Genomic DNA, 56,859 nt, shown 5'->3' on the forward strand with positions numbered 1-56,859 from the left:
TCGAACCCGGCCGCGGCCGGGTTCAGCCAGGGGCCCGCGTCGGTGAGAGGCCGGAGCAGACCGTCGTACACCCCGCCCAGCAGGTGAGGCCCCAGCAGAGCCGAGACGGGAGATCCGCCGCGGTCGGCGGGATCGCCTGGTGCCAGCCCACCGGTGTACTCGTACGCCTGCACTGTGGCGCGGCCGTCCCTCAGCGTGACGATCTCGCCCGGCAGCCTGTGCGGCCCGAGCAGGACCAGCTCGAACATGGCCGCGCCGGTGAGGTCCTCGACTTCGACCAAGGGGCCGTTGACCCGGCTCACGGTGCCCACAGCCGCTCCACCTCCGCTCCGAGTGCGTCAACGGCTCGTGCGGCCAGCGCGCTGAGCGTGCAGTCGACGCGTCGCCCGCGTCCCTCTGCCAGCACGCCGCCGTCAGGCTGCTCTTTCACCACCATGTCCGCCCCTCCGGCGCTGCGGGTCAGAGCGCTCAGCCGGTCGAGCAGCCCGGGGTAACAGGGGTCGTCGCGCAGTGCCCTGACCGCGGCGGCCGACCGTGCGCACAGTTCGTCCAGGGCCTCCCGCTGAGCGGCGAGTTCCGTGTTGCGGGCTCGGCGCTCGGCGTGGACCCGTTCGGTGACCGCATCCGCCCTGGCCTGGGCGGCTCCGTCGGCGCGGGCGTCGGCGAGGATGCTCCGGGCCTCCTGGCGGGCGGCCGCGACCAGTTCGGCGGCCTCTTCCTCGGCCCCGGCCGCGATCTCCGCGGTGTCGATCTCGACCTGCCTGGACAGGGCTTCGGCCAGCGGTGCCAGGGCGTCCCGCATGGTCGTCACGGCGGCATCACCACCGTCAACCTCGCTGTGGCCTGCTCGCCGACGGCCTCGGCCGCCTTCGGGGTGAGGATCACCACGGCGACGTCGTCGCCGAGACAGGTCCATGCCGCACGGGCGGCATCGGGTGTGTCGGCCGGCAGGACGACCACTCCGGCAAGCCGGAAACCCGTCACGCGGACGGTCTCACCGATGACGACGACGGTCGCCATGGCCGGTCAAGCCCGTCCGATGAGGATGATGCCGATGACGAGCCCGTAGATGGCGATCCCTTCGGCCAGGCCGACGATGACGATGGCACGCCCGAACAGTTCGGGCCGCTCGCTCATCGCGGCGAGCGCCGCGGCTCCGGTGTAGGCGACGGCTATGCCCGCGCCGATCGCCGAACCGGCGACCGCGATGGCCGCGCCGAGCAGGGCCGCCCAGTTGCCGCCGGCGGCGGCGTTGACCGTCGCCGTCCCCTGGGCGGAGCCCGCGGTCGCCGCGCAGACAAGCAGGATGACCGAGGCGAGCGCGATGGCCGCGTTGAACGTGTGCAGCCCTCGCCTCAGCCAGACGGACATGGCGCGACCTCCTGGGACGTCGGCGGCAGGTGCCAGGGACGGAAGGGCCGTCCCTCGGTTTGGAAGACCTTGGAGAACAGTTCGTAGTACTCGAGCCGCAGCGCCTGGACTCCGGCCACGAGCCCTTCGATCGTCAGCGCCAGCGCGTTGCCCAGCAGGAAAAGCGCCGCCGCGGCGGCGGGGCGGCGGCCCACAGCCCGGTGGTGGCGCCCCAGACGATCGATCCGATGGCGGTGTGGGTGAGGCCGAAGGCGGCGAGCCGGGCGAAGGAGGCGACATTCGCGCACAACCGGACGACCGCGTCGAAGAGCTGGATCGTCGCCTGGACGGTTCCGCTCGCACCGCCTCCCGCCTCGGCGTAGAACCCGGTGAAAGCCAGGACCAGTCCCACTGCGGCGATCACGCCACCGGTGACGGTCAGCCAGCCGAACTTCGCGTACCACCCGAGCAAGGCGAGCCCCAGTCCGAAGAACAGCGCCGAACCTGCGACCCCGGCCGGGGAGTACAGGGTGGCCGGCCAGCCGCCCTCCCGCCACCGGTTCACGACGCCCAGCAGGTAGGCGGCCGCGAGCAGCAGCGCGCCACCACCGAGAGCCGCGGCGAGGAGGGTGAGCGGGTCGGCCAGCGGCCGCACCCAGAGCACGGGGACGACGCCCGTGGGGCCGAAGAACTCGCCGTAGAGCAGACCGAAGAGCATGCTCGCCAGCCCGGCGCCGACGAAGAACGGCCACGCCCGATGAAAACGGGACAGCCATCGCGGACGTTTGCGATACAGCCCGACCGCCGCGACGAGCAGCAACAGCCCGTGCCCGACGTCGCCGAACATCATGCCGAACATCAGTACGTACGCGCCGACGGCCAGGGGTGTCGGGTCGACGTCGGCGTACGGCGTCGACCCGTAGGTGGTGACGAGCGGGGCCAGGTTGCCGCGCAGCCCCTCGGAACGCAACAGGGACGGGGCCTCCCTGCCCCGGGGACGGGCGAGCGGCACCACGGCCCCGCCCTCGGGCGCCACCCGGCCCGACAGTTCGGAGACGACTTTGGCGGGCGCCCAGCCCACGAGCGCCGCCACCTCACCGCGGACGACAGCGGTCTTCGAGATGCCGGCAGCGGCGCGTCAGGCGGCGTGGACAGCTCCACGACCCCCGCCTGCCCCACGATCCTCAGCACGTCGTCCAGCGAACGGGCGGGGGCGACGATCGCCACCCGCTCCATCCGGACGGGCCGCAGCGCCTCTCGCCAGTTCATGGCCCCGGTTCCCGGCGGGTCCGGTCGCGTGAGCGTATCGCTGTCACGACCGCGCGGCCAGTTCCAGGGCGGCGCGCACCCGCCGGGCGTCCGCCGCCAGTACGGCGACCGAGCCGAGGACCGGGCCCGCCGTGAAGCCCGCCCCGGTCAGGAGGTCGCGCCCTTCGTCTTCCACCCGCTGCCACCAGCGCTCCTCGCCTCGCGACAGCTCACGCGGATCCTCGATCTCCTGCAGCACCCAGCGCGCCGCCCTGGGAAGCCGCTCGGCCATCTCGCGTATCGAGGGCGCGTCCAGCGCGCCGTCCCCGACGAGTACCCGGCAGCGCCCCCGCGCTCGTTCGGCCAGCCTGGCGCCTTCCGCCAGGTGCGTACGGGCGAGCAGCAGGGCCGTCGCCCCCAAAGCCCACGACCTGGCCCGCGGAACGGTCTCGACCACCCCTTCGGCCCAGGCCAGGCGCATGTCCAGTTGGATCTCGCGGGGGCCGGCACCGCCCGGATCTCCCCACGGGGAGGTGGCCAGCGCCGCCCGTACCTCGGCAAGGGATCCGCACAGCCGCAGCCTCTGCCACTCGGTGCCCAGCGAGCCCAGGACGAACTCGGGTTCTGCCTCACCTCCCGCGAACCGGCAGATCAGCTCGTCCACGTTGGCGAGCTCGAACCAGCGGGCCAGCACGCGGATCATCTGCCCTCCCTCCCGAGGCAGCCAGCCGGCCAGCACACGCAGATGCCACAGCAGGGTGGCCAGGACCGCCCACTGGGCCTCCGCCAGAGTTTGCCCACGCCGCACGTCATGCCCGTACGGCGTGTCACCCAGCAGGGCCACCGCCTCGCGTACGGACCCGCATGTCGCGATGCGCCGCGCACCCGCGCTTCCCGCCCTCCGCCGGACGAGAGCTCTGGCGCGTGTCGCCCCGGCGGCCCACGAAGCGGTCATGACCGTTCATCGGCCAGGGACCTGACCATGTCGGTCACCCGGGCCACCATCTCCGGCATCCGAGCGGCCGAGCGGCTGCGGACCCCCTCAGCGGCGGCCACGGCCTCACGCAGGAGCTCCTCAGTCGCCTGATCGCGGTCCTGACGGGCAAGGGCCGACAGCCGTGCACGCTCCGCGTCCGCCTCCGCGTGGGCCGAGGCGACGATGGCCGCGGCCTGATCGTGGGCATGCGCCCGCACGTGGTCGGCACGGCGTCGGGCGTGTTCCCGCTCGTTCGCGCACGCGGCCTGGATGTCGGCGAGTGCCGAAAAGATCGGCGCCAGTTCGTCGGCCTGGTCGGCCAACTGGTCGGCGGGGACGCCCGCCGGGGCCGCCGCCCCGGGCACGCCGGAGGGGCGGAACCGTGCCAGGAAATCGCCCAGCCGGACCATCGCTCACCTCCCCACGCCCCGTCACCTTGGGTAATGCCCGCGACAGAACCAAAAGTCGGTCAATAGACGGCCGAATGTCTGTCAGGCTGTGGAGCCGGCGAAGGGTCGCCGGCGGAGCCCGAACCGGTGGTTCAGCGCCGCGACGGCCCGCTGATCCTCATTCGGCCGTGCCGACCGGCTGGTCGACATGGCCAAGCGGACGGCCTGACCACCGGTCAGCCGGTCAGCGCAGCCGTCGCAGTAGCGGCGAAGGCGGCTTCTCGCAGGGCGCCAACCGGATTCGGGCGTCCACGGTGGCTGTGCCTTCTGGTGTGACCATGACCGGATTGAGGTCCAGTTCGGCCACCTGCGGCAGATCCTCGAGCAGCCTGCCGATCCGTACGACTTGATCGGCCAGGGCGGGGACGTCGACGGGTGGCGAACCGCGATAGCCGTACAGCACCGGAGCGCAGCGCAGCTCGTTGATCATGTCGATGGCATCGATGACGGGCGGTACCCGGAAGACGCGGTCGGCCAGCAGATCGGCCATCACCCCGCCCATGCCGACCATGACCAGCGGCCCGAACATCGAGTAGTTCACGCCGCCCACAATGATCTCCACGCCTCCGGACAGCATTCGCTGGACGGTCGCACCGGTCATCTCCGCGCCTATCCGTGCTGACATATCGTGATATGCCCGTCGTACCTCGTCTGGGGTCTGGAGGTTGAGCCGGACCCCGCCAACCTCGCTCTTGTGCACGGGGCCTGTGGCCTTGAGCACGACGGGCAGCCCGATGCGGGAGGCCGCCGCGACGGCGGTCTCAGGGCCGTCCACGTCAACGGACTTCACCGGCGTCGCGCCGTAGCAGCCGAGCAGCCGGGCGGCATCGGCGGGTGCCAGCCAGCCACCATCCGGGCGCGCCTTCAACTCCGCGTGAACGATCTCCCGGGCGGTCTTCTCGTCAGCCGGAGGAGGTACCGGCACAGGTTCGACGGGGCGGCTGCGCCATTCGGCGTAGCGCACCACGTGGGCCAGAGCCTGGACGGCCTGCTCGGGGAAGGCGTAGCTGGGCACGCGGCCGTCGATCAGGTCGTCGTGGCCGACGACGCAGGCCAGCATGGTCTTGTCCGCTGTCCTGGCCGCTGTCCTGGCCGCGTCGGCGATGGCCCGGCAGGTCGCGTCCAGGCCATCGCCGAATGGCGGGGTATAGACGGCGAGGACCACGTCGATGTCGGGTGAGGCGGCCAGGGCCTCGATGGCGGCGCCGATCTCGGCGGCTGTGGCATCGGCGGTCAGGTCGACCGGGTTGCCCAGCGCGGCGGCGGCACGGGCGTCCAGCAGCCCGGGCGGCAGTTCGGGAACGACGAGGCCGTGGACTTCGCAGGCGTCGGCGGCCATCGCCTGCGGCCCGCCCGAGTTGCCCACGATGGCCATCCGGCGACCGCGCGGCAGCGGCTGGGCGGCCAGCAGCTTGGCGGTGTCGATAAGCTCGGGGACGCTGTCGAGCCGGATCACGCCGGCGGCCCGAGCGAGCACGTCCACCGCCACGTCCGGGGTGGCCGCGGCGGCGGTGTGCGAGCGTACCGCCCGGCCTCCGGCCTTGCCGCGGCCGCTCTTGACCAGCAGCACCGGCTTGCGCCTGCCGACCCGGCGGGTGATGCGCGCGAACCTGCGCGGGTTGCCGAACGACTCCAGATACAGCGCGATCACACCGGTGTCGTCGTCGTCCTCCCAGTACTCCAGCAGGTCGTTGCCGCTGACGTCGGCCTTGTTACCGACCGACACGAACGACGACACGTCCAGCCGATCCAGCAACGCCGCGCCCACGGCACCGGACTGCGACATCAACGCCACCCGGCCCCGGACGGGCCGGTGCGGCAGGAAGCTGGCGTTCAGCCTGGCTCCGGTGTTCACCACGCCCAGGCAGTTCGGGCCGATGAGCCGCATCCCAGCCGTACGGCACACCCGCAGTAGTTCCGACTCCGCCGCACGCTGTCCGGCCTCGGCGAACCCCGACGTCAGCACCACCAGCCCGGCCACCCCCGCCGCCGCGCAGTCGCGCGCCACCTGGAGCACATGTCGGGCAGGCACCGCCACCACCGCCAGATCCACGCCGCCGGGCACCTTGGGGTGGCAGGTCAGCCCGGCGATCTCGCTCGCGTTGGGGTTGACGGGATAGATCGGCCCGCGGAAACCGCCGTCGATGAGGTTGCGCAGCACCTTGTGCCCGACAGCGTGTTCGTCGCGGCCCGCGCCGATCACCGCCACCGCGCGGGGCGCCAGCACACGCGCGAGGGACGCCCGCCCCGCCTCGTGGTCACGAACCTCGATGGCCGCCATCAGCCTGGGAGTGGACTCGGCGGCGATGCTGACGTGCACCGTGTCGCCATCAAAGCGCTGCTCCACCTTCAGGCCCAGGTCGCGCAGCACCCGGATCATCGGCCGATTCTCGGCCAGCACGTCGGCCACCAGTTCGCGTACGCCGTGCTCGGCGGCGTCCACGGCGATGTGCTCCAGCAGCAGCGTGCCCAGGCCGTGCCCGTGCACGGCGTCGTCCAGAAGGATGCCCAGGTCGGCGCGGCCGTCCTCGATGGGGATGTACTCGGCTACCGCGACCAGCCGGTCGTGCAGGCCCGCCACCAGCGCGCGTCCGTCGTACCTGTCACCGGTGATGCGCTCGATGTAGGTGTGCGCGGTGTTGCGGCCGCTGGTGAAGAAACGCAGGTATGCCGAGCGCTCCGACGAGCGGTTCACCAGCTCGTGCAGCTCCTCGCGATCGGCGGGACGGAGCGGGCGCACGTGGGCGATGCCGCCGTCGCGCAGCAGCACGTCGTATCCGTCGGGCATGCCGGTCTTCCGTTCAGATGCAGGGCAGCCGCGTGGACCGAGTTCGGTCCTCCGGACCCGACGTTTCCGCACTGCCGGTCGCGCCCGGCAGTGCCGGACGGCCCTTCGGCCAAGGCCGAAGGTCCCTGACGCCGCGTGCTTCGGAGGGTCATCGTGGGCGAGCCGGAGACCAGGGCTCCGGCGGGCTCCTCGTCCTGTTCTTCGGCGGGTGTCCCGCGCCGGCAGTTCGCCGGCGCGACCTTGGCCGGTCTCCGGCTCGAAACGGCTGGTCGAGGGCGCTACCGAACCGCCCCGGACGTACGGGCGGATTCCCGGCGCAGGACGCTAGCGGGGGAAGACGATCGTCTTGTGACCGTCGAGCAGGACACGCTGCTCGGTGTGCCAGCGGACGGCGCGGGCCAGGGCCTGGCACTCGACGTCACGGCCGATGGCGGCGAGGTCGTCCGCGGAGTGGGTGTGGTTGACCCGAGCGACCTCCTGCTCGATGATCGGCCCCTCGTCGAGATCGGCGGTCACGTAGTGCGCGGTCGCGCCGATCAGCTTCACGCCGCGGGAGTGCGCCTGGTGGTAGGGCTTGGCGCCCTTGAACGACGGCAGGAACGAGTGGTGGATATTGATCACGTTGCCCGCGAGCTTGACACAGAGGTCCTCGGAGAGCACCTGCATGTAGCGGGCGAGCACCACCAGGTCGGCCCGGTAGTGGTCGACGAGGGTCAGCACCTCCGCCTCCTGCCTGGCCTTGGTCTCGGGAGTGACCGGCAGGTGGTGGTAGTCGATGCCGTACGACTGGGTCAGCGGCCGCAGGTCCGGATGGTTGGAGACGACCGCGACGATCTCGATGTCGAGCAGGCCCGAGCGTGTCCGGTAGAGCAGGTCGTTCAGGCAGTGGCCGAACTTGCTGACCATCACCAGCACCCGCGGCTTGACGGACGCCTCCCGCAGCTTGAAATCCATGCCGAACTCGGGGGCGAGCGCCGCGAAGGCCTCGCGCAGTTCCCCGTCGGGCAGCGGAGAGGCGAACTGCACCCGCATGAAGAACCGCTCGGTCACGGCGTCACCGAACTGCTGGCTCTCGATGATGTTGCAGCCCCGTCCGGCCAGGAGACCGGAGACCGCCGCCACCACGCCAGGACGGTCCGGGCAGGACAGCGTCAACACAAACTCGGCCCTGGAACTCATGCCTTCACCCTTGAGCTGGAGAGGTCGGATCGTAAGGTACTTCCACCTGACCTGGGCAGACTACAGCGGATCCCGGCGCCACACCCAGTCGGTCGGCACCCGGCGGTGATAGCGTCCCTGAGCTATGAACACCCCTCAGCCGAACGACCGGCCCGCCGCCCGGGTGGTCTGTGTGGACTCCTTCGGCCGGGTGCTTCTCATGCACTGGCGTGACGCCGTCAGCGGCCGGAACCTGTGGGAGCCACCGGGCGGCGGCATAGACCCAGGCGAGACCCCCCTTGACGCGGCACGGCGGGAACTGACGGAGGAGACAGGACTGCCCGGCGCGGCGGTCATGGACCGCTGGGTGCCGGTACGCCGTGACTTCCACTGGCTCGGCGTCCACTACGTCAAGACCGAACGGTTCTACCTGGCCAGGTTCGAGGACACTCCCACGGTGGGCCCGGGGTCGTTCAGCGTCGAAGAGCACACCACCCACCTGGGCTCCGGCTGGTTCTCGACGGAGGAGATGGCCGATCTCCCCGACCACCTGGAGCCCCCGGACCTGCCGGAGGTCGTCTCCCGCGTCACCCGGCTGGGGAGCCGGTCATCGAGCACGGCCCTCGATCTCGAAGATCGAGGGCCGCGGTCGTCAGGGAACGATTCTTCCGACCGGTGAGAATCTCAGCCCTTGTGGATGGCGCCGGCAATGCCACCGAGCCTGGACACGCCAAATTTGTGAACAATGATCTTTTTCATCGCACTCACCCGAGGACGGCGATAGCCACGAAGAACAAGTATTCGGATATTTTCGAAATTGGCAATGCCAAATAGCAAAGTGGTCTAAATTCGAGTCACTGCATTAGAGGGGACATAGCGACTATTAGCTCTTTTTCTCCATAAACCACCACAGATCCCCCTCGTTCTTCCCTGCGGATCTCGCGCCACCCGAACTTGCGATAGAGCTCCATCGCCGCGGGCTGGCTCAGGGTGGTATCCCCACGGAGCCTTACGTAGCCGAGTTCAATCGCCCGCGCCTCCAGCGCGACGACCATCTGGGCGCCGAATCCACGACGCTGGAACTCCGGATGAACCCGCATGCGGCACATCTCGGCGGTCTGATCGTCCACGCGACGGAGCCCACCCATCGTGACAATACGTCCGTCGGGCGTCTCACCCACGAGGAACTCTCCCCGGTCGGCGAGATAGATCTCGTGGATCCTGGGGAAGTCGTCCTCGTAGTAGACGCCGTCCCCCGGCGCGAGACCGACCTGGGCCAGGCATATCTGGTGGAGCGCCCAGACGGATTCGATGTCGGACCAGCGATAACGCCGAAGCGTCGGCCTCAACTGCCACCCCCGTCGGCCACCGCGTCATCCGTCCACGCGCTGCGGCCGCGCAGCGATTCCAGGTAGACCTTGAGCTTGGGATGCCCCGGAGCCTTCACCTCGGCCTGCCTGCCCACCTCGTGGGCACGCTGCATGAGGATGTCGGGCCTGCACGCCTCGTCGAGACCCGAGATCGTACTCTGGGCGATCTCCAGCGCCTCGTCCACATCGCCCTCAAGGATCTTGCACTGGGCACGGTCGAACTTGATGAAGGTCGGGTCGAGCCAGTCGGTCGGTCCGTACTTGGTGAGCGCCTGTTCCAGGATGAGGTCGGCCTCCATCGCCTGCCCGAGCTTGACCAGCGCGTCTCCCTGGTGAAAGTAGAGCTGGCGCTCGGTGTAGCCGAAGGTCGCGTCATCCTGGTCCGCGGCGGTCATCTGGGAGAAGGCCGCCCTGGCCCGGGACAGCGCCCGCTTCGCCTGGTCGACCACGTCCTTCTTGCCCGCGCCCGACATCATCGCCAGCGCACGGGCCTCGACCACCGGGGCCATGGCCTGGGCCGCGCAGGGCGTCTGCCCGGCCAGGTCCCGGCTCTTCTTCGCGAGGTTGAGCGCCTCGCGCGGGTCACCGTAGTAGAGCGGGACCAGAGCCTCCCTGGCCGTGACCCACGCCCGCAACGCGCGGTCGCCGGTCTCGTCCGCGGCGGTCCTGCCGGTCCTGAAGAAGGATCGGGCGAGCCTGTGGTCGCCGAGATTGACCATGATCATGCCGCTCAGGCCGGCCAGCTGGGCCGCCATGCGGCACAACCGTTCCTGCAGGTCGACCGGCTGGCGCCGTTCCATGGCCTTGCGCACCGCGCTGAACTCCAGCATCACGTCGCACAGCAGCCTGAGCGGGGGGGTGTTCATGTACTGGCGGCCGAAGCCGATGGTGGATTCCTCCCACTGGTCGAGCATCGCGGGCGAGACGGTGGCCGAGACCAGTGTGTCGTCCATCCTCCTGCGGATGCTCTCCACCGATCCAAGCACCTGTCCGTCCAGCACGATGCCGCTGCCTGCCAGGAGCTGTAAGAGTGTCCTCCGTAACACGTTCTCGTCCTCCTCGCCCCCGTCCGCGGAAGGGTCCAAGCCGATCGGCTGGATCAGCATCTCGCGCGGATCAGGGGATGTGTCGGGTCTTCCGTCCTGGAGATCGCCTCGGACGACACCGGGCATCCTGTGGCCGTGGCCGCAGATGCACGGGCCGTCGTACCCGAGGGAGGCCGGCTCGACTCGGTAGGCGGAGCACAGGTAGTGCAGGTACTCGGGACCGGGCCGCTTCAGCCCGCTCTCGTACGCGGACAGGAGCGTCTCACCGATGCCGGGGGCCGACTTGCCGTCGCGTTCGAACAGCGCCCGTATCTGTTCGATGACGTCCGCGAGGGCGACGCCGTGCGCCAGCCTGTGACCTTTGACCCGTGTAGTCCCGAATTGCGAATTGCATTTCTCGTAGATTTCCTCGGCTATCTGCGCCGAGGACTTCCCGGCGGCCAGGCCACGGGCCCGGACCTGCCGTGCTAGTTCTGTCTCCCTGTGCTGCCTGCCGGACATACCGGCCCCTCTCTCGTGGCCAGCTGGGCTGGCTGGCACACTTAGTCCCGACCGGTCCTCTCTCCCTTGACACACTGTGATCTTTTCGTCGCACTGTGCCTACCGAGAATGATGGACCACGTTTGACTCATCCGGAACGCGCTAATAAAGCCACCGGCTAAGAATCGTCCTCCGGCGGACTGTTTCTTTCAACCTACTTGGCACAACGCCCACCCTGAACTGGGTTTTCCCTGAATTGACCCACGGGGCCGCGGTGAGTCATCTTTGGCGGGCAGCACCGAAGGCGTGATCGAGCGAACACGATTCGGTGCCGGCGAACCGAAACCACGAGGAGGGGCGAGGTGGGTGAAGACGATTTCCGACACCTGGAACGACTGGTGACGGAGCTTGACTGCCGCGGGCTGCACGCCCGTGTGGTGCGGACCCACTCGGGCCGTGCGTTCGTGCGTGTGATCAACCCGAAGGCGACCAGCCTCGCGGAGAACGTCACCTGCCGAGCACAGGCCACCCCCAGCCACCGGGATTGGTACTACTGGTGGTCCTGGGGTGAACGGATGCACACGGTGGAAGACCCAGCCGGTGCCGCGACCAAGGTCGCACGCGTACTCGCCGCGGTAGGGGAATGAGGTGAGCGGTGCGGAGGGCTTCACCCGCCCGACGCGCCGTACCTACCACGGCCCGGCGGAGCCGACGGGATGACCGGTGCGGAGCGTCCTCGGACGCTGGTCACCCCGTCGGCTCCGAATCGTCGGACCGGCCGGCCACGTTCCATGAGGGACCGCCGACCGGACACCCGCGGACTCCCAACGGTGGGACCGCGGAGGCTCTCGCGAGCCGAAACCCATGAACTGCCGTAAGGCAAAGGCTGCCGCCCGGTCTCTCGTCCGGGCGGTGACCAGGAGGGATCCCCCTCGGGAACGGCACGGGACACGCTTCCGGGTGCGTGTCCCGTCCGGGCCGCCCGTCACCGGGGCATCCGGGTCCGCCTCCGCGGCCCCAGATCCGGATGTCCCCGTCTTCCCCGGCGTGATGTGACGGAGGCCGGTTCGATCGGCAATATGGGTAGGTCGCATGACTCGCCCATCTGACTCGTCGATCCGATCCGAGAGGGATCCACTCCGTGTTCCTGCTTTCCCCCACGCCCGTCCCCAGCCCCACCCCCAGCTTGACTCCCGGCGTGACCCCGAGCGTCACCTCGACCCCCGACCCTGGAGTCGTGGTCGAGGAGTTGCTCGACATGAGCGCGGGTCTGACAAAGGGCTGCGGGGACGGTGGCGGGATGATCTGCGACTTCGTGCAGATGATCGTCCCGGTGAGCTGGGCGGCTCCCGCGATCGCAGGCATGATCGCCATCGCGCTGGTCGTGGTCATCGCGCTGGCTCTGCGCAACGTGGCGCACCGGCTGATCAGCCGGGTGGTGCGGAAGGCCTCCTCCGAGCGCACGTCCCTGGCGGGGCGGCTACGCGGCAGGGAGGCGGTGACCCCGGAGGGCCTCGACGCGATCGTGGCCGAGCGGCGCAGGCAGCGGGCCGAGACCATCGGTTCCGTGCTCAAGCCGGTCGCCTCGATCATCATCCTGGGCACCGCCGCGCTGACCGTCCTGGAGCGGCTCTCCGTCCCCATCGCCCCCCTGCTGACCAGCGTGGGCATTCTGGGCGTGGCGGTCGGCTTCGGCGCCCAGGAACTCGTCAAGGACTTCATCGCGGGCATGTTCATGCTCCTGGAGGACCAGTACGGCGTGGGCGACGTGATCGACACGGGCACCGCGATCGGCACCGTGGAGGCCGTCACCCTGCGCATCACCCGCCTGCGCGACAGCGACGGCCGGGTCTGGTACATCCGTAACGGCACCATCACCCGCGTCGGCAACGAGTCCCAGGGCTGGTCTCGCGCCACCGTCGACGTGCCCGTGGCCTACGCCTCCGACATCCCCGCGGTCCGTGACCTGCTCAAGCAGGTCGCGGACGAGATATGGAACGACCTCGCCTTCCGCGACTCCATCATCGTCGAGGAGCCGCAGGTCTGGGGCATCGAGCAGATCTCCGACACCGCCGTCATCTTCAGGATCAGTGTCAAGACCATCCCCTCCCGGCAGGCCGAGGTCGCCCGCGAGCTCCGCGTCCGGGTCAAGTCCGCCCTCGACCGAGCCGAAATCCCGATCGCCGGCTGACGTCAATTAGGCTGGAGGCGTGTCCGTTACCCCCGGGGAATCCCAGTCCTTCTACGACGCCGTCGGCGGCGAAGAGACCTTCAGGCGTCTCGTGCACCACTTCTACCAAGGAGTGGCGGCCGATCCGGTGCTACGGCCGCTTTATCCCGAAGATGATCTCGACGGGGCCGAAGAGCGGCTGCGCCTGTTCCTCATCCAGTACTGGGGCGGCCCCAGCACCTACAGCGCGCAGCGGGGCCACCCGCGCCTGCGGATGCGGCACAACCCGTTCGTCATCCGCTCGGTCGAGCACGACGCCTGGCTCAGGCACATGCATGACGCGGTGCTCTCCCTGAAGCTCCCCGAGGACCTGGAGAAACGTCTCTGGGACTATCTCGTGTACGCGGCGAGCAGCATGATCAACGCCCCTGACGCATAAACTTCGTCAAGCGGGGGCAGTCCAAAGCACATGGAATCCCCCTGGTGGCGTGATGCCGTCGTCTACGAGATCTACGTTCGCAGCTTCGCCGACGCCTCCGGAGACGGCGTCGGCGATCTGCCCGGCATCCGGCAGCGTCTGCCGTACCTCGCGGAACTCGGTGTGGACGCGATATGGCTGACTCCCTTCTACCGCTCCCCCATGGCCGACGGTGGCTACGACGTGGCCGACTATCGTGACGTCGACCCCCTTTTCGGCACGCTCGCCGATTTCGACGAGCTCGTCGCCGAGGCGCATCGGCTCGGTCTCCGGGTGATCGTGGACATCGTCCCGAACCACAGCTCCTCGGCTCACGAGTGGTTCCAGGCCGCGCTGCGCGGTGAGGGACGCGATCGCTACATCTTCCGTGACGGCGGCGATCTGCCTCCCAACAACTGGCAGTCGACCTTCAGCGGCCCGGCCTGGACCAGGACCCCCGACGGGCAGTGGTATCTGCATCTTTTCGCTGCGGAACAACCTGACTTCAACTGGCGCAACCCCGAGGTGCACGCCGAGTTCCTCGACGTGCTGCGGTTCTGGCTCGACCGGGGGGTGGACGGGTTCAGGATCGACGTGGCGATGGGCCTGTACAAGGCCGAGGACCTGCCGGACACCCCGCCGCAGGATCAGGCGTTCAAGGCCGAGTCGCCGATCTGGGGCCGGCCCGAGGTGCACGAGGTCTACCGCGCCTGGCGCAAGGTGCTCGACTCCTACGACGGCGAGCGGGTGGCGGTCGGCGAGGTCTGGACCGACTCCGTCGAGGATCTCGCGCTCTACCTCCGCCCCGACGAGCTCCACCAGAGCTTCAACTTCGCCTGGCTGGAGGCACCCTGGTCCGGACCCGCGTTCAAGAAGATCATCGATGACACACTGGCCGCGGTGACCGCTCCCACCTGGGTGCTCTCCAACCACGACGTGGTCCGCCATGTGACCCGGTACGGCGACGGCCTGACCAACTCCACCATGGGCCTGGCCCGCGCCCGCGCGGCGCTGCTCGCCATGCTCGCCCTACCGGGCTCCGCATATCTCTACCAGGGGGAGGAACTGGGCCTCCCCGAGGTGAGGAATCTTCCCCCGGAGGCCCGTCAGGACCCCATCTTCGCCCGTTCCAAGGGAGAGCTGCCCGGCCGCGACGGCTGCCGGGTCCCCATCCCCTGGTCCGGCATGGCCGAACCGTACGGCTTCTCGCCCGATGGAGCGCGGCCCTGGCTGCCCCAACCCGTCGAGTGGGCCGCGCTCTCCGCCGAACGCCAGTCGAGCGATCCCGGCTCGACGCTGAACTTCTACCAGGAGGTCCTGCGGGTCCGCCGCGACTTCCGCGGCACGCTGCCCGAAGAGATCATCTGGCAGGAGAGCCCCGAGGACGCCCTCATCTTCAGCCGGGGTTCCCTGATCTGCGTCATCAACTGCGGTTCCCAGCCGGTGCGACTGCCGCCGCACGACCGCGTCCTGATCGGCAGCGCCCCGGTGGAGGGCCACCTGCTCCTGCCGGACAGCGCGGTCTGGCTGTACGCCCCCGAGGTCTGACGGCTCACGGCAGGCGGCGGACGGCCGCGGGTACGGCCGTCCGCCGCCTGCCGAGTCGAGGCCGGGGAAGGCCTCAGTCCATCGCGAACCTGCGCAGGTAGGCGATCTCGTCCTGGCTCAGCCGCCGCGGGGAGGCACTCTCCACGTCGTAGGCCACGATCACCGAGCGGGCCTTGACGAACACTTCGTCATCGTCGCGGATCTCGTACGCGAGGGTGAACCGTACCGGACGGATCTCCGTCACCCACGACTCCACCCGGACCGGGTCGGGTCTGAAGGTGAGGGGACGCCGGTAGTCGATCTCATGCCGGGCGATCACCAGTCCGGCGAAAGGGACGTTTCCCTCGCGTTGGGGATCGACGTGGAACATCCCCAGCCGCGCGTCCTCCAGATAGTCGAGGAACCGCACGTTGTTGACGTGACCCAGCGAGTCGATGTCGGCGAACCTGACAGCCCTGGGGAACACATGTCGGTGGCCATGGCCGACCTCGTCCGCGACGCTCTGTCCAAACACACCCAGAACCGTAGCGAGCCACCGCTGCCCGTCGTACGGCGGGGCACCGGAGGCTCGTGCGGTCGCGACCGGGAGAGCACCTGGCACGACCCGTGCCAGGTGCCCCTGCCCGTCCCGGAGACCGGGGTCAGTCGCGGGTGAGCTTGCGGTAGGTGACGCGGTGCGGCCGGGCCGCGTCGGCACCCAGACGCTCGATCTTGTTCTTCTCGTAGTCGGCGAAGTTGCCCTCGAACCAGAACCAGTTCGAACCCTCTTCCCAGGCCAGGATGTGGGTCGCGATGCGGTCCAGGAACCACCGGTCGTGCGAGGTGATGACCGCGCAGCCGGGGAACTCCAGCAGCGCGTTCTCCAGGCTGGAGAGCGTCTCGGTGTCGAGGTCGTTGGTGGGCTCGTCGAGCAGGAGCACGTTGCCGCCCTGCTTGAGGGTGAGCGCCAGGTTGAGCCGGTTGCGCTCGCCACCGGACAGGATGCCCGCCTTCTTCTGCTGGTCCGGCCCCTTGAACCCGAACGCGGCGATGTAGGCGCGCGACGGCATCTCGACCTGGCCGACCTTGATGTAGTCGAGCCCGTCGGAGACGACCTCCCAGACGTTCTTCGCCGGGTCGATCCCGCCCCGGCTCTGGTCGGCGTAGGAGATCTTGACGGTGTCACCGACGACGATCTCGCCACTGTCCGGCGTCTCGCCGCCGGTGATCATCCGGAACAGGGTGGTCTTGCCGACACCGTTCGGACCAATGACGCCGACGATGCCGTTGCGCGGCAGGTCGAAGGAGAGGCTCTCCATCAGGACGCGCTCCTCGAAGCCCTTGGTGAGCTTCTCGGCCCGGATGACCGTGGTGCCCAGACGCGGGCCCGGCGGGATCTGGATCTCCTCGAAGTCGAGCTTGCGGTGCTTGTCGGCCTCGGCGGCCATCTCCTCGTAGCGCTGCAGGCGCGCCCGGCTCTTGGTCTGGCGGGCCCTGGCGTTGGAGCGGACCCACTCCAGCTCCTCCTCCAGGCGCTTCTTGCGCTTGGCGTCCTTCTGACCTTCGAGCTTGAGCCGCGCGGCCTTGGCCTCCAGGTAGGTGGAGTAGTTGCCCTCATAGGGGTGGCAACGGCCGCGGTCGAGCTCCAGGATCCAGTTGGCCACGTTGTCCAGGAAGTAGCGGTCGTGGGTGACGGCCAGCACGGTGCCCGGGTACTTCTCCAGGTGGGACTCCAGCCACTGGACGCTCTCCGCGTCGAGGTGGTTGGTGGGCTCGTCGAGCAGGAGCAGATCGGGCTGCTCCAGGAGCAGCTTGCAGAGGGCGACCCGGCGGCGCTCTCCACCGGAGAGCTGGGTCACCTCTGCGTCCGGCGGGGGGCAGCGGAGGGCGTCCATCGCCTGCTCCAGCTGGCTGTCGAGATCCCAGCCGTTGCGGTGGTCCAGGGCGTCCTGGAGCTTGCCCATCTCGTCGAGCAGCTCGTCGCTGTAGTCGGTGGCCATCAGCTCGGCGATCTCGTTGAAGCGGTCGAGCATCGCCTTGGTCTCGGCGACGCCCTCTTCGACGTTGCCGAGGACGGTCTTGGATTCGTTGAGGGGGGGCTCCTGCTGGAGCATGCCGACGGTGAAGCCGGGCATGAGCCGGGCGTCGCCGTTGGACGGCTGCTCCAGGCCCGCCATCATCTTCAGCAGCGTCGACTTTCCGGTGCCGTTGGGACCCAGGACACCGATCTTGGCTCCCGGCAGGAACGACAACGTCACGTCGTCGAGGACGACCTTGTCGCCGTGCGCCTTGCGCACGCGCTGCAGTGTGTAGATGTACTCCGGCATGCCTTTAGTTTAGGGCCTGGAAAGTTCAGCAGTGCTTGCGAGGAACCTCGGGCCCTCAGGCCAAGCAGAGCGAGTCCGCCAAGCGCCTGCCGAAGGCCCGCAGGCGCAAGGAGTCCCGGCTCGCCCGGGACGTCGACCGCGGCCCGGGACATCGCCTCACGCGGTGCCACAAGCTGGGCGGTGAGTCACACTGCCTGACGCGGACCAAGCCGTCGAAGCCACCGGCGGCGAGGAACTGCGAGCTCAGTCCTCAGGGCTGAGAAGCCGACCTGGGGGCGGCCTCGGATCCGGGCCTGCGGGCCGGAGGCACGATGGTGGCCGACAGGCAGATCTGGTCTCGGCCGAGTTCCTTGGCGCGGTAGAGGGCGAGGTCGGCCGCGGCGAGCAGTTCGATCAGGTCGTCCCCGTGCACGCTCATGATCGCGACACCGACCGAGATCGTCACGGTGATCATGTTGTCGTCGGCCGGGAGCGCCATCCGTCCCACCCGGGAGCGCAGCCGCTCGGCGACCCTGCGGGCCTCTGTCACGTCGGCCCTGGGCAGCAGGACGACGAACTCCTCACCGCCGAACCGGCCCACCACGTCGTAGTCGCGAAGCTGGCTGCGGATGGTGTCGGCCACTCCGACGAGGACCTGGTCGCCGATCAGGTGACCGTAGGTGTCGTTGACCCTCTTGAAATGGTCGATGTCGACGATCAGCAGCGCGAGCGTCTCCCCCGTGCGACGCGCCCTGACGATCTCGGTGTCGGCCTCCCGCTGCCAGGCCGCGGCGTTCAGCAGGCCGGTCTTGAGGTCGGTGCGGGCCGCGGCCTGAAGCTGGGCGTGCAGCAGGCTGCGCTGGAGCAGCACCACCGGGGGCAGCGCCAGGACCAGCAGAGCCGGATTGAGCCCGCAGGTGATGGAGATGATGACGCCGAGGCAGAGCTCGACGACGTCGAGGAGCAGGTTCTCCCGGTTCCACAGGACCTCCCGCCAGCGGCTGTCGGGATCGGCGGTGTGCGCCGCGATGGCGATCAGCGCGGTGTTGATCACCGTGAACAGGACCGCGCAGCCGACGGCCACCAGGATCGGTCCTCCGTCGCCCCTGGTCAGCGCGTTCAGGTCACCGACCGCGGCATGGAAGAGCAGGGAGGCCGCACATCCGGCCAGGCCGATCGCCGCCGAGCTGAAGACCCGTCGGTAGACGACCGTCGCGCGCACCCGTCTCTGCAGCAGGAACTGGAGCGGAATGGGCGCCAGGAGCGCGTAGAGCGGCGGGAGCAGCAGCGCGGCGGGCAACCACCAGGCGGAGAGCAGGTCCCGGTGCACGCCGGCCGGCATGCCCAGCCTCCGGGTCGCCTCGATGCACACGGCTCCACACGCCATCAGCGCGGTGAAGGTCAGCGCATCGGGCCAGCGGAAGACCCCGGATGCCAGGAAGAAAACGATCGCGGCGAGATCCAGCGCTACTACCCCGCAGAGGTAGCCGACCAGCGGGCGGCGCTGTCCAAGCAGGGGCCAGCGATCGGCCAAGGGTGTCATGCCGTCGCGCGGTTTGACCGAGGTGTGGCTGGGAGCCGCCATGTCGTCCCCCTCTCCGACTAACGATGTGTAACACAATAGTTGCGGAGTGTGCGACGCGCGATGGGAACCGCTACCTTTGACGGAGTGGGCCAGCCCACCGGTTGACCTACGTTTTGGAAACCGCTCCCTCGCGAGCGGGCCGTGCGGGAAAGGAGCAAGCCATGCTGCGGGGCGTGACCTGGACCTGAATCAGGTGTCCTGGGCATCTGACACGGGCAAGACCATCGGCTGGTTATCTCGGCGTCGCCGCGCTTCCGTGGTGAGACACCGACCGCGTCCGGCCGGTGCCTCCTGACTCCGCCCGAACCAGACCCTCCTACCGTGTGAGGTCCTGTACTTCCGTCAGGCATCCTGTTCCCGCGAAGTCCGCGCTTCACCGGACGCCTGCCCCCTCATCTCCCGTCCGAAATCCTCTCTGCCGATCTCCTGTTCCAAGTCTTCTGCTCGAATCCGCCCCGTCCCGCCGTCCGCGTTCTTCCCCTGCGCGGATCAGCGCCCATTCCCCTGTCCGAATTCGACTCCCCGTCCACCTCGAACGATTCCTTCGCCCCTCCGGTTCCGGCCGGCCGATCGGGTTGGGAGGCCCGCGGCCCGGACCTCCCAACGAGAGGCGGCTCAGGCCGCCACACGCTCCCGCGTCGGCCAGGGCGCCTCATCGCTCACATCTGGGTGGATCTTCACCGTGCCCGGCACGGCCCCGGCCGTCCCCTCCCCGGTGACCCCCGCGGCCGGGTCGTCGGCCCCCACCACCCCCACCCGCCTCGTCGTGCCCTTCGCCGCCTTCCTTCTCCTGGTCACGGCCTCTCCCGCCGCCGGCTCCTCCCCGGCGGAGCCGTGATCCACCGCATGCGAGGCGGCCTCTCCGCGGGTCGCACCTCCCTCGGCAGGCCCGCCCGGCGTGGCCCGCTCGTCGTCGAGCCCGACCCGCGGCGGGGGCAGGGCGCCGGGTGCCTCCGCCTCGACGGGGGCGCCGCCGCTCATCGCCCAGTCGGACGTCTCGCGATCGAGCTCGATCCGCTCCGCGCTGCCCAGGGCCGCGACCGGGCCGCCGCGCTGTGGCTTGCTGAAGCTGCCGAGCCCCCAGCGCAGGTCGTGCCCGAGCGAGTTGGCCTCCACCTCGGGCATGAACCGGCGCTCGCCCTCGTGGGTGAACTCGCGGATCCGCAACCGCCCCTGAACGACGACGGGCTGGCCCAGCTGAACCGACTGGGCGACGTTGTCGGCGAGCCCGCGGAAGCAGCGGACGCCGAAGTAGGTCGTCTCACCGTTGCGCCACTGCTGGTTCTCCCGATCGAAGTAACGACTGGTCGAGGCGATCTTGAGCGAGGTGACCCGGGAGCCGTCGGGGAAGGTGTGCTGGCGTGGCGTGGCCGCGACGTTACCGGTCAGCGTGACGTAGATGTCGTTCATCGTGCCTCCCATGAGCGCCGGCTGAGTGCCGGCGGCGTGAAAGACACGATGGTCCGAGCCGTACCCCTCGCGAGTTGCCGAATCGCGTTCTGGGGACAACCGCCGGACACTCGACCGGGTTGTGGACAACTCCGGGAATCAGCCCCGCAGGCTCCGCATGGCCGAGTAGAACTCGTTGTAGCGGGTCAGCTCGCGCTCCACCGGCTCGATCACCATGCTCTCCGCGAGCCCGGCGACCCTGCGGCGCATCTCGCGTTCCAGCGCGTCACGCTCGTTGCCCGCGCCGAGCACGATGAAGTTACGGCTGGCCACCGCGGTGAGCAACCCGAGCCCGAGCACCGAGAGCATCATCAGCCCCACCCACGGCAGCGAGGCGGCGTCGCCGAACACCTCCAGCCCCGCCGGCGGCTTCCCCGTGCCGAACACGCCGTAGACCAGGGCCGTACCGACCCAGGCGAGGCCCGCGACGAAGAGCAGGACCAGCAGGTACTGCCAGGCGAGAAGCAGCCGCCACCAGCCGGGGACCCTGTCCAGGCGCGGTGCGACCTCCGAGAGCTCCTCCGACAGCACCTGGGGCAGCTGCGCCGAGCGGGAGCGCGCGGCATCCCTGATCCCGCTCTGCCACGCCTCGTGCATGCCGGAGGTCAGGCCGTCGGCCAGGGCGTGCACGGCGGTGTCCACCTCGGCCGGCTGCGCGCTGACCGAGCCGCCGGTCAGGCTGCGGATCTCGTCTCGCAGATCGCCCAGGCGCAGGCTGTTCAACGGATCAGGGCGGAGCTTGGCCGCCCAGCGGGCGTAGGGCCAGCCGACCCACTCACCGGACCTGGCGGCGTAGACGTTCTCCATCGCCTCGCCGACGGCGGGAACTCCGGCCGCGTCGCAGAGGGCGTCGGTGAGGCCGATCCGGCGGGCGTCGTCGATGGAGGAGGGCGGCGCCGGGGTGCCGTCGGCGGGCATGACCTTCGCCAGGCGGAGCGTCAGCCGGTCGAGGTCGGCCTCCAGGCGCTGGGTGGCGGCCCTGCGCCTGGACACGGTCTCGGCGAGGACCGCCTTGAGGTCGTCCACGCCCGTACCCGTGATCGCCGAGGTGGTGACGACCACGGGGTGCTCGACCCCCTCGCGGTGGAGAAGGTCCTCCAGGTCCGCGACGCACTCGGCCAGTTCCTCCTCGTCGAGCCGGTCGGACTGGTTGAGCACGAAGACCGTCACCGCCTCGTGCCCGGCCAGGTCGGTCACGTAACGCCGGTGCGTGGAGGCGTCGGCGTACTTCTGCGGGTCGAGCACCCACACGACGAGGTCCGCGACCTGGATCAGCCGGTCGGCCTCGCTGTCGGTCAGTGCCCGGATGGAGTCGTGGTCGGGCAGGTCGAGCAGGATCAGCCCGTGCAGCCGGCTCTCCCCGCGGTCCAGGGCACTGGCCCGCGCGAAGCGGTGGCGCCACTGGATCTGCAGCCAGTCGAGCAGCGGGCCCGCACCGTCCAGGCCCCAGACGCAGGCGTGGGTACGGGCGGTGGTCGGGCGGCGCACTCCCGTCGGCGACAGCTCCAGGCCGGAGATCGAGTTGAACAGCGTCGACTTGCCGCTGCCCGTGCCTCCCGCGAGCGCGACCACCGTGTGGTCGGAGGAGAGCTTGAGCCTGTCACCGGCACGCAGCAGCAACTGCCCAGACTCGGTGAGGAGCTTGGGCTCGACCCTGCCCGGCCCCAGCTCCACGATCCGAGCCAGCGCGGCGAGCCGGCTGCCGAGACCTTGGCGTGACTGGGTGGTGCCAACACTCATCGGGCGACCTCAAGGTTGTACGTTGCCTGGTAAAGGCGGGTGGCGGCGGATTCATCCGGTATGCCGGCGCCATCGAGAGCCTGGATGTAACGCGCCGTCTCGTCGTCGAAGAGCATGCCGATCCGGGCGCGGAGATCACTCCGGGCCTTCACCCCGATGTTGCGCAGCGACTCCGCGCCGAGCAGCGCGTGTACCAGCCGTTGCGGCAGCGCACCGGTGCCGTTCCGCGCCTCCGAGGCGCCGTAACCGAGCAGTCCGATGGTCAGGATCAGCGACAGGGACTCGACGTCGAACGAGATCACCCTGGCCACCGATCGCTTGGTCACCCCCTCGGTGCGGATCAGCTCGGTGATGTGCTCCTGCCAGGCCGCGATGGTCCGGCCGGCCCTGCGCGGGAGGTCGTCGGACGCCTGGCCGAGCTCGGCGGCCGCCAGGATCTCCTGCGCCCCCGGACGGTTCAACCAGCGCGAGGCGGCCTCCTCCGCGGCCCGCTGCGCCGCCGAGACGACCACCGACTCCAACCCCGTCCGCAGCGCGGACCTCAGCGCGCTGAGCCGCTCGGGTGCCTGATGGCTCGCCTTGCCCGCGAGGCGGCCGGGCTTGCGCAGCTGAAGGGTACGCATGAGATCACCGGAACCGGCGAAGTCCTGCCAGCGGGCGAGGACCTCACCTCGGAGCAGCGAACCGTCGCCGGTGCTCTCGTCGACCTCGACCAGCGCCTGGGCGTAGGCGCTCTCCACGTCGGCGCGGAGGTCTCTGCGGAAGGCGACCTGGATCTCCAGCTGCTTGGCCAGGGCGGGCACCCGGGTGCGGAAGCTGTTCAGCACCCCGTCCAGGGTGGCCCGCACGGCCTGCTCACGACGCCGCTCGTCGACCGACAGCTCGGTCAGCCACAAACGCAGCTCGCTCACCTCGTGGTCGGGGAGCATGCCGTCGGTGACCTTGCCCTCGTTGACGACGAACCGGTCGACCTCGCCGAGACCGTACTCGGTGAGCATCCTGACGAAGTGCTTGGTGATCACTTCTCTGGACTTGGCCGGCACCCTGGAGAGCACGATGGCCAGCTTGGCTCCGCGCTCCTTGGCCAGGCGGAGCAGCCGCCAGGCCGGGGCGTCGGCGTAGCGGGCGGCGGTGGTGACGAAGATCCACAGATCGGCCGCGTCGAGCATGCGGTGCGCGATCTCGTGGTGCTCCTCGACCACCGAGTCGATGTCGGGGGTGTCGAGCAGCGCCACACCGGGCGGTAGGCGCTCGGTGGAGACGAGCACGAGGCCGCCGGAGGCCGCCTCGAGGTCGGGCTCGCTGAGCCGCCGGAGGCTACCGAGCAGGTCGCCCTCGGCGAACCACTCGTGATCGTCGGGGTGGCAGGCCAGGACAGGCGTCCCGGTCGTCGGACGGCGCACACCGGTCGCGCTGACCTTGGCGTTGGCCAGCGTGTTGAGGAGCGTGGACTTGCCCGCGCCGGTGGAGCCCGCGACCACGACGAGGGCGGGCGCGGTGCTCGTGTGGACCCGGGGGATCACGTAGTCGTCGAGCTGGGCCAGGATCTCGCTCTGGACCCGCCTGGCCTCCTCGGCCCCGGGGATGTCCAGGCCGAAACCGAGGTCGGTGACGCCGGCGCGTACGGCGGTGAGCGCGCCGCTCAGGGCCTTGGAGACGGCCTCGGGAAGCGGCGTCTCCCGCACCCGGTCGCCCGGCGCCCCCGCGTCCTCCTTGCCTCCGGCCTCCTCGTTCCCGTCGTCCCCGTCGGCCTCGCCGTCCCCGTCGGCCTCGCCGTCGCCCTGGGTCTCCGCGCCGGTCTCACCCTCCTGCGGAGCCTGCTCATCGATCTCGGCGGGCTCGGCGTCGCGCTGAACCCCGTCGCCGGCCAGGGCCCGCGCTCCGGCATCGCCGCCGTCCTCGGCTCCGTCCTCGGCCCCGCCGGCGCCAGGCGTCCCGGCGTCGCTCTCCGCTTCGTTTTCCGGCTCCTCGTCACGCTCCTCCCGGGGCGTGTCCCCGATCTCCCCGTCATCCGCGAGGAGGACGACGACCTCGTCCGGCTCTTCCTGCTTCTCCTGGGATCTGTTCACCCGAAGGGGCGGAGCGGCGGCCTCGGCCCGGGAGGAAGAGCCGTCGTTCGCCGTACGGGAGGGGGCCGCGGCACCTTCCCCGGGACGGTCGGTGCGGGGAGCGCTCGGGGGAACTGGGGCGCCTGGGCGGAAGAGCGCACCGGGAGCGGCCTGGGGGACAGGCGCGCCGGGAGGAGAAGGTGTGACGGGGCCGCCACCGGCACGGGGAGCGCCCGGGAAAGCGGGCCCCGGACGGAAGGTCGCACCGCGAGAAGCTCCCGCGACTTCCCCCCGGGAGGCGGGGGCACCCGGTCTCGGGGGGACAGCGGGAGGAGCGGTGGCAGGGCCACCACCGCGCGAAGCGCCGGGGGAAGGAGGGGCACCCTGCCCCGGGTCCGCCCCCGGCGGGGCGGGAGCGCCTCCACGGGGAGCACCCGGCGAGGCTGGAGCACCACCACGGGGGGCCTTCTGAGGGGCAGGGGCACCGCCGCGGGAAGCGGCCGGCGGGGCGCCCGCACCGGGGGTCGCACCGGGCGAGGCCGGCGCGGGACCGCCGCGAGAGGCGCCCGGGGGGCGGCTGCCCGGGGCGCCGGCGGCGGGCCTGCCCACCTCCCGGGAAGTGGTGATGGCGGCGATCGTGGCCTGCGCGGCGGCCGCGGCGGCGTGGAAGGCCGCCATCGCCTCCTCCGAGGCGGGGGGTGCGGCTGGACCAGCCGCCCCGCCCGGACCGGCTCTCCTGCCCGGAGGCGCGGCGGGACCGGCCGCACCGGCGGCGGGCTGGGCGCGGGCGCGGACGGAGGCGGCGTCATCGTCTGGGCGGATGGCGCCGAAGGTCACCGTCTGCTCGCCGGGAGATTCCTGGTCATCCGACGGGGGGCCGTCGGGTGGCTCCTGGGGGATGCCGACGAGGCGAGGGTCACGGCCACCACCCGATTGGGGGGGCCTGTTGGAAGCCGATTTCACGGTACTCGCTCCGCTCGAACCATCTCGACCTCCTGGCCGACCTTCACGACATCACCGACGATCACGATCGCAGGGGGCCGAATCTCAGCCGCGCTTACGCGCTCCGCCACGGTGGAGAGCGTGGCGTAAAGAGCGCGCTGGGTCGGAAGGGTACCGTCCTGTACCACCATTACGGGAGTTTCCGGCGAACGTCCGTTATAGAGCAATGTTTCGGCGATCACTCCGATCCGTTCGACCGCCATCATAAGCACCAGCGTGCCGCCGGATCTGGCGAGATTGGGCCAGTCGACCGTGGATCTCTCGTCGCCAGGCGGGACGTGTACGGAGACCACGTGGAATTCCTGGCTGACGCCGCGATGCGTCACGGGCACGTTCGCGGCGGCCGGCGCCGCGACCGGGCTGGTGATGCCCGGGACCACGACCACCGGGATGCCCTCGCGGGCGCAGGCGAGCAACTCCTCGCCGCCGCGGCCGAAGACGAACGGGTCGCCTCCCTTGAGCCGGACCACGAACTTGCCCTGTCTGGCGTGCTCGATCAGCAGCTCGTTGATCCTCTCCTGGGCCAGGTAGCGACCGTAGGGGATCTTCGCGGCGTCGATCAGCTCGACGTCCGGGGAGAGCTCGTCGAGCAGTGCCTGCGGGGCGAGCCGGTCGGCGACGACCACGTCGGCCTGGGCCAGCAGCTGCCGCCCGCGGACCGTGATCAGGCCGGGGTCGCCGGGGCCACCGCCGACCAGGGCGACGCCCACGGGCTTGGTGCGGTTGCGCCGGGCGTCGACCGTACCGTCCCTGAGGGCTCCCACGACGGCGTCCCTGATCCCGGCGGCGCGCCGGGGATCGCCTCCGGCGGTGATCGCCACACTGATCTCGTCCACCTTGCCGCTGGCCGGGGTCCAGGCCGCGGAGGCGTCCTTGTCGTCGGCGCGCACGCACCAGACCCGCTTCGCCTCGGCCTCCTCGGCCACGGCGGCGTTCACCTCGGGGTTGTCCGTGCAGGCCTGCACCAGCCAGGCCCCGTCGACGTCGCCGGCCTGGTAGCGCCTGGCCTCCCAGGTCACCCGGCCTGTCGCGATGAAATCGTCGAGGGCGTGCGTGACGCTCGTCGAGACGATGGTGACCAGTGCGCCCGCGTCGAGCAGCGCCGGCACACGCCGCTGGGCGACGCGCCCGCCGCCCACGACGAGCACCCGCCGCCCGGAGAGGCGCAAGCCGAGCAGGTAGGGCGACATGATGACCGATCTCCCGTTCACGAGGAATTGCGAATCATGACGTGCTTAGGAGGTAAACCTACCGGCTAACGGGGCTCTCTTTGCTGCACCTGTGTTAACAGGTGTCAAGAAAGGGCTGACTGTTGTCGACCGGTCGGCTTAAGACTTCCGCAGGTCAGGCTTCCTTGTCCGTCACACCGGCGGAATCGAAGGTCGCGACTTCGTGCATCACCCTGGCCGCAGCGCAGACGAGCGGGTGGGCGAGCAGGCCGCCGGTGCCCTCGCCGAGCCGGAGTTCCAACTCCACCAGGGGGCGCAGGCCCAGGTGATCCAGGGCCGCGGCGTGACCGGGTTCGGCCGAGCGGTGCCCGGCCACGCAGTGGTCGACGACGTCGGGCGCCAGTGCCGCCGCCGCCAGTGCCGCCGCTCCCGCGATGACACCGTCCAGGATGACCGGCACCCGCAGAGCGGCCCCGGCGAGGACGAATCCGGCGATCGCCGCGTGTTCCAGGCCGCCGACCGCGGCCAGCGTCTCCAGGGCGGACACCGGGGAGGCGGCGCCCGGCCCGCGCTCCAGACCGTTCACCCGGAGTGCCTCGCGGACCACCTCGACCTTGCGTTCCAGGGTCTCGCCGTCGATGCCGGTTCCCCTGCCGGTCACGGCCGCCGCTTCGTGTCCGGTGAACGCGCAGATCAACGCGGCCGAGGCGGTGGTGTTGGCGATGCCCATGTCTCCGGTGATCAGGCAGCGGGCGCCTCCGTCGACGAGACCCCGGGCATGGGCGATCCCGGCCTCCAGGGCCGCGACCGCCTGCTCGGGGGTCATCGCCGGTCCGCGGGACAGGTCGGCCGTACCGTACGCGATCTTACTGATCGTCAGTCCCGGCGCCGGGTCGAGGTCGGCGGCCACGCCGACGTCGACGACCGTCACCGAGGCTCCCACCTGGGCGGCGAAGGCGTTGGCCACGGCGCCGCCCGCGAGGAAGTTGCCGACCATCTGCAGGGTGACCTCCTGCGGCCACGGGGTCACGCCCCTGGCGTGGACACCGTGGTCGGCGGCGAAGATCGCCAGAGCCGCGGGAACCGGGAGTGGCGGCGGGCTGACCGCCGCGGCCCCGGCCAGCCGTATCGCCACCTCCTCCAGCGCGCCGAGCGCGCCCCTGGGCTTGGTCAGGCGGTCCTGGTGGGCTCGGGCCTCGGCGACGGCCGCCGGGTCGGCGGGACGAATCGCCGCGATGGTCTCCTGGAGGATGGTCATGCGCTTCAGTCTCCTCTAGAAACCAGCATTCGAAAAAACGCCGGAAACCGCATCACGGGATCACCACGCGATGCCGCTGAGCGCCTCCTCGTAGCGCTCGATGACCACGTCGGCCAGACCCTCGCAGTCGCCGATGACGTCGGCGCAGCGAACGTCCAGGTTGGCGTGGCCGGCGGCGTAGGCCATGGCCTGAGCCCAGACGCGGTCGAGCAGGCCGCCGGCGAAGAGCAGGTAGGGCACGACGATCACGCGCTTGGCGCCGAGGCGGCGGCAGCGCTCGATGCCGCCGGGGACGCCGGGCGGGGTGAGGGAGACGAACGCCGTCTCCACGGTCATGTACTCGTGGGCGTGGGTCTCCCAGAAGAGCCGGGAGACCCGGTGCACGTCGGCGTTGGACTCTGGGCTGGTGGAGCCGTCGCCGACCAGGACGACGGCGGTCTCGCCGATCTCGATGTGCTCGGGTTCGTCGTCGAGCGGCCCGGCGGCGGCGGGGACCAGCCGGAGGCTGGCGACCTCGGCGGCGGCGTCGGCCAGACGCTCGGCGAGCAGCGCGAGGACGCGGGGGTCGGAGCCCAGGGGACGGCCGTAGTCGCAGGTGAGCATGGGGTGTCTCTCCCGCTCGCGGGCCATCGCGGCAGGGATGTCCGTGCCGAGCCACACGTCGCCGGTGAGGCTCATCGGCTGGGCCACCATCCGGTGGTGCCCACGCGCGACCAACGAGGCGACGGAGTCGCTGAGGCGTGGCCTGGCCTTGCCGATGTAGCCCCCGGAGACGTCCGCCGCCGTCTGGTCCAGGCGGCAGCGGAGCCGATGGATGAACCTGCCGAATTCGGCGGATCCACCGTCGTTGTACGAGCCCTGCCCGATGAGCAGCAGCGGCGGTTTCGTGACTCCTCCGCTTCCCGAGGGGAGCGGCTTCTCGCTTCCCTCGACGGAGGTAGGCGACGGCCAAGCCCTGACCGCTTCAGACATCGGAACCGTAGCAGGGAGGCAATTCACCTGCCGGGTAAATCCGGCAGTCCCCTCGCTAAATATCATGGAAACAGGACTCCAATGACCTTGACCTGGGACTACGCAGTAGCGACTCGCGACAATATCCGATTTTGACACCGCATGAACAGGTAACGGATCGGTAAATTCTGTCTTTTCTTCCGCCGACCCGACGGATGGCGAGGATCGGATCGACCGCGGCGGGCGACGCTCCCCAGCGGGTCGGCCCATGTGGATCACACGCCCTGGCACGTTAGCCGGGCACGCGGGAGGCGTCCAGCACAGCCGTACCGGTGTTTCGGAGCCAGGTGCGCCCTCCCGGCCTCCGACCCGGAGGACGTCCTCCCGGGTCAGCGGATGACGACGACCTCCAGTGTGCGCGGGCCGTGCACGCCCTCCACCCGGTTCAGCTCGATGTCGCTGGTCGCGGAGGGACCGCTGATCCAGGTCAGCGGCCTGGACGGGTCGAGCCTGCCGACCGCCTCGGGAACGCCGGCCACGATCTGCCCGGCGCGCACGACGCACAGGTGATAGTCCGGTACCAGGGTCAGCGCCCGGCGCCCCTGCCCGGGGCCGGCGTCCAGCACGATCGTGCCGGTCTCCGCGATCGCCACGGCGCACCCGGTGACGACACCGTCAACCCCGTCCAACTCGGCCGCGCTCAGCGGCGGATCGTCGGTGACCGGTTCTCCGGGGACCCACTCGGACGGCAGCCCTTCGGGGACGACCAACCGGGTGGCGCCTCGGCGGGCCAGCGCCGCCGCGATCGTCGCGGCCGCCTCTCCCTCGTCCACCACGTGCACGACCGCCCGGTAGTCGGCCACCCGCTCGGCGAGCAGTTCCACCAGGCCCGTCGCGCGGGCCGGGTCCGGTGAGGTGCGGTAGGCGCGGGTTATCTCGACATCGCCGGCCCCGGCCACCGCGGAGCGGATCCGCGACAGGATCAGCTCCCTGCTGCCCGCAGCGGTCATTGAACGCCTCCGTCCGTACGGTCCCACCAGTCACGGAATGGCTCGGGAGGAATATCGGGAATGTCACGCGTGTCGGTCCAGGCCGACAGCGGGCCCGGCAGGCGTCCGGGGACGAATCTGCGCAGGCGGCCGCCGAGCCGCTGAGCGCGTGCCAGCCGCGCGGGGCGGTCGAACACCCACCCGGCGGCACGCATGCCCAGGCGCTCGACGCGTGCGTGGCGGACCTTGCCGCGCAGGTGGACCAGGACCTCGGGAATGTCGATCGCGACCGGGCAGGCGTCGAAGCAGGCGCCGCAGAGGGTCGAGGCGTACGGCAGCGACGCGTCCAGCTTCGAGGCGGTGCCGCGCAGCTGCGGGGTGAGGATCGCACCGATCGGTCCCGGATAGACCGAGCCGTACGCGTGGCCTCCGGCCCGCTCGTAGACCGGGCAGACGTTCAGGCAGGCCGAGCAGCGGATGCAGCGCAGCGCCTGACGGCCGATCTCGTCCGCCAGCACGTTCGTCCGGCCGTTGTCGAGCAGTACCAGGTGGAACTCCTGTCCCTCGACCGCGCCGGTCCAGGTGGAGGTGTAGGGGTTCATCCGCTCGCCGGTGGAGCTCCTGGGCAGCAGCTGGAGGAAGACCTCCAGGTCCTGCCAGCCGGGCAGCAGCTTCTCGATGCCGACCACGCTGATCAGCGTCTCGGGCAGGGTGAGGCACATCCGCCCGTTGCCCTCGGACTCCAGCACCACCAGCGTGCCGGTCTCGGCGATCATGAAGTTGGCGCCGGAGATCGCGACCCTGGTGGAAAGGAAGCGCTCGCGCAGGTGGAGCCGGGCGGCCTCGGCGAGGGCCCGGGGGTCGTCCGTCAGGTCCTCCGGTGCGGCGCGCCCCCAGTCGGCCATCCTCTCCCGGAAGATCTCGCGGATCTCCGCGCGGTTGCGGTGGATCGCCGGGACCAGGATGTGCGAGGGCCAGTCGTCGCCGAGCTGGACGATCAGCTCGGCCAGGTCGGTCTCGTAGGCGGTGATGCCCTCCAGTTCGAGTGCCTCGTTGAGGCCGATCTCCTGGGTCGCCATCGACTTGACCTTGACCACACTGGTCTCGCCGGTGGCCTTGACCAGGTCGGCGACGATCCGGTTGGCCTCCTTGGCGTCGGCCGCCCAGTGAACGTGGCCGCCCGCCGCGGTGACCGCCTCCTCCATGCGCACCAGGTAGTGCTCCAGATTGCGCAGGGTGTGGTCCTTGATCTCCTTGCCCGCCCGGCGGAGCTCGGCCCAGTCGGGCAGCTCACCGACCACGGCGGCCCGCTTGCCGCGGATCGTGTGGGTGGCCTTGCGGAGGTTGTACCTGAGCTGCGAGTCCCGCACGGCGACCGCGGCGTTCGCGGGGAAGGCCGGCATGCCGAGGAACGTGGCGCTCCCGCTCATCCGCGCACCGCCCTGTCGTCGCCGCTCTCCGTGGCGGCGAGGATCTCGGCGAGGTGCATGATCCGTACACCGGCGCGCTGGCGTGCCAGGGCGCCGCCGATGTGCATCAGGCAGGAGTTGTCGGCCGCGCACAGCACCTCGGCACCGGTGGTCACGACATTGTGCACCTTGTCCGCGCACATGGCGGCGGAGATCGCCGGGTTCTTCAGCGCGAAGGTGCCGCCGAAGCCGCAGCACTCGTCCGCTCCGCGGAGCGGGACCAGCTCCAGGCCCCTGACCTGCTCAAGCAGGCGGGTGGGCCGGTCCTGCAGGCGGAGGCCGCGCAGCGAGTGGCAGGTCGGGTGGTAGGTCACCCGGTGCGGGAAGTAGGCGCCGACGTCGGTGACGCCGAGGACGTCGACGAGGAACTCCGAGAGCTCGTAGACCTTCGGCACCGTCTCGGCCACCTCCGCGGCGAACGGACCGGGCGGGGGCCTCTCCCCCACGGGGGCTCCGGCGGGGGCCGGGGTGCGGGCCAGACGCGGATACTGCTCGCGGACCATCGCGGCGCACGACCCGGACGGCGCGACGACCGCGTCGTAGGAGGCGAAGACGTCCACGAAGTGCCGCGCGAGCCGCCTGCCCTCCTCGGGGTATCCCGTGTTGACGTGCATCTGGCCACAGCAGGTCTGCGCCCGCGGGAACTCGACGTCACATCCGAGGCGACGCAGCAGCGTGACGACCGCCCGCCCGGTGCCGGGAAAGAGCGTGTCGTTCACGCAGGTGATGAACAGGGCGACGCGCACGGTACTCCTTACGCTTTATGGTCAGACCATAGTATGGTCTGACCATATTCCCTCACAAGAGGAGGCCCCCTTGGGCGGTTGGCAACCGGTCCGGCGCACCCGGGCGTTCGAGGACGTGATCGCCCAGATCGAGCGACGCATCGCGGACGACGGGCTCACGGTCGGCGACCGCCTGCCCGGCGAGCGGCAACTGGCCGAGCAACTGCGGGTGAGCCGGTCGTCCGTACGCGAGGCGATGCGGGTTCTGGAGACGCTGGGCGTGGTGTCGTCGCAGGTCGGGCGGGGGCCGGACGCGGGGGCCTGCCTCATCTCCAGACCCGCGGACGCCCTGAGCGACCTGCTCAGACTCCACCTCGGGCTGTCGAACCTGTCGCTGGCGGAGGTCGTCGACGCCCGACTGATGATCGAACAGTGGTCCGCCGCGCATGCCGCCGCACAGGGGGCGGACCTGTCGGCCATGACCGCCGCGCTGGAGAGGATGGACGCCTCGACGACCGCGGAGGAGTTCGTCGAGCACGACACGGCCTTCCACGTGGCCATCGCCGAGGCGTCGGGCAACAGGCTGACCACCGCCATGATGCTCTCGCTGCGTGACTCGCTCCGCCGCTACGCGGTCGGCGCGGTCGAGCGCCTCGGCGACACGTCAGGGCTGATGGCCGATCATCATCGGATCCACCGGGCCATCGTCGCCGGGGACGCGGCGGGGGCCGCCGCCGCCGTCGAGGCCCACCTGCTGCGGGCCTACCCCGGCATCTCACGGTCCCCACGGGCCGAGGAAGAGGGGCCGGACGGGCAGCACGGGCGGCTTGACCGAGTCGGCTGACCTGCAGGTGGCGCCCGAGCAGGAGACCAGTGCGTCGAGCTGCTGGTTGAACTGGGCGATCACGGAGAGCGGGGTCTCGGCGGCGATGTTGCGGAGCTGGTAGGGATCCGCGACGAGGTCGTAGAGCTGGTACTCGCCGGTCGAGTAGCGGACGAAGGTGTGCCAGGCGGTCCGCATGCCCTGGTAGGCCGGGACCGGGGTCTGGCGGGCCGAACCCGGGTCCGTCGGGCGGTTGAACTCCAGCAGCACGTTCTGGCGCCACGAGGGCGGCGTGCGGCCCCGCAGGAGCGGCAGCAGGGAGCGGCCCTCGACGAAGTCGGGGAGCGTGACACCGGCCAGCTGGGCGAACGTCGGGGCCAGGTCCACCGTGGAGGCCATGTCGCCGACGACGTGGCCCGCCGGCACACCGGGGCCGCGGACCAGGAGCGGCACCTTGATGGACTCGTCGAAGGGGGTGGTCTTGCCCTGGGCGAGCCGGTGCTGGCCCTGATGGAACCCGTTATCGGAGGCGAAAAAGATATACGTTCCATCCAGCTTGCCGGCGACCCTGAGGGACTCGATCAGGGCGCCCACCATGTCGTCCACGCCGAGCATGGCCCGGAGCCGGTCGCGGTAGTGCCGGTCGATCTTCTGGACCTTCTTGGCGTCGAACTGCGGGAGCGACCTGAGCCAGAGCGGCTCGGCGCTGACATCCGGCTGGTTGAAGGACGGGGTGCGCGGAGCCACCGCCCCGGCGAAGGCGGCCTCGTGCCGGGGGGCGTGGTTGGCGGGATTGTGCGGGGCGATCGGGGCGAGGTAGAGGAAGAACGGGTCGTCGCCCGGCTGGGAGACGAACGCCCCCGCCTTCGCACTGAGCACGTCGGCCAGGTAGTCCTCCGGCGCGAAGCCGTAGGCCCGCAGCGCGCCGTTCTCGTTGAGCGTGTAGCCGTACTCCTCGTAGAGCCTGCGCACCGGCACGTCCCACTCGTCCCAGCCGGGTGGCACGTAGGTGGCGGCGGTGGCGCCGCCGGGGTAGTGGTTGAGGTACTTGCCCATCAGGCCGGTGCGGTAGCCGGCCGACTTCATCCAGGTCCCGAGCGTGGAACGTTCCAGACCGGTCGTGTGGTACTTGGTGAAACCGCCCTCGGGGGCGGTGTTGGTCAGCACTCCGTGGCTGTGCACGTACTGGGAGCGCATGATCGACGCGCGTGACGGGCAGCACCAGGAGTTCGGCACGAAGAACCTGTCAAAGCTGGTGCCGCTCCTGGCAAGGAGGTTTGAGATGTTGGGAAATTTCTGGAGATCCCCCGCATCCAGATCGTCAACGAGGACCAGCACGATGTTGGGCCGCTCCGCCGCGTGCGCCACGGCCGGGATCGCTCCCGTGACGGCGAGGGCGAGCAGAAAGATCAGGGAGAGGAGCTTGCGAGCTGCATAGAGCACAGATGGACGCTTCCCGGGAGACCGAATTTCGACACCTCACACTCGACCGACCAATGTAGAACGTGTTCTAATTGCGGGGCGTGTCCGGCCTTACGTTGCGAGGAGACCCGGTGAGTACCGACCTGAGACTCGGCCTGAACCTCGGCTACTGGCAGCGCGACGCCGACGACGCCACCGAACTCGTCCAGGCCGCGGAACGGCTGGGGTACGAGTCCGTCTGGACCGCGGAAGCCTACGGTAGCGACGCCTTCACCCCGCTGGCCTGGTACGGCGCGCGGACGTCCCGCATCAAACTGGGCACATCGGTGGTGCAGATCTCCGCCAGGACCCCGGCGGCGACCGCGATGACCGCGATGACCCTCGATCACCTCACCGGCGGGCGGCTGCTGCTCGGCATCGGCGCGTCCGGCCCCCAGGTGGTCGAGGGCTGGTACGGCCGGCCGTTCCCCAAGCCGCTGGCCCGCACCCGCGAGTACGTCGAGATCATGCGCAAGGTCTGGCGCCGCGAGGAGCCGGTGACCAGCGACGGCGAGCACTATCCCCTGCCCTACCCGGGCGGCGCGAACCTCGGCAAGCCGCTGAAGCTGATCACCCACCCGCTCCGCGGCGAGATCCCCCTCTATCTCGGCGCGGAGGGTCCGAAGAACGTCGCGCTCGCCGCCGAGATCGCCGACGGCTGGCTGCCGCTCTTCGTGTTCCCCGAGAAGATCGAACGGATGTACGGCCCCTCGCTCGCCGGCGCCGGGCCTGACTTCGACATCGCCGCCATGGTCATGACACTGATCACCGACGATGTCAGGGCTGCGCTGGACGGGGTGAAGATGATGCTGACCCTCTACATCGGCGGCATGGGCGCCAAGAGCCGCAACTTCCACGCCGACATCATCGGCAGGATGGGCTACGCCGAGGCCGCCGAGGAGATCCAGGCGCTCTACCTGGCCGGGCGCAGGGACGAGGCGTTCAACGCGATCCCCGACGAGCTGGCCGACGGCATCTCCCTGGTCGGCCCGGTGGGCCGCATCCGCGAACGCCTGGAGCTGTGGCGCAAGAGCCCGGTGAGCAACCTCCTGGTGATGGGCCCCCGCGACGAGGCCTCCCTGCGGACGATCCGGGACCTGGTCCTGGGCTGACGTCCCGGACAGCCCCACCTCGCCCCCGCAGGAGTGGCCCGGATCCGGCAGGCGCCCCGCCGCCCCCTCCCGGGCGGCGGGGCGAAAGATCACTTCCTGACGCCGAGTTCCCCGACCCAGCCGGAGCTCTCGTAGGCGACCTTGAAGCCCTTGCGGATGGGAACGAACACGGAGTTGGCGGTGCCCGCTCGGGGCTTCTCGTCCGGGCCGTCGTAGCGGAAGGCCAGCAGGCGCGCCCCCGACTCGTCGATGACCAGGGTGTGGTGGCCGTTGGCGGTGGTGACCGCGGTGCCCTTGCGACCGAGCGGGTCGAGAACCTCCTGCTTCAGCACGAGTCCTGGCTGGTCGGCCAGGATGCGCAGCATCGAGGCGCGCGTGGCCGCGCTCGTCGGCATGGACAGCAGGTGGCGCGCCGCATCGAAGGCGAAGTCTGCGAACGGCCCCTCACGGTGCGCCGAGCGGAGCCAGCGCTCAAGTCCCTCGACGTCGCCGGGCAGCTTCTGCTCCTCCCCCACGGTCAGTGTCTTGGCACCGAGCCCTATTTGCAGGATCATGGCGAAGTCACTGGTCTCAGGGGAGGGCCACAGGGACGGTGATCCCTTGGCCTTCCACGCCGCCTCGTCGGAGGAGGTCTCGAAGGTGATCTTGACGTCCTGATTGGATGAGCTCCGCCCCTTTCGGCCGTCGGACCAGATCTCGTCGGTGTGGGCGACGACCGCGCCGGCCCCGACCGGCTCGAAGGTCCGGCTGCGCTCGAACCAGTACCGGCCCTGCGGGGTAACCTCACTCGCCGCCGTCTCCGCGCCCGCCAGCAGGAACGACCGGGCGTCAAGCGTGACCACCGGTGCGCCGGGCGTGGCGGCGGAGCCGGCGAGCGGGGTGACGAGCTCGGCGGTCCGGCCGCCGCCCGGTCCCCGCAACCCGATCGTCCCCGTCACGACGGCCGGCGCCGTCACCGCCGCGGCCAGCCCGACGAGGGCGCCGACCAGTGCGACCTTCGGGGCGAGACGGAACCCCGGTCGGAAGGTGGGCCGGAACAGGGAGCGGGGCCGGGGCCTGGCCTCCGCGAAGGCGCGGGCGAGGTCCGCCTCGCGGCGGCGCCGGTGGGCGTCCTCGGTGAGGGCGTCCGGGCGTAGCGCGCGGACCCGCTCGTCAACGTCGTTCATCTGATACCTCCAGTTGGGAGACCCCGGGCCTGGAACCCGGGGTGGGGCGCGGCGCGGTGCCGCAGGGGATCGGTGAGGTGAGATCGAGCGCCTGGGACAGGCGGCGGCGGGCGCGGTACAGGCGGACCGTGAACGCGCGGGCCGAGCATCCGGCGAGCCTGGCGGCATCGGCCGGGGCGAGGCCGTACCAGCTGGCCAGGACCACGGCCTCGACGTCCTGCTCGGACAGGTCGGCCAGCGCCGCCAGCGCGGCCTCGCGCTCGGCGACCTGGTCGGCCACGTCGCCCGCCGGGGCCAGTTCGGCCAGCCTTTCGGCCAGTGCCCGCTTCCGCAGCCCGGAACGCCGCTGCGCGCGCAGCAGGTTGCGGGCGGTGCCGAGCAACCACGGCAGCGGAGACTCGGGCAGGCGTTCCAGCTGCCGCCAGGCGATCAGAAACGTCTCGCTCGCGACGTCCTCGGCCTCCTGCCGTTCGGCACGGAGCAGCGCGTAGCCGAGCACGCTGCGATAGTGCCGGTCGTACAGCGCGGTGAATCGCGCTTCTGGATCATCCACACCCAGTAGTGCCTTTCCGTGCGCCCCGATCACCGGCGGGGCGAAAAAACATCCGGCTCATCCGCCGGACATCCTGTGCCGGAAGCCGGGCCCGCCCGCCACCGGCCAGGTTTGTCAGTGAATGCCGGACCGTTGCCCGGCACCGGGCTGGCAGAATCCATCGGGTGACGATTCGGGTGCTCATCGCTGACGACCAGGAACTGGTGCGGACCGGGTTCCAGATGATTCTGGACGCCCAGCAGGACATGGAGGTCCTGGCGACGGCCGCCAACGGAGCCGAGGCCGTCGAGCTGGCCCGGAGGCTGCGGCCCGACGTCTGCCTGCTGGACATCCGGATGCCCAAGCTGGACGGCCTGGAGGCCACCCGCCTGCTGGCCGGGCCGGGAGTGCCCGACCCGATGAAGGTGGTCATCGTCACGACCTTCGATTTGGACGAGTACGTCTACGGAGCGCTGCGCGCCGGGGCGACCGGTTTCCTGCTCAAGGACAGCGGGCCGACCCTGCTCATCGAGGCGATCCGGGCCGCGGCGGCGGGGGACGCGCTGGTGTCGCCCTCGGTGACCGTACGCCTGCTCGAACACCTGGCCCACCCGCGGGCCGGTGCCCTCCGGCCGCCCCGCGAGCCGCTCACCGAGCGCGAGCTGGACGTCGTGCGCCTGGTGGCCAGGGGACGGACCAACCAGGAGGTCGCCGCCGAGCTGTTCGTCTCGCTGTCGACGGTGAAGACGCACCTGGGAAGCATCCAGGCGAAGCTCGGCGCCAGGAACCGGGTGGAGATCGCCGCGTGGGCCTGGGAATCGGGCACCGTGAGCTGAGCGAGCCGAGTCGGCCGAGTGGACAGCCGAGTGGACAGAGTGGTCCGAGTGGGCTGATTAGCGAAAGGGCTGACGGGATAGAAAAAGGGCAGGTCCTCAGCGCATGGCGGGGGGGAGATATACATGCGCTCTATCCCATCTCTACAGAAAAGGTCGGCTTCGGCCGTCTATTTCACCCTCACCGCCCTGGTGATCGCGACCGCCGCCCTGGCGGTGTTCGAACAGGCCCGCGGCCGACGCCTCGTCCTGGAGATCTCGAAACTCGGCGGCGACCCCCACGCCCCCGGTGCCGACGCGATCTTCGGCGCGGTGACGGTCTTCGCCATCCTGATCATTTTCTTCGCCGCGGCCGCGATCGCCGCCGTCGTCGCGTACCTGAACTGGCTGCTCCGTGCCCAGCAGTGCGCCGACCGGCCCGCGGTGGTCACCGTCCTGGCGAGCTGGTTCGTGCCGGTGGTCAACCTCGTCGCGCCCGCCGTGCTGGTCGACCGACTGTGGTGGGCCTCCCGCCCGCCGGCCGACCGCCGCCCGCGCTGGCGGGCGCTGCTCGCCGCCTGGTGGCTGAGCTGGCTGGTCGCGCTCACCGTGATGCTGGTACGGCTCTGGCCGGGCGTGTCCCAGCCGAGCACCGGCCTGACCGGTTTCGGCCCGCCCGAGCTGACCGCCGTCACGGTCGCCGCGCTGCTCTGCGCGGCGACGGTCCGGCAGATCACCGGGATCCAGACCGCGGGTGCCAGGCACCGGCGCCGGATCCCGGCGAACCGTCCGGAGCGTGCCGGACGCCGGGGCGGGGTGAGATCCTGGAGCGTGGCCGCGGCCTGGGAGTCAGTCCCAGGCCCTGATCAGCAGCCAGCCCTCGCCCGCGGTGTCGAACCGGAGCTCGTAGGTGCCGAGACGGCCACCGGTGGCGGCCTCGGCCCGCCAGAACCGGCGCTCGCCCGGATCGCTGTCGGAGACCTTCCACCACTCGCGCGCGACAACCCAGTGGTCGAGGATCCGGTGGACCGTGTAGAGCTGGTCGCGCCAGGCGAACCGGACGGGCCGTCCCTCGCGGGTCCACACCTCGACAGGGTCGCCGTAGAGTCGGTTCAAGACGCCTCTTCTCCCCGGGGCTTCGGATGAGTGCCCGGGGGAAGGCGGGCCTGTCGTGTCGAACATACGTTCTCATCGAGCCGGGCGCAAGTCGCCCATCTGCCGTACCAGCGGGTTGACGTCCACCGAGTTGCGGATGCTGAAGGTCACGCTGCCCGCGCGGTAGCGGTCGTCGGACCACTCGACGGGCCGGCCCTCGTGGGTGGTGGTGACCCGGCGCTGACGCAGCAGCGGGCTGCCCCTGCGCACGGCCAGCAGCCTGGAGTCCTGCACGCCGGCCGCCACCGCGTCGATGAGGTGCTCGCCGTAGGCGAAGACGAGGCCGACGCTGTCGTAGAGGGCCTGGGTGATCGACTCGCAACCGGGTTCGATCCGCTCGACGGCCGGGGCGATCCACCCGGCGTAGGTGGTGCGCTCCAGCATCACCGGCTCGCCCTCCAGGGAACGCAGCCGCAGCACCGACAGCACCGGTTCGCCCGGTTGGATCGCCAGCCGTGCCGCCTCGGTGGCGTCGGCGCCCCTGCGACACTGGCGTAGCACCTGCCCGCTGACCCGGTAGCCCATCGCCCGCGCCCACTGGGCGAAACTGTGCAGCTCGGCGAAGCTCTGGCTGCGCTCGCGGCCGAGCACGATGCGCCTGGCCCCCTGCCGGGAACCGACCAGCCCCTCGGTGGCGAGCACCGCGACGGCCTGGCGGATCGTGCCCCGGGACGCCGCGAAGCCGGCGGCCAACTCGGCCTCCGAGGGTAGCTGTGCCCCCACGGCGTACTCGCCTCGCATGATCGCGTCGCGCAGCCTCTCCGCGATGCCCAGGTAACGGGGGGTCACGCCCAGCCCCTTTCTCCCGCGCCCCCGAACGACGGGATTCCTTCTCGCGTCCCCTTCGGGACACCCGCGAACGCCCGGTGACCGCCCAACCTCGCCTCGCCTCCCAGAACCGTCCTCACCTCCGGCCCCGCTCCCACCACTGCTCCCACCACTGCTCCCACCACTGCTCCCACCACTGCTCCCACCACTGTTCCCGACGACGGGCGCGAGGGCGCGCTCCTTCGCTGCGCGCACCGACCGGCGAGACCGACCTCCACCCTAAACACCCCTGAATCACCCACATAGCTGCGATTTTCGCATTTCACCCACGTACTCCATGCGTTCATCAAACAGCAACGTAGTCACGGCATACGAGGTCTAGCTTGTTTGTACAAGTTCGTCTACTTTCGTGAAATATTGCGCGACACCCCCTTGGGAGACACAGTGATCGCATCCCGAGTTCGCCTTGCCGGTCTGGCCGCTTTCCTTCTGGTGGGAGCCACCGCGTGCGGGGCCGCCCCCGGCACGTCGACCCCGTCGGGAGCCGCCTCCGACGGAGGCTCCGCGGCCGGTGTGGACGCCAGAACCGCCACCTCCGCGGCCGACTTCGGCGGGCTGGACAAGCTCGTCGAGGCCGCCAAGAAGGAAGGCAAACTCCACGTCATCGCCCTGCCGCCGGACTGGGCCAACTACGGAAAGATCATCGAGGCGTTCAAGGCGAAGTACGGCATCGAGATCGAGAGCGAGACGCCCGACGCCGCCAGCGCCGACGAGATCAACGCGGTGAAGACCCGCAAGGGCCAGGACCGGGCCCCCGACGTTCTCGACATCGGCCAGTCCTTCGCGATCAGCGGCGCCGCCGAAGGCCTGTTCGCGCCGTACAAGGTCCAGACCTGGGACAAGATCCCCGAGAACCAGAAGGAGCCCTCCGGCCTCTGGTTCAACGACTACGGCGGCTACATCTCCATCGGCTGCGACGCCAAGAAGATCGACAAGTGCCCGGAGACCTACGCCGACCTGCTCAAGCCCGAGTACAAGGGCAAGGTCGCCCTGAACGGCAACCCGACCAAGTCCGGCTCGGCGTTCGCGGGCGTGTACGCGGCGGCCCTCGCGAACGGCGGCTCCTTCGACGACATCCAGCCCGGCCTGGACTTCTTCAAGAAGCTCAAGGAGAGCGGGAACTTCAACCCGGTGGAGACCACGCCGGCCACCATCGAGAAGGGCGAGACCCAGATCAGCATCGACTGGGACTACAACAACGCCGCCTACGCCCCCAAGATGGCCGAGAAGGGCATCGACTGGAAGACCGTCATCCCCGGCGACGGCAAGTACTTCCAGCTGTACGCCCAGGCCATCAACAAGGACGCCCCGCACCCGGCCGCCGCGCGCCTGTGGCAGGAGTTCCTCTACAGCACCGAGGGCCAGAACCTCTACCTCGGGGGCTTCGCCCGCCCGGTCCTGCTGCCCGCCATGCAGGCCGACGGTTCGGTCGACAAGGCCGCCGAGGCCAACCTCCCGCCGGTCGACGGCGAGCCCACCTTCCCGACGGAGGCACAGGTCAACAAGGCCAAGGAGGTCCTGGCGAACGGCTGGGGCGCCGCGGTCTCGGGATGAGGGACCCCGCGGTCACGGCCGCCGCCCCGCGCGGCGGCCACGGCCGATCCAAGAACTCGCTGGGCGCCCTGCCGCTGCTGGCCGTGGTGACCGTGGCGTTCGGCATCCCGGCGGTCACCCTGCTCGTCGGGGCGTTCACCGTCAGGGACCCGGCGACCAGGGTGTCGTCCATCGGCACCGCCAACCTGTCCAGGAGCCTGCAGGGCGCCTACCTCAACGCCCTGCTCAGCAGCGTGCGGCTGTCGGCGGTGGTGGCGGTGGTCGCCGCGATCCTCGGGACGTTCCTGGCCCAGGCCGTGATCACCTCTCGCTTCACGGCGCTGCGCGAGGCGGTGCTGACCTTCTCCGGCGTGCTGGCCAACTTCGGCGGCGTGCCGCTGGCCTTCATCTGGATCGCCACCCTGGGCAACTCGGGGGTGCTCACCACCGCGCTGGGCCTCGGCCCCGGCACGCTGTACAACTTCTGGGGCCTGGCCCTGGTCTACCTGTACTTCTCGGTGCCGCTGATGGTGCTCGTGGTGACCCCGGCGCTGGACGGCCTGCGCCCGCAGTGGCGGGAGGCGGCGCAGAACAGCGGCGCCACCACCTGGCAGTTCTGGCGCCACGTCGGCATCCCGGTGCTGACCCCCGCGCTGCTCGGCGGCGTCGTCCTGCTGTTCGGCGGCGCGTTCGCCGCCTACGCCACCGCCGCCGCCATGGTCGGCAGCACGGTCCCGCTGGTCACCCTGCAGATCGCCGACGCGCTCACCGGTGACGTCCTCATCGGCTACGAGAACATCGCGCTCGCCCTGAGCCTCGACATGATCGTCATCGCGCTGCTGGTGATGGCGGTCTACCTGCCGCTGCAGAGGAGGAGCTCCCGATGGTTGCGGTAGCCGCCCTGCCCGACGTCACTCCCGGCGGTCCGGCCCCCGCCGCCCGCCCCGGGCAGCGACGGGCCTGGCGGGGGATCGTGCTGGTCGTCGCGGCGCTCTACTTCGTCGTGCCGATGGCCGTGTCGTTCTGGTTCACCGTCTACTCCGAGGGACAGGGCTTCTCGCTCGCCGCCTACGGGCGGATCCTGTCGGCGCCCGGCTTCCTGTCCAGCCTGCTGCTCTCCCTCGGGCTGGCCGCCGCCACCATCGTCGTGGTGCTGCTGCTGACCCTTCCGGCGATGCTGGCCGTACGGCTCGGCGCGTCGAGGCTGGGACCGGTGCTGGAGCTGATCGCCACCCTCCCGCTGGTCGTGCCGCCGATCGCCTACGTGGTCGGCATCAGCACCGCGCTGCGCGGCGGCATCGACGCGCTGGCCGCCACGCCGCTCTGGGCGACGCTGATCGCCGTCCAGGACGAGCGGTTCCCGATCGTCCTGGTGCTGGCGTACGTGGTGCTGACGCTGCCGTTCGCCTACCGGTCGCTGGACGCCGGGCTGCGCGCGATCGACGTGCGGACCCTGGTGGAGGCGGCCCGCAACCTGGGCGCCTCGTGGCCGTACGTGCTGTTCCGGGTGATCATCCCCAACATCCGCTCCGCCATCGCCAGCGCCTCGTTCCTCACCCTCGCGCTGGTGCTCGGCGAGTACACGGTCGCCGCCCTGCTCGGTTACCAGACCTTCCCGGTCTGGATCGTCACCATCTCCGGGAACGACGGGCAGCTCTCCGTGGCACTGTCGATCATCAGCCTGCTCCTCATCTGGCTGCTGCTGCTCACCCTCTCGGGTGCGGGAAGGAAACGTTCGTGACCGTCGAGTTCCGAGGACTGCGCCGCGCGTTCGGCCGTACGGTCGCGCTGGACGGCCTGGACCTCACCGTGCAGCAGGGCGAGCTGATGGCCCTGCTCGGCCCGTCGGGCTGCGGGAAGACCACGGCGCTGCGCTGCGTCGCCGGGTTCGAGCACCCCGACGCCGGGGCGGTGCTGGTGGACGGCAAGGACATCACCCGGGTCCCCGCCAACCGGCGGGACGCGGGCATGGTCTTCCAGTCCTACAGCCTGTTCCCCAACCTCAACGCCAGGGACAACGTGGCCTTCGGGCTCCAGGTCCGCAAGGTGCCCACCGCCAGACGGCACGCGCGGGCGGCCGAGTTGCTGGAGCTGGTCGGCCTGCCGGCGCACGCCCAGCGCTACCCGCACGAGCTCTCCGGCGGCCAGCAGCAGCGCGTCGCCCTGGCCAGGGCGCTGGCGCTGGAGCCGCGCGTGCTGCTGCTCGACGAGCCGCTGTCCGCGCTGGACGCCAAGGTCCGGATCACGCTCCGCGAGGAGATCCGCCGGCTCCAGCTCGAACTGGGCATCACCACCATCTTCGTCACCCACGACCAGGAGGAGGCCCTGTCGGTCGCAGACCGGGTCGCGGTGCTGCGCGCCGGGCGGCTGGAGCAGTGCGGTCCCCCGGCCGAGGTCTACGACCGGCCAGCCACCCCGTTCGTCGCGGAGTTCGTCGGCACGATGAACCACGTCCCCGGCCACCTGTCCGGTCAGGAGGTCACGGTCCTGGGCCGGCTCATGCCGGTGGACGGCCCGCTGCCCTCCGCCTCCGACGTCGACGTGCTGGTCCGCCCCGAGGCGGTGCTGGTCACGCCCTCCTCCGAAGGGGACGCCACGATCGTGGCATCGTCCTTCCGCGGCTCGGTCGCGCGGCTGCGGGTGCGGCTGGGCGAGCTGGAGATCCTCAGCGACGTACCGGGACACGACGCGGTGCGGCTGGCGCCGGGCACCCGGGTGGACGTCGCCCTCGTGCAGCGGCCCGTCCTCGTCGCGGCGCGCACCGCCCCCACCCTCCCGGAGTCATCGGGGCCCTCGGCGGGGCCGGAGTCGTCCGAGGCGACGGAGGATCCCGCGGGTGTCGGGTGAGCTCCGCGCCGTCCTGTTCGACATGGACGGCACGCTCGTGGACACCGAGGGAACGTGGTGGCAGGCGTGCGCGGCGGTCGCCGCGGAGTCGGGTCTGGAACTGACCGAGGCCGACGTCGGCCACGTGCTCGGCCGCCCGGTCGAGTACGTGGCCGCCCACCTGGTACGGCGCGCGTCGTCCGCCGCTCCCGACGTATCCGCGCTCCCCGGTGGAGCCGACGCCGTCGAACGGGTGGGGGCGCGGCTCACCGACGCCTTCGCCGAGCGGATCGCGGGCGGGGTGACACCGCTGCCCGGCGCGATCCGGCTGCTGGACGACCTGGGCGCGGACGGCGTGCCCACGGCGCTGGTCAGCGCCTCCCCCCGGCGCATCGTGGACATGGTGCTCCAGACCGTCGGAGCCGAGCGGTTCACCCTGGTCGTGGCCGCCGAGGACACCGCGCGCGGCAAACCGCTGCCGGACCCCTACCTGCGGGCGGCCGCCGAACTGGGCGTCGACCCCGGCGAGTGCGTGGCGGTGGAGGACAGCCCGACCGGGCTCGCGGCGGCCCGCGCGGCCGGATGCCGGGTGGTGTCGGTCGCGGGCGGCATGGCGCGGGAGGGCGTGCTGGCCGTGGACGGCCTGGAAAAAGTGGACCTTCCGCTGTTGCGACAGCTGGCGAGCGGCAAGAGATCGATAGGCTGAACCACTCATGTGATGGCGTATGCGGTTAGGTACAAAGGTGAACAACCTCAGTCCCGACGAACCACTACAGATAGGCCGATACCGCTTGCTCAGCAGGCTGGGCCGAGGCGGGATGGGCACGGTCTATCTCGGCGAGGCCGCCGACGGGCAACAGGTCGCCATCAAGGTCATCAACTCGGAGTACAGCCAGCACGAGCGGTTCCGGATGCGCTTCCGCAGGGAGGCCGACGCCGCGCAGCGGGTCCGCAGGTTCTGCACGGCCGCGGTCATCGAGGCGGCGCTCGACGGCGACCAGCTCTACGTCGTCACCGAGTACGTCACCGGCCCCAACCTGGAGGAGGCGGTGGAGTCCGGCGGGCCGCTGCACGGCTCCAGCCTGGACGCGCTGGCCGTCGGGGTGGCGACCGCGCTGACCGCCATCCACGCCGCCGGGGTGGTGCACCGCGACCTCAAGCCCTCCAATGTGCTGCTCTCCCCGGTCGGTCCCCGCGTGATCGACTTCGGCATCGCCCGCGCGCTGGACACGCTCAGCGGGATGACCGGGACCGGTGAGATCCTCGGCACCCCCCGCTACATGGCGCCCGAGGTGCTCCGAGGCGAGCCGGTCTCGCCCGCCTGCGACGTGTTCTCGTGGGGCTGCCTGATGGCCTTCGCCGCGAGCGGGCGAGCTCCGTTCGGCGGCGAGGCGCTGCCCGCGGTGCTGTACCAGGTGCTCAACACCGAACCCACCCTGGAGGGCATGGAGCCCGCGCTGCGCGAGCTGGTCGGCTACGCCCTGGCCAAGGACCCTCGGCACCGGCCCACCTCCCAGCAGCTCCTCGACCACCTGGTGGGCCGCTCCGCCGCGCCCGAGCAGACCGCCCACTCGGTTCAGGCCTCCTGGCAGGGGCAGCCGACAGGGCCCGCGAACGCCCCGGGGAGCGACGACCTCCGGTGGGCTCCCACCTCGATGTCCTCCCAGCCCGGCTGGGCGATCTCCGGCAACCCGCAGACGGGCCCCGGCCACACCCTCCTGAGCCCGCAGGGCGATCCCGGGATCTCCGCGCGCGAACAGTCGACCAGGCACCGCAGGCTGGTCATCGGAGCGGCCGCGGCGGCCCTGGTGGTGGCCGGCGCGTTCGGCCTGAGCCTGGCCCTCTCCCCCGGCGGCCCCCCGGAGAACCTCGCCCTGCTCTACCAGGACGACTTCACCCAGAGCGGCACCGGCTGGAGCGGCGGCAACTACGACCCGCTCACCAGCAGCTACGGCTACGCCCCCGACGGCTACTACGCCATCGATGTCAGTGGCTACTCCCCCATCAAGCGGGAGCAGGCCCCGATCCCCTTCGTGCCCGCGCCTCCCGCCACTCCCAACCCCACGGCCAGCCCCACGCCGGTCACGCCGAGCAGGATCCTGCTCGGCACCGACATCACGATCCGCTCCGGCAGCATCGGCACGGGCGAGTACGGGCTGTTCTGCCGGGGCGAGGACGACAACAAGGCGACCCGGTACGAGTTCCTGCTCGACACCGCCGGGAACGCCCGCATCCGCAAGACCGTCAAGAGCGCCGGGGGCGAGCTCACCAAACCCGTCAAGGTCGACCTGCCCAAGGGGAAGGCCACCCGCCTTCAAGCCGAGTGCACCGGGGTCGACGGGGGCGTGCAGCTCAACATGTGGGTCAACGGCGATCGGGCGCAGTCCTTCCTCGACACCAACCCGCTGCCCAACGGCCTGGTGGGGGTGATCGCCCGGGTCGGCGAGAACAGCGACGCCGTGCTCAAGACCGCGTTCGACAACTTCACACTGCACGGCCCCGCCGCGACCGGGCAGCCCTGAGTGATCCGCCCGGTACCGGGGACGATCGGGACACACTGGTCGGGACACCGGTCGGGACACTGACAGATCGAAGGAGTTCAGCACGATGCGCGCCATAGTCGTCTCCGCCACCGGCGGCCCCGAGGTTCTCGACTACGTCGACGACCATCCGGATCCCGAGGTGAACCCCGGGGAGGTACTGGTCGACGTCGCCGCCTCCGGCGTGAACTTCATCGACATCTACCACCGGATGGGTCGTTACCCGCTCTCCCTGCCCTTCATCCCCGGTGAGGAGGGCGCGGGCACCGTCGTCGCGGTCGGCGAGGACGTCCACGACGTCGCCGTCGGCGACACCGTCGCCTGGGCGTCCGTGCCGCGCAGCTACGCCTCCAGGGTCGCGGTACCCGCTTCCAAGCTGCTCCCGGTGCCCGAGGGGGTCGCCCCGGAGGCCGCGGCGGCCATCACGCTCCAGGGGCTGACCGCGCACTACCTGACCCACTCCACCTACGAGGTGAAGGCCGGTGACGACGTGCTGGTGCACGCCGCCGCCGGTGGCATGGGCCTGTTGCTCACCCAGATCGCCAAGCTGCGCGGCGCCCGGGTGATCGGCACGGTCTCCACCGAGGAGAAGGAGACCCTGGCCCGCCAGGCGGGCGCCGACGAGGTGCTCCGCTACCGGAACTTCGCCGACGCGGTCCGCAAGCTGACCGGATCCGGCGTGCACGTCGTCTACGACGGCGTGGGCGCGGCCACCTTCGACGAGAGCATCGCCTCGCTGCGCCCGCGCGGCATGATGGCGCTGTACGGCCAGGCCAGCGGCCCGGTCCCGCCCGTCGACCCGCAGATCCTCGCCAGGAACGGCTCCCTGTTCCTGACCCGCCCCAGCCTGAACGCCTACATCGCCACCCGCGACGAGCTCGTCTGGCGGGCCTCCGAGATCTACGGCTGGGTGGCCGACGGGCGGATCCGGGTGCACATCTCCAACCGCTACCCGCTGGCGGAGGCCGCCCGCGCCCACTCGGACCTCGAATCCCGCCGTACGACCGGCAAGGTGCTGCTGATCCCCTGAACGTGCAGGGGCCGCACCCGAGGTCGCGACTCCTGGCCCGTCACCCCGCCTTTCGGTGACGGGCCACCGGGGCTCCGCGTACGGCGGAGTGGTCAGCTCAGCGGCTGGGCGGGCCAGTCCAGCAGCCGGGCGCCCAGGACCGCCGTCTCCAGGGTGAAACGCTGGGTGGGGTCGTCCGGTGAGAACCCGGTGAGGCGGCGGATCCGCTCCAGCCGGTAGGTCACCGCCCGGGTGCTGACGCCGAGCCTGCGCGCGGCGGCGGTCTGGTTGCCCTGGGAGGCGAAGACCGCCTCCAGCGTGGCGAGCAGCGGCTCGGGACCGCCCCGCGCCTCGAGCAGCGGGCTGAGCACCGTCGTCACCAGGTCCTCGATGGCCGCCCGGTCCCGCAGCAGCACCGGGAAGACCAGCAGGTCGGCGGCTTTCAGCACGGGGGCGCGCAACCCCAGCCGGTCGCCGAGCTCGATGGCGTTGGCGCCCTCGCGATAGGAGGCGACCACCCCGCCGGGACCCCGGTGTGCCCTGCCCAGCCCGACCCGCCAGCCGGGCGCGAACAGCCTGCGGACGTGGTGGGTGAACTCGCCGGTCGCGGCGGCGAGTCCGCCCGGCGCCACACAGACGAGCGTCCCGTCCCGGACCGCGACCAGCACGTTGTGCGAGCCGAACCGGACGATCAGCGCGTCCTCGATCCGCCGGGCCGTCCCCTCGGGGATCCCGTCGCCCGCATCGGCGGCGGCGCGGGCGACGGCGACCGCGTAGGTCTCGGCCAGGCGGAGGCCGAAGTGCTCGGCCCGCTCGGCGAGCCGGTGGACGCGCCCCTGGAGCAGGTCGTCGACGAACTCCCTGCGCGCTGCCTCCTCCTGACGCAACGCGGAGCGCTGGGCGTCCTCGTACCCCTCCATCAGCGCGGAGACCGTACGCCGCAGGGCCGAAAGCGGGACGGGGGTCACGGACTCGGCCATGGCCAGTGCCGCCTCGACCAGGGCCCGGACGGACACGCCCCGCTCCGCGGCCAGCACACCGGCGGCGCGGCAGCCGTCGAGCTCGGCTCTGCCCGGCGGCCTGCCGGTGGCGGCCGCCTCCCTCAACGTCCGGAGGTGACCGCCGAGCAGCTCGTCCATCAGACTCCCACGTCACGCCTGTCGAAGGCCGGTACCGCGGTCAGGACCAGCGCGACGATCGCCCCTGCCAGCACGAGATACTCCCACGCGGGAAACCCCTGCTGGATCGGCCGTCCGTCGAGGTAGTAGTGGAACGGTGAGATCCAGCGCAGCCAGGACACCCCGTCCACGTCCCTGCCCATCGTCTCGACCACGTAGCCGGCCACCGCGACCACCCCGACCACCGCCAGGGCGACCCCCCTGCGTCCCGTCACCGCGCCGACGGTCAGGCAGAGCGTGCCGAAGAAGAGCGCGAGCAGGAAGACGCCCGTGTGACCGGCCAGGATCCTGTCGACCGGGACGTCCATACCGACGGCCGAGGCCAGGCCGAACACGACGAGGAAGGTGACCGCCGCCACGCCGAACAGGGCGAGGGCGAGGGCGGCGAAGCGCTCCAGGACCAGCCGCCCGCGGGTGATCGGAAGGGTGAGGGTCAGCTCCAGGGTGCCCGCCTCCTCGGGCTGGGCGATCGCCCGGTTGCCGATCACCGCGGCGCACATGATGAACAGCATCGGCCCGAACAGCTGGTAGACCAGCGTCTGCAGGTAGCCGGGACCGCTGGTGAAGCCGTCCTCCAGGCCGCCCATGAGGTCGCGCATCGCCCCGGGGAACTTGGTCAGCGCCACCTGCCCGTAGAGCTCGGGGTTGCTCACGATGGTCGGGTAGTAAGCCAGGTAGAGCCCGAAGAAGGCACTGATCCCGATCGTCCAGCCGAGCAGCGCCCGCCGGTAGTCACGCAGGCTCTTCGACACCAGCGCGGGCATGACGCGCCTCCTCTTCGCTGTAGTAGGTAAGGAAGATCTCTTCGAGGTCGGGCTCGGCACTGACCATGTGCACCACGGTGAACCTCGCCGCCGCCTTGACCAGCGCGTCCGGGCGGCCGTCGATGGTGCAGCGCACCCCGGCACCCTCCACCCGCAGGTCCCGCACGCCCGGCAGGTTCTCGAACGCCTCGCGGGGCACCGGCGCGTCGAAGTGGAACTCCACCCGGCGCACCGCCTTCTCGCGGAGCGCGGAGACGTCCTCCACCGCGACCAGCCTGCCGGCCCGTACGATGCCGACCCGGTCGGAGACGTGCTCGACCTCGGCCAGCACGTGCGAGGACATCAGCACGGTACGGCCGGAGGCGCGGACCTCGCGGATCATCGCCAGGAACTCCTGCTGCACCAGCGGGTCCAGGCCGCTGGTCGGCTCGTCGAGGATCAGGAACTCCGGCTCGTGCATGAACGCCTGGATGAGCCCGACCTTCTGCTTGTTGCCCTTGGAGAGCCTGCCCATCGGCACCGCCAGGTCGGCCTCCAGCCGCTCGGCCAGCTCCGTGATCCGCCCCCTGGGCACGCCGCCGCGTACCTTGCCGAGAAAGGCGAGGTAGTCTCCCGCCCGTTCCCTGCCCTCCAGGGCCAGTTCGCCGGGCAGGTAACCGATCCGGCTCCGCACGCCCGCCTCGCGGGGATCGCAGCCGAGGACCGTCATCCGGCCCCTGGTGGGGCGGATCACGTCCAGGAGCAGCCGGATCGTGGTCGTCTTTCCCGCACCGTTCGGGCCGAGGTACCCGAACACCTCCCCGGGCCGGATCTCCAGGTCGAGATCCTCAAGTCCCCGGCGCCCGCCGTAGAACTTGGTGAGCCCCTCGGTCTCCACCACCGCTGTCATGCACCCGATCGTGCCCGCCCGCCGGCGCGGGGGCCATGGCCGGATCCCGACAGTTGGCCGCCTTTTCCTTGCCCGGATCCGGACCCCGCCCCGCCCGGCCCCTCCGTCGTGACACCGGGCCGCACCCCGCGAGGGCCGTACCGATCCCCGGCGCGGTCTATCGTGAGGTCGTTGACGAATCGCGCGGCGTCGGGCCGCCTGACAACCTGCGGAGGACCGATGAGCGTGGACACCGCCTTCGTCCTCGGTGGCGGGGGTGTCCTCGGCGCGCACGAGGTGGGCATGCTGCGGGCGCTCGACGAAGCGGGTATCAAGCCCGATGTGATCGTCGGCACGTCCGTGGGCGCGCTGAACGGCGTCGTGCTCGCCGCCTCCCCCGGTGACGCGGTCGCGCGCCTGACCACGCTGTGGGGCTCGAACGTGGTCCGTACCGCGTTCGCGGGGTCGTGGGTGACCCGGCTGTCCACCCTCGCCAGGACCGGCACCCACCTGCACTCCGGCCAGCCGCTGCGCGACCTGCTGACCCGGACGCTCTCCGTCTCCCGGATCGAGGACCTGACGGTGCCGTTCCAGTGCGTGGCCGCCTCGGTCGAGCGCGCCACCGCGCACTGGTTCACCGAGGGGCCCCTGGTCGAGGCGGTGCTGGCCTCCTGCGCCGTCCCCGGGCTGCTGCCCCCGGTCCCCATCGGCGGCGAGCACTTCCTCGACGGCGGGCTGGTGCACAGCATCCCGGTCGGCCGCGCGGTCGCGCTGGGCGCCCGCCGGGTGTACGTGCTGCACGTGGGCAGGATCGAGCGTCCCCTGCTGGTGCCACGGCGCCCGTGGGAGGTCGGGATGACCGCCTTCGAGATCGCCAGGCGGCACCGCTTCGCCGAGGAGATGGCCACCCTGCCGGGCGACATCGAGGTCCATGTCATGCCGTCGGGTGGCGAGGCACGCCCGGGAATGGATCTGGCCCAGCTGCGTTATCGGGATATATCGCATATATCTGGATACATAGAACGGGCGTACCAGGCCTCGTCCAGCTACCTGGCCCGTAACCCGTCCACCTGAGTTCCCCAGCGGCCGTGCACACCGGCGCCCTCGGGGGTCGTCAACCCGTCAGAGCCGTACACCCGCACCGCACATCACCCCCAGGCAGGAGCCGCTCATGCTGCCTCCTCGCATCATCCGCCGTCTGATCCTGGCCCCACTCGTCATCGTGCTCACCGTGGTCGCGGTGGTCACGCTCCCGCTCTGGCTGCTGGTGGTGGCCGCGGCCTCGCTGCACCTGCCGCCCCCGCAGCGGCGCGGCACCCGGCTGGTCTGGTTCGCGGTGGCGTGGCTGGCACTGGAGTCGATGGCGCTCCTCGCCTGCCTGGGCCTCTGGGTGGCGAGCGGGTTCGGCGGATGGCTCCACCGCGACGAGCACCAGGAGCGGCACTACGCGCTGATCCGGTGGTTCCTGTCCAAGGTGTACGGGGTGGCCGTGCGGATCTTCCAGTTGAGCGTCGAGATCGACGAGCCGGCACCCACCTCCGACGAACTCTCCCGGCGCCTCACCCGCCCCGTCATCGTGCTGTCCCGCCACGCGGGCCCCGGCGACTCGTTCCTGCTCGTCCACCACCTTCTCGCCCGGTACGGCAGGCGCCCGAGGATCGTGATGAAGGCCGCCCTGCAGCTCGACCCCTCACTGGACGTGGTGATCAACCGCCTTCCCAACGCCTTCGTCCCGCGCAAGACCTCCGAGAGCGGCGTTCTCGGCGAGATCCGCCGCCTGGCCTCGGGCATGGACGCCGACGACGCCCTGGTGATCTTCCCGGAGGGCGGCAACTTCACTCCCAGGCGTCGCTGGCGGGCCATCCTCCGGCTGGAGCGCAAGGGCCTGTCCGAGGAGGCCGCGCGGGCCCGCGGGCTGGAGCACCTGATGGCGCCCCGCCCCAACGGGGCCATCGCCGCCATCGAGGCCTGCCCCGAGGCGGACGTGATCTTCGTCGCGCACACCGGCCTCGACGATCTGGTCACCCTCGGAGACGTCTGGCACCGCCTCCCGATGAGCGCCGAGATCAAGGCCAAGTGGTGGCGGGTCCGGGCCGCCGACGTGCCGCGCGACCGGGAGAGCCAGATCCGGTGGCTCTTCGACCAGTGGGAGGAGATCGACGCCTGGATCACCGCGAACCAGCCCACCTCCGCCCCCGCCGCCTGACACGCCGCGGAAACGGAGCTACCACTCCTGGGAGAGACCCGACATCCGGCGGAGGTACTCGTCCTCGTCGATCTCACCGGCCGCGTAACGACGCCTGAGGATCTCGCGGGGGCTGTCGACGGGTTCGGGAGCCGAGAAGGAGCGGATCATCCGGGCCACGCCGAGAACCACCATGGCGATCACAACGATGACGACGAACAACACGATGATGCGGACCATCACCGACCTCCCGGACTTCCCCCATCGGATCTGGCAGGGGCAATACCAATTTACTAGGCCATGCCCCCCTTCTCCCCTGTCGCACTGGAAAAGAATGGGGACGCCCCCTCGCCGGACCGCCCCGCCACCGGTCAGCCGGCGGAGGAGCCGCCCCGGGAGAGGTAGGGGGCCTCGTGCCGGGTGGCGCCGGGCGGAAGCGACGGCAGGCCCGAAGGCGCCCCGCCCTCCATCAGCCTGAGCAGTGCCCCGGTGTCGACGTTCCGCTCGACCAGGTCGCCGAGCGCGTCCAGCCGCTCCTCGCGCAGGGCGGCGAACGACACGTCGGGGGCCGGGGTGAAGTCGCGGCCGGAGACGGTGGCCACCTCGGCCAGGAAGGCCCGGCGGAAGTCGTCGTTCTCCAGGGCGCCGTGCCAGGTGGTGCCCCACACCGAGCCGTACCGGCAGCCGTCCAGGAAGGGCTCGCCGCCGTCGACCGTCACGACGCCGTGGTGGATCTCGTACGCCTCGACCCGGCAGCCGTAGGCGGCGCCCACCGGGCGGCCCAGCGTCTTGTCCTCGGCGAACTCCACCGAGGCGGGCAGCAGTCCCAGCCCCTCGACGAGGCCGGCCCCCGACTCGACATCGTCACGGATGGTCCTGGCGAGCATCTGGTAGCCGCCGCAGATGCCCAGCACGGCCCGTCCCCGCAGGGCCTCGGCCAGACCGGTGGCGCGGAGCCAGGCCAGGTCGGAGACCGTGGCCCGGGAGCCGGGCAGCACCACCAGATCGGCGTCGTCCAGCTCGCCCGGCGAGGTCACGTAGCGGACCGTCACCCCGGGCTCGGAGGCCAGCGCGTCCACGTCCGTGAAGTTGGAGATCCTCGGCAGCCGTACCACCGCCACCCGCAGACTCTGCCCGCCGTACGGGGCGCGCGTCCCGGGCACGGGCCGGTTGTCCAGGGCCAGGGAGTCCTCGACGTCCATCCAGAGGCCGTCCAGCCAGGGCAGCACCCCGTACACCTCGCGGCCGGTCAGCTCCCTGATCATGTCCAGGCCCGGTTCGAGGAGCTCGGGCGCCCCCCGGAACTTGTTGATCACGAACCCGGCGATCAGCGCCTGGTCGGCGGGCTCCAGCAGCGCCACGGTCCCGTACAGCGAGGCGAAGACCCCGCCCCTGTCGATGTCACCGACCACGACGACCGGCAGGTTCGCGGCACGGGCCAGCCCCATGTTGGCGATGTCGCCCGCCCGCAGATTGATCTCCGCCGGGCTGCCCGCCCCCTCGCAGACCACCACGTCGTAGCAGGCCCGCAGCCGCTCCAGCGCGTCCACCGCGACCTGGCGGAGCCGCTCCTTGACGTCCCAGTACTCCATCGCGTCGACCTCGGCCATCGGCCTGCCCATCACCACGACCTGGCTGCGCCGGTCGCTGCCCGGCTTGAGCAGGATCGGGTTCATGTCCGCGCTGGGCTCCAGCCCGCACGCGGCGGCCTGCACCGCCTGGGCCCGGCCGATCTCGGCGCCGTCGGCGGTGACGAAGGAGTTCAGCGACATGTTCTGCGCCTTGTACGGTGCGACCCGCACCCCCTGGCGGGCCAGCCAGCGGCAGATCCCGGCGGTGACGACGCTCTTGCCCGCGTCGGAGGTGGTCCCGGCGACCAGCAGCGCCCCCTTCACCCCTTCCTCCCGCGCGATCCGCGCACGGCGGCCAGGACGGCGAGCCCCGCCGCGGCCAGCCCGACCGCCCGCGCCAGCCGCACGGACCGGCGGATGTCGGCGACCGAGGGCTCGGGGCCTTCGCCCATCTTCGGCCGGTGCTCCATCCGGGTGCCGTACACGTTCACCCCGCCGAGCGTGCGGTCCAGCGCGCCCGCGAACGCCGCCTCGCAGCGGCCCGCGTTGGGGCTGGGGTGACGGTGGCCGTCCCCGCGCAGCACCGCCGCCGCCCGCCGCGTCGAACCGCCCACCAGGGGGGCGCCGAGCGCGGCGAGCAGCCCGGTGATCCTGGCGGGCACGAAGTTGGCCACGTCGTCGAGGCGGGCTGCGGCCCAGCCGAAGCGCTCGTAGCGCTCGTCGCGGTGGCCGACCATCGCGTCCAGCGTGTTGACCGCGCGGTAGGCGAGCAGGCCGGGCACCCCGGCGACCGCCCCCCAGAACAGCGGCGCCACCACCGCGTCGGAGGTGTTCTCCGCGATCGACTCCACGGTGGCCCTCGCCAGCTCGGGCACCGCCAACCCGGAAGGATCCCGCCCGCACAGATGAGGCAGCCTCTCCCGGGCCCCGGCCAGGTCACCGCCCTCCAGGAGTTCGGCCATCGCCGCCCCCTCGCGGCCCAGCGTGGTGCCGCCGAGGACGGCCCAGGTCGCCGCCGCGCTCAGCGCGGCCCGCACCATGGGATCGCGCGGCCGGGTCGCGGCGTGGCCGAGCAACGCCACCGGAACCACGCACAGTGCGACGTGGAGCACGCCCCTTGCCCGGCCGTCCCCGTACACCCGCTTCTCCACCTCGGCGGCGGCGGTGCCGAACAGCGCGACCGGGTGCCCGCGCCGGGGATCGGCGAGCACGGCGTCGATCACGACCCCGGCGAGCATCCCCACCCCTTCGGCCACTCCAGGCCCCTTTAGTCCCACTTTGGCGATTAGTCGACTAAATGAGATGTTCATGGAGTTCATCTTGGTGGGTCTCCAGCCACACCCGGGCCCGCCGGATGCGCACCCCCGCCCCGCCGGCCCACATCCGGGCCCATCCACCGCTCCCGGCCTCGGCCCTGGCACGCATCACCTGGTACGAACGGTCGAAGCGGAGCCGGGCCAGATCCAGCAGGCGTCTGCGGTCGCGAGGCGCCAGGCCGTACGCGTCGCAGAACAGGCGGAGCCGGGGCCCGACCTCAAGGCGGCGCTGAAGCGGCTCCAGATCGACGGGATCGGCGATCGGCGCCCAGTGCCGCAGCGTGGTCACCACGTCGAAGAGCCGGGTCGTCGGCCGGGCCATGTCGAAGTCGATCAACGCGACCGGCAGCCCGTCGCGGAAGATCACGTTGTCCAGATTGACGTCACAGTGCCCGATCAGCTTCGGGGCCGCGTCGTCGTTGGACCCGCCCTCCCAGACGGCCCCCGGCGGCGGGACGAACCCCTCGGCCGCGTCGTGGAAGCCGCGCAACAGCCGCGCCAGCGCGGCCAGCGACTCCCCACCGAGCGCGTACCCGGGCAACGGCCTGGCCGCGGAGCCGCCCTCGACGTAGCTCAGCACCTCCCGGCCCCGCTCGTCCACGCCCAACGCCCGGGGCGCCCCCTCGAACCCGGAACGCTCCAGGTGCCGCAGGAGCGCGTGCACCGAAGCGGTGGAGGCCCGGCTGGGCCGGCGGACGGTGTCCCCGACCCGCACCACCCCGTCGGTGACATCACCGCCCAGAAGGGGAATCTCCTGTTGGGTCGTGACGGCGAACATGCCACCCGAGCGTAGACCGCTCCGCCTCCCCGCGGGGACGATTCGGGCAGACATCTCCCTGCCGGATGGAACATCCGGAAGTCATCCGCCCATCGGACATCCGCCGCCGCGCCCGGCAGGAGAGTGGCAGGTCACCGGGGAGGTTCCCAACCCGTCCAGCCCGGTTTCCCCGCCCCGAACAGCCGGAATCCGGCCACCGTCCACCCGGGTCGGGGCGTCCGGGCGGCGGTTCCCCCCGAGGGCGCGGGGCGCCGCGGAGTGATCCTCGCGACACAGCCTCAAAACCGATACATGAGCACTCCCCGGATCATGCACAATTGAGCGGGAGCACCCTTAGCTCAGCTGGATAGAGCACCGGACTTCTAATCCGACGGTCGCAGGTTCGAATCCTGCAGGGTGCGCGATCAAGACCAGCGGAAACCCCCGTCTGACCTGCGCTAACGCGGTCGGGCGGGGGTTTCTCATGTCCGGCTGTCCACGGCTGCTACCGAGCGTTTGCGGGTGATCCTTCCCAATGCCTTCCCGCGGGATCTGGCGTGCTCGTCACTCCCCCAGTGCCTCGGAGATCCGGCGCTTGGCGGTCTCGTCCTGCCCGACGATGCACTTGGCGTAGATGCGTAGGAGGACTTCCACGCTGTGTCCTGCCCATTCGGCGACCTGGGTAGCGGGCACCCCGGCATTGAGCCAGGTGG

The 56,859-nt window shown here is 70.8% G+C and carries 52 protein-coding genes, 1 tRNA gene and 2 pseudogenes (1 of these 55 only partly in view); 19 read left to right on the top strand and 36 right to left on the bottom strand.

Annotation, left to right across the window (positions count from 1 at the left end; all coding sequences use genetic code 11):
• The 9 genes and pseudogenes from AB0J58_RS27205 to purU form a co-directional block, all read right to left on the bottom strand.
• Window positions 1-311 (bottom strand): annotated as a pseudogene (locus AB0J58_RS27205) (hypothetical protein); the annotation flags it as partial.
• A complete protein-coding gene (locus AB0J58_RS27210) occupies window positions 299-802 on the bottom strand; it encodes a V-type ATP synthase subunit E family protein (protein WP_364220601.1) in 504 nt (167 codons plus the stop codon). The gene AB0J58_RS27210 and the pseudogene AB0J58_RS27205, both read right to left, overlap by 13 nt.
• A gap of 5 nt (window positions 803-807) precedes the next feature.
• Window positions 808-1,020: a V-type ATP synthase subunit F gene (locus AB0J58_RS27215; RefSeq protein WP_364220466.1), complete on the bottom strand. Its 213-nt coding sequence runs from the start codon at window positions 1,018-1,020 to the stop codon at window positions 808-810.
• Window positions 1,021-1,026: 6 nt separating this feature from the next.
• The gene (locus AB0J58_RS27220) at window positions 1,027-1,371 is read right to left on the bottom strand and encodes an ATP synthase subunit C (RefSeq protein WP_364155537.1); all 345 of its coding nucleotides are present in this window, start codon (window positions 1,369-1,371) and stop codon (window positions 1,027-1,029) included.
• A gap of 133 nt (window positions 1,372-1,504) precedes the next feature.
• On the bottom strand, window positions 1,505-2,443 hold the full coding sequence (locus tag AB0J58_RS27225) for a V-type ATPase 116kDa subunit family protein (RefSeq protein WP_364220469.1): 939 nt from the start codon (window positions 2,441-2,443) through the stop codon (window positions 1,505-1,507).
• 219 nt (window positions 2,444-2,662) lie between these two features.
• The gene (locus AB0J58_RS27230) at window positions 2,663-3,553 is read right to left on the bottom strand and encodes a hypothetical protein (RefSeq protein ID WP_364220472.1); all 891 of its coding nucleotides are present in this window, start codon (window positions 3,551-3,553) and stop codon (window positions 2,663-2,665) included.
• Entirely contained in the window at window positions 3,550-3,984 is a 435-nt protein-coding gene (locus tag AB0J58_RS27235; protein ID WP_364220475.1) for a hypothetical protein, read from the bottom strand. The genes AB0J58_RS27230 and AB0J58_RS27235 overlap by 4 nt, the downstream gene beginning before the upstream one ends.
• A gap of 223 nt (window positions 3,985-4,207) precedes the next feature.
• On the bottom strand, window positions 4,208-6,811 hold the full coding sequence (locus AB0J58_RS27240; protein WP_364220478.1) for a GNAT family N-acetyltransferase: 2,604 nt from the start codon (window positions 6,809-6,811) through the stop codon (window positions 4,208-4,210).
• Window positions 6,812-7,135: 324 nt separating this feature from the next.
• Window positions 7,136-7,990, bottom strand: coding sequence for a formyltetrahydrofolate deformylase (purU, locus tag AB0J58_RS27245; RefSeq protein ID WP_343983517.1), 855 nt, complete (start codon window positions 7,988-7,990; stop codon window positions 7,136-7,138).
• Between the two features lie 124 nt (window positions 7,991-8,114).
• Here purU and AB0J58_RS27250 point away from each other — a divergent pair, with 124 nt between their 5' ends.
• A complete protein-coding gene (locus AB0J58_RS27250; RefSeq protein ID WP_364220481.1) occupies window positions 8,115-8,648 on the top strand; it encodes an NUDIX domain-containing protein in 534 nt (177 codons plus the stop codon).
• A 175-nt stretch (window positions 8,649-8,823) separates the two neighbouring features.
• On the opposite strand, the gene AB0J58_RS27255 is transcribed toward AB0J58_RS27250, so the two are convergent.
• A complete protein-coding gene (locus AB0J58_RS27255; protein ID WP_364220484.1) occupies window positions 8,824-9,318 on the bottom strand; it encodes a GNAT family N-acetyltransferase in 495 nt (164 codons plus the stop codon).
• The gene (locus AB0J58_RS27260; protein WP_343983527.1) at window positions 9,315-10,886 is read right to left on the bottom strand and encodes an XRE family transcriptional regulator; all 1,572 of its coding nucleotides are present in this window, start codon (window positions 10,884-10,886) and stop codon (window positions 9,315-9,317) included. The genes AB0J58_RS27255 and AB0J58_RS27260 overlap by 4 nt, the downstream gene beginning before the upstream one ends.
• Window positions 10,887-11,227: 341 nt before the next feature.
• Between AB0J58_RS27260 and AB0J58_RS27265 the strand changes: the two genes are divergently transcribed.
• The 4 genes from AB0J58_RS27265 (at window position 11,228) to AB0J58_RS27280 (ending at window position 15,040) form a co-directional block, all read left to right on the top strand.
• Window positions 11,228-11,512 (top strand): hypothetical protein, encoded by a 285-nt coding sequence (locus tag AB0J58_RS27265; RefSeq protein WP_030917955.1) that lies wholly within the window; start codon window positions 11,228-11,230, stop codon window positions 11,510-11,512.
• Between the two features lie 494 nt (window positions 11,513-12,006).
• Window positions 12,007-13,056, top strand: a complete 1,050-nt coding sequence (locus AB0J58_RS27270) for a mechanosensitive ion channel family protein (protein ID WP_364220488.1) — start codon at window positions 12,007-12,009, stop codon at window positions 13,054-13,056.
• Between the two features lie 19 nt (window positions 13,057-13,075).
• Complete coding sequence (locus tag AB0J58_RS27275) at window positions 13,076-13,474, top strand: globin (RefSeq protein WP_030917961.1); 399 nt, start codon at window positions 13,076-13,078, stop codon at window positions 13,472-13,474.
• A 30-nt stretch (window positions 13,475-13,504) separates the two neighbouring features.
• Complete coding sequence (locus AB0J58_RS27280) at window positions 13,505-15,040, top strand: glycoside hydrolase family 13 protein (RefSeq protein ID WP_364220491.1); 1,536 nt, start codon at window positions 13,505-13,507, stop codon at window positions 15,038-15,040.
• A 73-nt stretch (window positions 15,041-15,113) separates the two neighbouring features.
• Here AB0J58_RS27280 and AB0J58_RS27285 read toward each other — a convergent pair whose 3' ends face one another.
• The 12 genes from AB0J58_RS27285 to AB0J58_RS27340 form a co-directional block, all read right to left on the bottom strand.
• A complete protein-coding gene (locus AB0J58_RS27285; protein WP_364220494.1) occupies window positions 15,114-15,554 on the bottom strand; it encodes a thioesterase family protein in 441 nt (146 codons plus the stop codon).
• A 127-nt stretch (window positions 15,555-15,681) separates the two neighbouring features.
• Window positions 15,682-17,346, bottom strand: coding sequence for an energy-dependent translational throttle protein EttA (gene ettA, locus AB0J58_RS27290; protein WP_343983545.1), 1,665 nt, complete (start codon window positions 17,344-17,346; stop codon window positions 15,682-15,684).
• A 250-nt stretch (window positions 17,347-17,596) separates the two neighbouring features.
• On the bottom strand, window positions 17,597-18,910 hold the full coding sequence (locus tag AB0J58_RS27295; RefSeq protein WP_364220497.1) for a GGDEF domain-containing protein: 1,314 nt from the start codon (window positions 18,908-18,910) through the stop codon (window positions 17,597-17,599).
• Between the two features lie 615 nt (window positions 18,911-19,525).
• Window positions 19,526-20,320 (bottom strand): single-stranded DNA-binding protein, encoded by a 795-nt coding sequence (gene ssb / locus AB0J58_RS27300; RefSeq protein ID WP_364220500.1) that lies wholly within the window; start codon window positions 20,318-20,320, stop codon window positions 19,526-19,528.
• A 138-nt stretch (window positions 20,321-20,458) separates the two neighbouring features.
• Window positions 20,459-22,099, bottom strand: coding sequence for a GTP-binding protein (locus AB0J58_RS27305; RefSeq protein WP_364220503.1), 1,641 nt, complete (start codon window positions 22,097-22,099; stop codon window positions 20,459-20,461).
• Entirely contained in the window at window positions 22,096-24,168 is a 2,073-nt protein-coding gene (locus tag AB0J58_RS27310) for a GTPase (RefSeq protein ID WP_364220506.1), read from the bottom strand. The genes AB0J58_RS27305 and AB0J58_RS27310 overlap by 4 nt, the downstream gene beginning before the upstream one ends.
• 938 nt (window positions 24,169-25,106) lie before the next feature.
• A complete protein-coding gene (gene cobA, locus AB0J58_RS27315; RefSeq protein ID WP_364220604.1) occupies window positions 25,107-26,339 on the bottom strand; it encodes a uroporphyrinogen-III C-methyltransferase in 1,233 nt (410 codons plus the stop codon).
• A gap of 154 nt (window positions 26,340-26,493) precedes the next feature.
• Window positions 26,494-27,576, bottom strand: a complete 1,083-nt coding sequence (gene cobT / locus AB0J58_RS27320) for a nicotinate-nucleotide--dimethylbenzimidazole phosphoribosyltransferase (RefSeq protein ID WP_364220508.1) — start codon at window positions 27,574-27,576, stop codon at window positions 26,494-26,496.
• Between the two features lie 60 nt (window positions 27,577-27,636).
• Entirely contained in the window at window positions 27,637-28,548 is a 912-nt protein-coding gene (locus AB0J58_RS27325) for a sirohydrochlorin chelatase (protein WP_364220511.1), read from the bottom strand.
• Between the two features lie 368 nt (window positions 28,549-28,916).
• Complete coding sequence (locus AB0J58_RS27330; RefSeq protein WP_364220514.1) at window positions 28,917-29,537, bottom strand: LUD domain-containing protein; 621 nt, start codon at window positions 29,535-29,537, stop codon at window positions 28,917-28,919.
• Window positions 29,534-30,946, bottom strand: a complete 1,413-nt coding sequence (locus AB0J58_RS27335; RefSeq protein ID WP_364220517.1) for a lactate utilization protein B — start codon at window positions 30,944-30,946, stop codon at window positions 29,534-29,536. Before AB0J58_RS27335 ends, AB0J58_RS27330 begins: the two co-directional genes overlap by 4 nt.
• Complete coding sequence (locus AB0J58_RS27340) at window positions 30,943-31,731, bottom strand: (Fe-S)-binding protein (RefSeq protein ID WP_364220520.1); 789 nt, start codon at window positions 31,729-31,731, stop codon at window positions 30,943-30,945. The genes AB0J58_RS27335 and AB0J58_RS27340 overlap by 4 nt, the downstream gene beginning before the upstream one ends.
• 70 nt (window positions 31,732-31,801) lie before the next feature.
• Between AB0J58_RS27340 and AB0J58_RS27345 the strand changes: the two genes are divergently transcribed.
• Complete coding sequence (locus AB0J58_RS27345) at window positions 31,802-32,554, top strand: FCD domain-containing protein (RefSeq protein ID WP_343966778.1); 753 nt, start codon at window positions 31,802-31,804, stop codon at window positions 32,552-32,554.
• Here AB0J58_RS27345 and AB0J58_RS27350 read toward each other — a convergent pair.
• On the bottom strand, window positions 32,486-33,976 hold the full coding sequence (locus AB0J58_RS27350) for a sulfatase (RefSeq protein WP_364220523.1): 1,491 nt from the start codon (window positions 33,974-33,976) through the stop codon (window positions 32,486-32,488). The genes AB0J58_RS27345 and AB0J58_RS27350 overlap by 69 nt on opposite strands.
• A gap of 110 nt (window positions 33,977-34,086) precedes the next feature.
• Here AB0J58_RS27350 and AB0J58_RS27355 point away from each other — a divergent pair, with 110 nt between their 5' ends.
• Entirely contained in the window at window positions 34,087-35,106 is a 1,020-nt protein-coding gene (locus AB0J58_RS27355) for an LLM class F420-dependent oxidoreductase (protein ID WP_364220526.1), read from the top strand.
• Between the two features lie 89 nt (window positions 35,107-35,195).
• Here AB0J58_RS27355 and AB0J58_RS27360 read toward each other — a convergent pair whose 3' ends face one another.
• Together AB0J58_RS27360 and AB0J58_RS27365 are read right to left on the bottom strand one after the other, a co-directional pair.
• Window positions 35,196-36,272 (bottom strand): hypothetical protein, encoded by a 1,077-nt coding sequence (locus AB0J58_RS27360; RefSeq protein WP_364220529.1) that lies wholly within the window; start codon window positions 36,270-36,272, stop codon window positions 35,196-35,198.
• Entirely contained in the window at window positions 36,259-36,825 is a 567-nt protein-coding gene (locus tag AB0J58_RS27365) for an RNA polymerase sigma factor (protein WP_343966786.1), read from the bottom strand. Before AB0J58_RS27365 ends, AB0J58_RS27360 begins: the two co-directional genes overlap by 14 nt.
• 164 nt (window positions 36,826-36,989) lie before the next feature.
• Between AB0J58_RS27365 and AB0J58_RS27370 the strand changes: the two genes are divergently transcribed.
• Both AB0J58_RS27370 and AB0J58_RS27375 read left to right on the top strand, forming a co-directional pair.
• Window positions 36,990-37,640 carry a response regulator transcription factor gene (locus tag AB0J58_RS27370; RefSeq protein WP_364220533.1) on the top strand — a complete coding sequence of 217 codons (651 nt, stop codon included), beginning with the start codon at window positions 36,990-36,992 and terminating at the stop codon, window positions 37,638-37,640.
• A gap of 123 nt (window positions 37,641-37,763) precedes the next feature.
• A pseudogene (locus tag AB0J58_RS27375) lies at window positions 37,764-38,339 on the top strand (DUF4328 domain-containing protein); the annotation flags it as partial.
• Window positions 38,340-38,465: 126 nt separating this feature from the next.
• Here the strand turns inward: AB0J58_RS27375 and AB0J58_RS27380 are convergent.
• Together AB0J58_RS27380 and AB0J58_RS27385 are read right to left on the bottom strand one after the other, a co-directional pair.
• Window positions 38,466-38,798: a DUF6504 family protein gene (locus AB0J58_RS27380; RefSeq protein WP_364220607.1), complete on the bottom strand. Its 333-nt coding sequence runs from the start codon at window positions 38,796-38,798 to the stop codon at window positions 38,466-38,468.
• A gap of 6 nt (window positions 38,799-38,804) precedes the next feature.
• Window positions 38,805-39,560 (bottom strand): GntR family transcriptional regulator, encoded by a 756-nt coding sequence (locus AB0J58_RS27385; RefSeq protein WP_364220536.1) that lies wholly within the window; start codon window positions 39,558-39,560, stop codon window positions 38,805-38,807.
• Between the two features lie 423 nt (window positions 39,561-39,983).
• Here AB0J58_RS27385 and AB0J58_RS27390 point away from each other — a divergent pair, with 423 nt between their 5' ends.
• The 7 genes from AB0J58_RS27390 (at window position 39,984) to AB0J58_RS27420 (ending at window position 47,528) form a co-directional block, all read left to right on the top strand.
• Window positions 39,984-41,153: an extracellular solute-binding protein gene (locus AB0J58_RS27390; protein ID WP_343966792.1), complete on the top strand. Its 1,170-nt coding sequence runs from the start codon at window positions 39,984-39,986 to the stop codon at window positions 41,151-41,153.
• Complete coding sequence (locus tag AB0J58_RS27395) at window positions 41,150-42,028, top strand: ABC transporter permease subunit (protein WP_364220539.1); 879 nt, start codon at window positions 41,150-41,152, stop codon at window positions 42,026-42,028. Before AB0J58_RS27390 ends, AB0J58_RS27395 begins: the two co-directional genes overlap by 4 nt.
• Window positions 42,016-42,873 carry an ABC transporter permease subunit gene (locus AB0J58_RS27400; RefSeq protein WP_364220542.1) on the top strand — a complete coding sequence of 286 codons (858 nt, stop codon included), beginning with the start codon at window positions 42,016-42,018 and terminating at the stop codon, window positions 42,871-42,873. The genes AB0J58_RS27395 and AB0J58_RS27400 overlap by 13 nt, the downstream gene beginning before the upstream one ends.
• Entirely contained in the window at window positions 42,870-43,979 is a 1,110-nt protein-coding gene (locus AB0J58_RS27405; protein ID WP_364220545.1) for an ABC transporter ATP-binding protein, read from the top strand. The genes AB0J58_RS27400 and AB0J58_RS27405 overlap by 4 nt, the downstream gene beginning before the upstream one ends.
• Window positions 43,969-44,664 carry an HAD family phosphatase gene (locus AB0J58_RS27410; protein WP_364220548.1) on the top strand — a complete coding sequence of 232 codons (696 nt, stop codon included), beginning with the start codon at window positions 43,969-43,971 and terminating at the stop codon, window positions 44,662-44,664. The genes AB0J58_RS27405 and AB0J58_RS27410 overlap by 11 nt, the downstream gene beginning before the upstream one ends.
• A gap of 37 nt (window positions 44,665-44,701) precedes the next feature.
• Window positions 44,702-46,480, top strand: a complete 1,779-nt coding sequence (locus tag AB0J58_RS27415) for a serine/threonine-protein kinase (RefSeq protein ID WP_364220550.1) — start codon at window positions 44,702-44,704, stop codon at window positions 46,478-46,480.
• 85 nt (window positions 46,481-46,565) lie between these two features.
• Complete coding sequence (locus AB0J58_RS27420) at window positions 46,566-47,528, top strand: quinone oxidoreductase (RefSeq protein ID WP_343966804.1); 963 nt, start codon at window positions 46,566-46,568, stop codon at window positions 47,526-47,528.
• 92 nt (window positions 47,529-47,620) lie between these two features.
• Here the strand turns inward: AB0J58_RS27420 and AB0J58_RS27425 are convergent, their stop codons facing one another.
• Genes AB0J58_RS27425 through AB0J58_RS27435 form a run of 3 tightly spaced genes read right to left on the bottom strand, consistent with a single transcriptional unit; the run spans window position 47,621 to window position 50,338 of the window.
• Window positions 47,621-48,646, bottom strand: coding sequence for a helix-turn-helix domain-containing protein (locus AB0J58_RS27425; RefSeq protein WP_364220553.1), 1,026 nt, complete (start codon window positions 48,644-48,646; stop codon window positions 47,621-47,623).
• Window positions 48,646-49,449 carry an ABC transporter permease subunit gene (locus AB0J58_RS27430; protein ID WP_364220556.1) on the bottom strand — a complete coding sequence of 268 codons (804 nt, stop codon included), beginning with the start codon at window positions 49,447-49,449 and terminating at the stop codon, window positions 48,646-48,648. The genes AB0J58_RS27425 and AB0J58_RS27430 overlap by 1 nt, the downstream gene beginning before the upstream one ends.
• The gene (locus AB0J58_RS27435) at window positions 49,418-50,338 is read right to left on the bottom strand and encodes an ABC transporter ATP-binding protein (protein ID WP_364220559.1); all 921 of its coding nucleotides are present in this window, start codon (window positions 50,336-50,338) and stop codon (window positions 49,418-49,420) included. Before AB0J58_RS27435 ends, AB0J58_RS27430 begins: the two co-directional genes overlap by 32 nt.
• A 219-nt stretch (window positions 50,339-50,557) precedes the next feature.
• Between AB0J58_RS27435 and AB0J58_RS27440 the strand changes: the two genes are divergently transcribed.
• Both AB0J58_RS27440 and AB0J58_RS27445 read left to right on the top strand, forming a co-directional pair.
• Complete coding sequence (locus tag AB0J58_RS27440; protein WP_364220562.1) at window positions 50,558-51,391, top strand: patatin-like phospholipase family protein; 834 nt, start codon at window positions 50,558-50,560, stop codon at window positions 51,389-51,391.
• A 97-nt stretch (window positions 51,392-51,488) separates the two neighbouring features.
• Window positions 51,489-52,523, top strand: coding sequence for a 1-acyl-sn-glycerol-3-phosphate acyltransferase (locus AB0J58_RS27445; RefSeq protein WP_364220565.1), 1,035 nt, complete (start codon window positions 51,489-51,491; stop codon window positions 52,521-52,523).
• Between the two features lie 18 nt (window positions 52,524-52,541).
• Here the strand turns inward: AB0J58_RS27445 and AB0J58_RS27450 are convergent, their stop codons facing one another.
• The 4 genes from AB0J58_RS27450 to AB0J58_RS27465 form a co-directional block, all read right to left on the bottom strand.
• Entirely contained in the window at window positions 52,542-52,742 is a 201-nt protein-coding gene (locus AB0J58_RS27450) for an SHOCT domain-containing protein (RefSeq protein ID WP_364220568.1), read from the bottom strand.
• A 131-nt stretch (window positions 52,743-52,873) separates the two neighbouring features.
• A complete protein-coding gene (locus tag AB0J58_RS27455; RefSeq protein ID WP_364220571.1) occupies window positions 52,874-54,397 on the bottom strand; it encodes a cobyric acid synthase in 1,524 nt (507 codons plus the stop codon).
• Entirely contained in the window at window positions 54,394-55,329 is a 936-nt protein-coding gene (locus tag AB0J58_RS27460; protein ID WP_364220574.1) for a cobalamin biosynthesis protein, read from the bottom strand. The genes AB0J58_RS27455 and AB0J58_RS27460 overlap by 4 nt, the downstream gene beginning before the upstream one ends.
• A 37-nt stretch (window positions 55,330-55,366) precedes the next feature.
• Complete coding sequence (locus AB0J58_RS27465) at window positions 55,367-56,167, bottom strand: aminoglycoside phosphotransferase family protein (protein WP_364220577.1); 801 nt, start codon at window positions 56,165-56,167, stop codon at window positions 55,367-55,369.
• Window positions 56,168-56,494: 327 nt separating this feature from the next.
• Here AB0J58_RS27465 and AB0J58_RS27470 point away from each other — a divergent pair.
• Window positions 56,495-56,568, top strand: a tRNA-Arg gene (locus tag AB0J58_RS27470).
• A 142-nt stretch (window positions 56,569-56,710) separates the two neighbouring features.
• Here the strand turns inward: AB0J58_RS27470 and AB0J58_RS27475 are convergent.
• A protein-coding gene (locus tag AB0J58_RS27475; protein WP_364220580.1) for an integrase crosses the window boundary here: on the bottom strand, window positions 56,711-56,859 show its end. 1,261 nt of this gene lie beyond the right edge of the window; the window shows 149 of its 1,410 coding nt (coding positions 1,262-1,410); the start codon falls outside the window, past its right edge; the stop codon is at window positions 56,711-56,713.

This window comes from Streptosporangium sp. NPDC049644, assembly GCF_040675205.1.
Lineage (GTDB): Bacteria > Actinomycetota > Actinomycetes > Streptosporangiales > Streptosporangiaceae > Streptosporangium > Streptosporangium fukuiense.

Coding starts and splice junctions, on each gene's coding strand:
- AB0J58_RS27210 (WP_364220601.1), bottom strand. CDS start 802: ATGCGGGACGCCCTGGCACCGCTGGCCGAAGCCCTGTCCAGGCAGGTC.
- AB0J58_RS27215 (WP_364220466.1), bottom strand. CDS start 1,020: ATGGCGACCGTCGTCGTCATCGGTGAGACCGTCCGCGTGACGGGTTTC.
- AB0J58_RS27220 (WP_364155537.1), bottom strand. CDS start 1,371: ATGTCCGTCTGGCTGAGGCGAGGGCTGCACACGTTCAACGCGGCCATC.
- AB0J58_RS27230 (WP_364220472.1), bottom strand. CDS start 3,553: ATGACCGCTTCGTGGGCCGCCGGGGCGACACGCGCCAGAGCTCTCGTC.
- AB0J58_RS27235 (WP_364220475.1), bottom strand. CDS start 3,984: ATGGTCCGGCTGGGCGATTTCCTGGCACGGTTCCGCCCCTCCGGCGTG.
- AB0J58_RS27240 (WP_364220478.1), bottom strand. CDS start 6,811: ATGCCCGACGGATACGACGTGCTGCTGCGCGACGGCGGCATCGCCCAC.
- purU (WP_343983517.1), bottom strand. CDS start 7,990: ATGAGTTCCAGGGCCGAGTTTGTGTTGACGCTGTCCTGCCCGGACCGT.
- AB0J58_RS27250 (WP_364220481.1), top strand. CDS start 8,115: ATGAACACCCCTCAGCCGAACGACCGGCCCGCCGCCCGGGTGGTCTGT.
- AB0J58_RS27260 (WP_343983527.1), bottom strand. CDS start 10,886: ATGTCCGGCAGGCAGCACAGGGAGACAGAACTAGCACGGCAGGTCCGG.
- AB0J58_RS27280 (WP_364220491.1), top strand. CDS start 13,505: ATGGAATCCCCCTGGTGGCGTGATGCCGTCGTCTACGAGATCTACGTT.
- ettA (WP_343983545.1), bottom strand. CDS start 17,346: ATGCCGGAGTACATCTACACACTGCAGCGCGTGCGCAAGGCGCACGGC.
- AB0J58_RS27295 (WP_364220497.1), bottom strand. CDS start 18,910: ATGGCGGCTCCCAGCCACACCTCGGTCAAACCGCGCGACGGCATGACA.
- ssb (WP_364220500.1), bottom strand. CDS start 20,320: ATGAACGACATCTACGTCACGCTGACCGGTAACGTCGCGGCCACGCCA.
- AB0J58_RS27305 (WP_364220503.1), bottom strand. CDS start 22,099: ATGAGTGTTGGCACCACCCAGTCACGCCAAGGTCTCGGCAGCCGGCTC.
- cobA (WP_364220604.1), bottom strand. CDS start 26,339: ATGTCGCCCTACCTGCTCGGCTTGCGCCTCTCCGGGCGGCGGGTGCTC.
- cobT (WP_364220508.1), bottom strand. CDS start 27,576: ATGACCATCCTCCAGGAGACCATCGCGGCGATTCGTCCCGCCGACCCG.
- AB0J58_RS27325 (WP_364220511.1), bottom strand. CDS start 28,548: ATGTCTGAAGCGGTCAGGGCTTGGCCGTCGCCTACCTCCGTCGAGGGA.
- AB0J58_RS27330 (WP_364220514.1), bottom strand. CDS start 29,537: ATGACCGCTGCGGGCAGCAGGGAGCTGATCCTGTCGCGGATCCGCTCC.
- AB0J58_RS27335 (WP_364220517.1), bottom strand. CDS start 30,946: ATGAGCGGGAGCGCCACGTTCCTCGGCATGCCGGCCTTCCCCGCGAAC.
- AB0J58_RS27360 (WP_364220529.1), bottom strand. CDS start 36,272: ATGAACGACGTTGACGAGCGGGTCCGCGCGCTACGCCCGGACGCCCTC.
- AB0J58_RS27380 (WP_364220607.1), bottom strand. CDS start 38,798: ATGTTCGACACGACAGGCCCGCCTTCCCCCGGGCACTCATCCGAAGCC.
- AB0J58_RS27395 (WP_364220539.1), top strand. CDS start 41,150: ATGAGGGACCCCGCGGTCACGGCCGCCGCCCCGCGCGGCGGCCACGGC.
- AB0J58_RS27400 (WP_364220542.1), top strand. CDS start 42,016: ATGGTTGCGGTAGCCGCCCTGCCCGACGTCACTCCCGGCGGTCCGGCC.
- AB0J58_RS27420 (WP_343966804.1), top strand. CDS start 46,566: ATGCGCGCCATAGTCGTCTCCGCCACCGGCGGCCCCGAGGTTCTCGAC.
- AB0J58_RS27425 (WP_364220553.1), bottom strand. CDS start 48,646: ATGGACGAGCTGCTCGGCGGTCACCTCCGGACGTTGAGGGAGGCGGCC.
- AB0J58_RS27430 (WP_364220556.1), bottom strand. CDS start 49,449: ATGCCCGCGCTGGTGTCGAAGAGCCTGCGTGACTACCGGCGGGCGCTG.
- AB0J58_RS27435 (WP_364220559.1), bottom strand. CDS start 50,338: ATGACAGCGGTGGTGGAGACCGAGGGGCTCACCAAGTTCTACGGCGGG.
- AB0J58_RS27440 (WP_364220562.1), top strand. CDS start 50,558: ATGAGCGTGGACACCGCCTTCGTCCTCGGTGGCGGGGGTGTCCTCGGC.
- AB0J58_RS27445 (WP_364220565.1), top strand. CDS start 51,489: ATGCTGCCTCCTCGCATCATCCGCCGTCTGATCCTGGCCCCACTCGTC.
- AB0J58_RS27450 (WP_364220568.1), bottom strand. CDS start 52,742: ATGGTCCGCATCATCGTGTTGTTCGTCGTCATCGTTGTGATCGCCATG.
- AB0J58_RS27465 (WP_364220577.1), bottom strand. CDS start 56,167: ATGTTCGCCGTCACGACCCAACAGGAGATTCCCCTTCTGGGCGGTGAT.